At 56.3% G+C, this 55763-nt stretch carries 58 protein-coding genes and 1 riboswitch (2 of these 59 cut by a window edge); of the genes, 34 read left to right on the top strand and 24 right to left on the bottom strand.

The features are described 5' to 3' along the window. From nudB to ruvB, 5 genes are all read left to right on the top strand, one after another. On the top strand, positions 1–74 hold the 3' end of the coding sequence (nudB, locus tag MT962_RS09635; protein WP_024559044.1) for a dihydroneopterin triphosphate diphosphatase. 370 nt of this gene lie to the left of the window's left edge; only the last 74 of its 444 coding nucleotides appear in the window; the start codon falls outside the window, past its left edge; the stop codon is at positions 72–74. A gap of 23 nt (positions 75–97) precedes the next feature. Beyond that, a complete protein-coding gene (locus MT962_RS09630) occupies positions 98–838 on the top strand; it encodes a YebC/PmpR family DNA-binding transcriptional regulator (RefSeq protein ID WP_024559043.1) in 741 nt (246 codons plus the stop codon). A 133-nt stretch (positions 839–971) separates the two neighbouring features. Continuing rightward, complete coding sequence (gene ruvC / locus MT962_RS09625; RefSeq protein ID WP_024559042.1) at positions 972–1493, top strand: crossover junction endodeoxyribonuclease RuvC; 522 nt, start codon at positions 972–974, stop codon at positions 1491–1493. 165 nt (positions 1494–1658) lie between these two features. Beyond that, complete coding sequence (gene ruvA / locus MT962_RS09620; RefSeq protein WP_024559041.1) at positions 1659–2270, top strand: Holliday junction branch migration protein RuvA; 612 nt, start codon at positions 1659–1661, stop codon at positions 2268–2270. Between the two features lie 8 nt (positions 2271–2278). Continuing rightward, the gene (gene ruvB, locus MT962_RS09615; RefSeq protein ID WP_024559040.1) at positions 2279–3289 is read left to right on the top strand and encodes a Holliday junction branch migration DNA helicase RuvB; all 1011 of its coding nucleotides are present in this window, start codon (positions 2279–2281) and stop codon (positions 3287–3289) included. Between the two features lie 50 nt (positions 3290–3339). On the opposite strand, the gene znuB is transcribed toward ruvB, so the two are convergent. Further along, the gene (znuB, locus tag MT962_RS09610) at positions 3340–4125 is read right to left on the bottom strand and encodes a zinc ABC transporter permease subunit ZnuB (RefSeq protein ID WP_247365476.1); all 786 of its coding nucleotides are present in this window, start codon (positions 4123–4125) and stop codon (positions 3340–3342) included. After that, positions 4122–4877: a zinc ABC transporter ATP-binding protein ZnuC gene (znuC, locus tag MT962_RS09605; RefSeq protein WP_024559038.1), complete on the bottom strand. Its 756-nt coding sequence runs from the start codon at positions 4875–4877 to the stop codon at positions 4122–4124. Before znuC ends, znuB begins: the two co-directional genes overlap by 4 nt. A gap of 78 nt (positions 4878–4955) precedes the next feature. On the opposite strand from znuC, the gene znuA reads away from it, so the two are divergent. The 3 genes from znuA to lpxM all read left to right on the top strand — a co-directional run bounded on the left by znuA (position 4956) and on the right by lpxM (position 8341). Next, a complete protein-coding gene (gene znuA, locus MT962_RS09600; RefSeq protein WP_024559037.1) occupies positions 4956–5900 on the top strand; it encodes a zinc ABC transporter substrate-binding protein ZnuA in 945 nt (314 codons plus the stop codon). Positions 5901–5915: 15 nt separating this feature from the next. Further along, the gene (gene mepM, locus MT962_RS09595; protein WP_024559036.1) at positions 5916–7244 is read left to right on the top strand and encodes a murein DD-endopeptidase MepM; all 1329 of its coding nucleotides are present in this window, start codon (positions 5916–5918) and stop codon (positions 7242–7244) included. A 125-nt stretch (positions 7245–7369) separates the two neighbouring features. Then, positions 7370–8341 (top strand): lauroyl-Kdo(2)-lipid IV(A) myristoyltransferase, encoded by a 972-nt coding sequence (gene lpxM / locus MT962_RS09590; RefSeq protein WP_247365475.1) that lies wholly within the window; start codon positions 7370–7372, stop codon positions 8339–8341. 57 nt (positions 8342–8398) lie between these two features. On the opposite strand, the gene pyk is transcribed toward lpxM, so the two are convergent. Continuing rightward, the gene (gene pyk, locus MT962_RS09585; protein ID WP_024559034.1) at positions 8399–9841 is read right to left on the bottom strand and encodes a pyruvate kinase; all 1443 of its coding nucleotides are present in this window, start codon (positions 9839–9841) and stop codon (positions 8399–8401) included. A gap of 115 nt (positions 9842–9956) precedes the next feature. After that, positions 9957–10832 carry a MurR/RpiR family transcriptional regulator gene (locus tag MT962_RS09580; RefSeq protein WP_024559033.1) on the bottom strand — a complete coding sequence of 292 codons (876 nt, stop codon included), beginning with the start codon at positions 10830–10832 and terminating at the stop codon, positions 9957–9959. Between the two features lie 356 nt (positions 10833–11188). Here MT962_RS09580 and zwf point away from each other — a divergent pair, with 356 nt between their 5' ends. From zwf to MT962_RS09565, 3 genes are all read left to right on the top strand, one after another. Continuing rightward, complete coding sequence (gene zwf, locus MT962_RS09575) at positions 11189–12664, top strand: glucose-6-phosphate dehydrogenase (RefSeq protein WP_024559032.1); 1476 nt, start codon at positions 11189–11191, stop codon at positions 12662–12664. Positions 12665–12889: 225 nt separating this feature from the next. Continuing rightward, positions 12890–14701: a phosphogluconate dehydratase gene (gene edd / locus MT962_RS09570; RefSeq protein ID WP_247365474.1), complete on the top strand. Its 1812-nt coding sequence runs from the start codon at positions 12890–12892 to the stop codon at positions 14699–14701. Positions 14702–14763: 62 nt separating this feature from the next. Beyond that, the gene (locus MT962_RS09565; protein WP_024559030.1) at positions 14764–15402 is read left to right on the top strand and encodes a bifunctional 4-hydroxy-2-oxoglutarate aldolase/2-dehydro-3-deoxy-phosphogluconate aldolase; all 639 of its coding nucleotides are present in this window, start codon (positions 14764–14766) and stop codon (positions 15400–15402) included. 47 nt (positions 15403–15449) lie between these two features. On the opposite strand, the gene purT is transcribed toward MT962_RS09565, so the two are convergent. Continuing rightward, positions 15450–16628 (bottom strand): formate-dependent phosphoribosylglycinamide formyltransferase, encoded by a 1179-nt coding sequence (gene purT / locus MT962_RS09560; RefSeq protein ID WP_024559029.1) that lies wholly within the window; start codon positions 16626–16628, stop codon positions 15450–15452. A 131-nt stretch (positions 16629–16759) separates the two neighbouring features. Between purT and MT962_RS09555 the strand changes: the two genes are divergently transcribed. From MT962_RS09555 to ptrB, 4 genes are all read left to right on the top strand, one after another. Further along, on the top strand, positions 16760–17083 hold the full coding sequence (locus tag MT962_RS09555; protein ID WP_024559028.1) for a YebG family protein: 324 nt from the start codon (positions 16760–16762) through the stop codon (positions 17081–17083). Between the two features lie 223 nt (positions 17084–17306). Next, positions 17307–17654 (top strand): protein YebF, encoded by a 348-nt coding sequence (gene yebF / locus MT962_RS09550; RefSeq protein ID WP_281732658.1) that lies wholly within the window; start codon positions 17307–17309, stop codon positions 17652–17654. 119 nt (positions 17655–17773) lie between these two features. Next, entirely contained in the window at positions 17774–18439 is a 666-nt protein-coding gene (locus MT962_RS09545; RefSeq protein WP_024555763.1) for a tellurite resistance TerB family protein, read from the top strand. 86 nt (positions 18440–18525) lie between these two features. Further along, complete coding sequence (ptrB, locus tag MT962_RS09540; RefSeq protein ID WP_247365473.1) at positions 18526–20583, top strand: oligopeptidase B; 2058 nt, start codon at positions 18526–18528, stop codon at positions 20581–20583. Here the strand turns inward: ptrB and exoX are convergent. Together exoX and MT962_RS09530 are read right to left on the bottom strand one after the other, a co-directional pair. Further along, positions 20580–21242 carry an exodeoxyribonuclease X gene (gene exoX, locus MT962_RS09535; RefSeq protein ID WP_024555761.1) on the bottom strand — a complete coding sequence of 221 codons (663 nt, stop codon included), beginning with the start codon at positions 21240–21242 and terminating at the stop codon, positions 20580–20582. The genes ptrB and exoX overlap by 4 nt on opposite strands. A 134-nt stretch (positions 21243–21376) precedes the next feature. Next, positions 21377–21607, bottom strand: coding sequence for a DNA polymerase III subunit theta (locus MT962_RS09530; protein ID WP_024555760.1), 231 nt, complete (start codon positions 21605–21607; stop codon positions 21377–21379). Positions 21608–21755: 148 nt separating this feature from the next. Here MT962_RS09530 and yobA point away from each other — a divergent pair, with 148 nt between their 5' ends. The 5 genes from yobA (at position 21756) to MT962_RS09505 (ending at position 25365) form a co-directional block, all read left to right on the top strand. Next, positions 21756–22130, top strand: a complete 375-nt coding sequence (gene yobA, locus MT962_RS09525) for a CopC domain-containing protein YobA (protein WP_024555759.1) — start codon at positions 21756–21758, stop codon at positions 22128–22130. A gap of 5 nt (positions 22131–22135) precedes the next feature. After that, positions 22136–23011, top strand: coding sequence for a copper homeostasis membrane protein CopD (gene copD, locus MT962_RS09520; protein WP_247365472.1), 876 nt, complete (start codon positions 22136–22138; stop codon positions 23009–23011). A gap of 20 nt (positions 23012–23031) precedes the next feature. Further along, positions 23032–23367 (top strand): YebY family protein, encoded by a 336-nt coding sequence (locus MT962_RS09515; RefSeq protein WP_024555757.1) that lies wholly within the window; start codon positions 23032–23034, stop codon positions 23365–23367. Positions 23368–24081: 714 nt separating this feature from the next. Beyond that, entirely contained in the window at positions 24082–24528 is a 447-nt protein-coding gene (gene lysM, locus MT962_RS09510) for a peptidoglycan-binding protein LysM (RefSeq protein ID WP_024555756.1), read from the top strand. A 192-nt stretch (positions 24529–24720) separates the two neighbouring features. Further along, positions 24721–25365 (top strand): metallophosphoesterase, encoded by a 645-nt coding sequence (locus tag MT962_RS09505; protein WP_024560716.1) that lies wholly within the window; start codon positions 24721–24723, stop codon positions 25363–25365. Here MT962_RS09505 and MT962_RS09500 read toward each other — a convergent pair whose 3' ends face one another. The 5 genes from MT962_RS09500 to yebS form a co-directional block, all read right to left on the bottom strand. Continuing rightward, positions 25366–25557, bottom strand: a complete 192-nt coding sequence (locus tag MT962_RS09500) for a YebW family protein (protein ID WP_024555754.1) — start codon at positions 25555–25557, stop codon at positions 25366–25368. It lies immediately after the preceding gene. Positions 25558–25662: 105 nt separating this feature from the next. Next, the gene (locus MT962_RS09495) at positions 25663–25902 is read right to left on the bottom strand and encodes a YebV family protein (RefSeq protein WP_024553311.1); all 240 of its coding nucleotides are present in this window, start codon (positions 25900–25902) and stop codon (positions 25663–25665) included. 103 nt (positions 25903–26005) lie between these two features. Further along, positions 26006–27454 carry a 16S rRNA (cytosine(1407)-C(5))-methyltransferase RsmF gene (rsmF, locus tag MT962_RS09490; RefSeq protein WP_247365471.1) on the bottom strand — a complete coding sequence of 483 codons (1449 nt, stop codon included), beginning with the start codon at positions 27452–27454 and terminating at the stop codon, positions 26006–26008. Positions 27455–27529: 75 nt separating this feature from the next. Then, on the bottom strand, positions 27530–30163 hold the full coding sequence (locus MT962_RS09485; RefSeq protein ID WP_024555752.1) for a PqiB family protein: 2634 nt from the start codon (positions 30161–30163) through the stop codon (positions 27530–27532). After that, positions 30132–31415: a membrane integrity lipid transport subunit YebS gene (gene yebS, locus MT962_RS09480; protein WP_247365470.1), complete on the bottom strand. Its 1284-nt coding sequence runs from the start codon at positions 31413–31415 to the stop codon at positions 30132–30134. Before yebS ends, MT962_RS09485 begins: the two co-directional genes overlap by 32 nt. Before the next feature lie 125 nt (positions 31416–31540). Here yebS and MT962_RS09475 point away from each other — a divergent pair, with 125 nt between their 5' ends. The 4 genes from MT962_RS09475 to htpX all read left to right on the top strand — a co-directional run bounded on the left by MT962_RS09475 (position 31541) and on the right by htpX (position 35969). Then, a complete protein-coding gene (locus MT962_RS09475) occupies positions 31541–32035 on the top strand; it encodes a GAF domain-containing protein (protein WP_024555750.1) in 495 nt (164 codons plus the stop codon). 100 nt (positions 32036–32135) lie between these two features. Continuing rightward, positions 32136–32822: an RNA chaperone ProQ gene (gene proQ / locus MT962_RS09470; RefSeq protein WP_028019878.1), complete on the top strand. Its 687-nt coding sequence runs from the start codon at positions 32136–32138 to the stop codon at positions 32820–32822. A 19-nt stretch (positions 32823–32841) separates the two neighbouring features. Then, positions 32842–34890, top strand: a complete 2049-nt coding sequence (prc, locus tag MT962_RS09465) for a carboxy terminal-processing peptidase (RefSeq protein WP_024555748.1) — start codon at positions 32842–32844, stop codon at positions 34888–34890. Between the two features lie 197 nt (positions 34891–35087). After that, the gene (gene htpX / locus MT962_RS09460) at positions 35088–35969 is read left to right on the top strand and encodes a protease HtpX (RefSeq protein WP_024555747.1); all 882 of its coding nucleotides are present in this window, start codon (positions 35088–35090) and stop codon (positions 35967–35969) included. 62 nt (positions 35970–36031) lie between these two features. Here the strand turns inward: htpX and MT962_RS09455 are convergent, their stop codons facing one another. After that, on the bottom strand, positions 36032–37426 hold the full coding sequence (locus MT962_RS09455; RefSeq protein ID WP_024561627.1) for an MFS transporter: 1395 nt from the start codon (positions 37424–37426) through the stop codon (positions 36032–36034). Positions 37427–37601: 175 nt separating this feature from the next. On the opposite strand from MT962_RS09455, the gene kdgR reads away from it, so the two are divergent. Further along, positions 37602–38393 carry a DNA-binding transcriptional regulator KdgR gene (gene kdgR / locus MT962_RS09450; RefSeq protein WP_024555745.1) on the top strand — a complete coding sequence of 264 codons (792 nt, stop codon included), beginning with the start codon at positions 37602–37604 and terminating at the stop codon, positions 38391–38393. 33 nt (positions 38394–38426) lie between these two features. On the opposite strand, the gene MT962_RS09445 is transcribed toward kdgR, so the two are convergent. After that, positions 38427–38660: a YobH family protein gene (locus MT962_RS09445; protein ID WP_024555744.1), complete on the bottom strand. Its 234-nt coding sequence runs from the start codon at positions 38658–38660 to the stop codon at positions 38427–38429. Positions 38661–38819: 159 nt separating this feature from the next. Here MT962_RS09445 and mgrB point away from each other — a divergent pair, with 159 nt between their 5' ends. From mgrB to rlmA, 6 genes are all read left to right on the top strand, one after another. Next, positions 38820–38963: a PhoP/PhoQ regulator MgrB gene (mgrB, locus tag MT962_RS09440; RefSeq protein ID WP_024555743.1), complete on the top strand. Its 144-nt coding sequence runs from the start codon at positions 38820–38822 to the stop codon at positions 38961–38963. Between the two features lie 73 nt (positions 38964–39036). Beyond that, on the top strand, positions 39037–39321 hold the full coding sequence (locus MT962_RS09435; RefSeq protein ID WP_024561625.1) for a YebO family protein: 285 nt from the start codon (positions 39037–39039) through the stop codon (positions 39319–39321). A 21-nt stretch (positions 39322–39342) separates the two neighbouring features. After that, on the top strand, positions 39343–40344 hold the full coding sequence (locus tag MT962_RS09430; RefSeq protein ID WP_024561624.1) for an MBL fold metallo-hydrolase: 1002 nt from the start codon (positions 39343–39345) through the stop codon (positions 40342–40344). Positions 40345–40867: 523 nt separating this feature from the next. Then, complete coding sequence (locus MT962_RS09425) at positions 40868–40984, top strand: DUF2627 domain-containing protein (RefSeq protein WP_049293386.1); 117 nt, start codon at positions 40868–40870, stop codon at positions 40982–40984. A 40-nt stretch (positions 40985–41024) separates the two neighbouring features. Next, positions 41025–41234, top strand: a complete 210-nt coding sequence (cspE, locus tag MT962_RS09420; RefSeq protein WP_001062678.1) for a transcription antiterminator/RNA stability regulator CspE — start codon at positions 41025–41027, stop codon at positions 41232–41234. Positions 41235–41392: 158 nt separating this feature from the next. Beyond that, entirely contained in the window at positions 41393–42208 is an 816-nt protein-coding gene (gene rlmA / locus MT962_RS09415) for a 23S rRNA (guanine(745)-N(1))-methyltransferase (RefSeq protein ID WP_247365468.1), read from the top strand. On the opposite strand, the gene mntP is transcribed toward rlmA, so the two are convergent. From mntP to manX, 5 genes are all read right to left on the bottom strand, one after another. Next, on the bottom strand, positions 42205–42771 hold the full coding sequence (gene mntP / locus MT962_RS09410; RefSeq protein WP_024561622.1) for a manganese efflux pump MntP: 567 nt from the start codon (positions 42769–42771) through the stop codon (positions 42205–42207). The genes rlmA and mntP overlap by 4 nt on opposite strands. Positions 42772–42852: 81 nt before the next feature. Next, a riboswitch (yybP-ykoY riboswitch) is annotated at positions 42853–42953 on the bottom strand. Positions 42954–43151: 198 nt separating this feature from the next. After that, a complete protein-coding gene (locus tag MT962_RS09405) occupies positions 43152–43610 on the bottom strand; it encodes a DUF986 family protein (protein ID WP_247365466.1) in 459 nt (152 codons plus the stop codon). Positions 43611–43667: 57 nt separating this feature from the next. Continuing rightward, complete coding sequence (locus tag MT962_RS09400; protein WP_024555737.1) at positions 43668–44519, bottom strand: PTS mannose transporter subunit IID; 852 nt, start codon at positions 44517–44519, stop codon at positions 43668–43670. Between the two features lie 12 nt (positions 44520–44531). Beyond that, on the bottom strand, positions 44532–45332 hold the full coding sequence (locus MT962_RS09395; RefSeq protein WP_024555736.1) for a PTS mannose/fructose/sorbose transporter subunit IIC: 801 nt from the start codon (positions 45330–45332) through the stop codon (positions 44532–44534). A 71-nt stretch (positions 45333–45403) separates the two neighbouring features. Next, positions 45404–46375 (bottom strand): PTS mannose transporter subunit IIAB, encoded by a 972-nt coding sequence (manX, locus tag MT962_RS09390; RefSeq protein WP_024561620.1) that lies wholly within the window; start codon positions 46373–46375, stop codon positions 45404–45406. Between the two features lie 471 nt (positions 46376–46846). Between manX and yoaE the strand changes: the two genes are divergently transcribed. Continuing rightward, complete coding sequence (yoaE, locus tag MT962_RS09385; protein ID WP_024561619.1) at positions 46847–48412, top strand: CNNM family cation transport protein YoaE; 1566 nt, start codon at positions 46847–46849, stop codon at positions 48410–48412. A gap of 6 nt (positions 48413–48418) precedes the next feature. Here yoaE and MT962_RS09380 read toward each other — a convergent pair whose 3' ends face one another. From MT962_RS09380 to pabB, 4 genes are all read right to left on the bottom strand, one after another. After that, a complete protein-coding gene (locus tag MT962_RS09380) occupies positions 48419–50017 on the bottom strand; it encodes an EAL domain-containing protein (protein WP_024555733.1) in 1599 nt (532 codons plus the stop codon). Positions 50018–50142: 125 nt separating this feature from the next. After that, the gene (gene sdaA / locus MT962_RS09375; protein WP_024555732.1) at positions 50143–51507 is read right to left on the bottom strand and encodes an L-serine ammonia-lyase; all 1365 of its coding nucleotides are present in this window, start codon (positions 51505–51507) and stop codon (positions 50143–50145) included. Positions 51508–51678: 171 nt separating this feature from the next. Further along, positions 51679–52257 (bottom strand): CoA pyrophosphatase, encoded by a 579-nt coding sequence (locus MT962_RS09370; RefSeq protein ID WP_024555731.1) that lies wholly within the window; start codon positions 52255–52257, stop codon positions 51679–51681. Continuing rightward, positions 52257–53624, bottom strand: a complete 1368-nt coding sequence (pabB, locus tag MT962_RS09365) for an aminodeoxychorismate synthase component 1 (RefSeq protein ID WP_247365464.1) — start codon at positions 53622–53624, stop codon at positions 52257–52259. The genes MT962_RS09370 and pabB overlap by 1 nt, the downstream gene beginning before the upstream one ends. Before the next feature lie 92 nt (positions 53625–53716). Here pabB and MT962_RS09360 point away from each other — a divergent pair, with 92 nt between their 5' ends. Beyond that, positions 53717–53902 carry a YoaH family protein gene (locus MT962_RS09360; protein ID WP_024555729.1) on the top strand — a complete coding sequence of 62 codons (186 nt, stop codon included), beginning with the start codon at positions 53717–53719 and terminating at the stop codon, positions 53900–53902. A gap of 21 nt (positions 53903–53923) precedes the next feature. Here the strand turns inward: MT962_RS09360 and MT962_RS09355 are convergent, their stop codons facing one another. After that, on the bottom strand, positions 53924–54268 hold the full coding sequence (locus MT962_RS09355) for a RidA family protein (RefSeq protein ID WP_024555728.1): 345 nt from the start codon (positions 54266–54268) through the stop codon (positions 53924–53926). 123 nt (positions 54269–54391) lie between these two features. On the opposite strand from MT962_RS09355, the gene MT962_RS09350 reads away from it, so the two are divergent. Next, a protein-coding gene (locus MT962_RS09350; protein ID WP_024561565.1) for an ATP-dependent DNA helicase crosses the window boundary here: on the top strand, positions 54392–55763 show its 5' portion. The gene runs 539 nt beyond the window's last position; the window shows 1372 of its 1911 coding nt (coding positions 1–1372); its start codon is at positions 54392–54394; its stop codon lies off the right edge, out of view.

The following is a 55763-nucleotide window of genomic DNA, read 5'->3' as shown; positions in this document are numbered from 1 at the left end:
ATGCCGCCGCCGCCCTGACTAAGTCGTGGAGCAACCGGCAGGCGATTGAAGAGTTTGTAATTGATGCCGCCTGATTAAGGCGCTTTTGGAGATTGTTATGGCAGGTCATAGTAAATGGGCCAACACGAAACACCGCAAAGCGGCACAGGATGCCAAGCGCGGTAAGATTTTCACCAAGATTATTCGCGAGCTGGTGACAGCGGCGCGTCTGGGCGGCGGCGATCCGGGTTCTAACCCGCGTCTGCGCGCGGCTATCGACAAAGCGCTGTCAAACAACATGACGCGCGACACCCTGAACCGCGCTATCGCGCGCGGCGTCGGCGGCGATGAAGACGCGAACATGGAAACCATCATTTACGAAGGCTACGGCCCGGGCGGCACCGCCGTGATGGTGGAATGTCTCTCCGACAACCGCAACCGTACCGTAGCGGAAGTGCGTCATGCGTTCAGCAAGTGCGGCGGCAACCTCGGCACCGACGGCTCCGTCGCTTACCTGTTCAGCAAGAAAGGGGTTATCTCCTTCGAAGCGGGCGACGAAGACACCATCATGGAAGCGGCGCTGGAAGCGGGCGCGGAAGATGTCGTGACTTACGACGACGGCGCTATCGACGTTTACACCGCCTGGGAAGAGATGGGCGCGGTGCGCGACGCGCTGGAAGCGGCGGGCCTGAAAGCGGACAACGCTGAAGTCTCGATGATCCCTTCCACCAAAGCGGATATGGACGTAGACACTGCGCCGAAGCTGCTGCGTCTTATCGACATGCTGGAAGACTGCGACGACGTGCAGGAGGTTTACCACAACGGTGAGATCTCCGACGAAGTAGCAGCCACCCTGTGACAGCAGCCCGCTTCATTGCGGCGGGCGCTTCCTTCTCCTCTGAGCGCGGCCTGACCGCGCTCAGGGAGCGGCAGGGGAAAGCGGCTCTCCGGCAAGCCGGGCGGCGGTTATCCCTTCGCGGCGGAGAAGCGTGATGTCTATTATTCTCGGTATTGATCCCGGTTCGCGCATTACCGGTTACGGCGTTATCCGCCAGACGGGGCGACAGCTTACCTATCTTGGCAGCGGTTGTATCCGCACCAACATCGCCGATCTTCCCTCGCGCTTAAAGCTAATCTACGCGGGCGTAAGCGAAATCATCACCCAGTTCCATCCGGATTACTTCGCCATCGAGCAGGTATTTATGGCGAAAAACGCTGACTCTGCGCTTAAGCTTGGGCAGGCCAGGGGCGCGGCGATTGTCGCGGCGGTTAACCACGAGCTGCCGGTGTTTGAATATGCGGCGCGTCAGGTGAAGCAGACGGTGGTCGGCATTGGCAGCGCGGAAAAAAGCCAGGTGCAGCATATGGTGCGCACGCTGCTTAAGCTGCCCGCGAACCCCCAGGCGGATGCCGCAGATGCGCTGGCTATCGCCATTACCCACTGTCATGTCAGCCAGAACGCCGCGCAGGTCAGCGAATCGCGCCTGAACCTGGCGCGGGGCCGTCTGCGCTGAAGAAGCAAAAAAGCGCGCTGCGTCGTAAAATCCCCCTTCTCAGGATGTCGGACGACAAAAAGTGCGCTTTTTAACGGTTTGTTTTTTTATCTGAGGCTGGATACCTATCCAGCCTTTTTTATATGATAGGCTCACTTTTTTCGCTAGTTAACGCAGGAGCGCATCGTGATAGGCCGACTCAGAGGCATCGTACTGGAAAAACAGCCCCCGCTGGTATTGCTGGAAGCGGGCGGCGTCGGTTATGAAGTCCATATGCCGATGACCTGCTTTTATGAACTGCCGGAAACCGGCAATGAAGCAGTGGTCTTTACCCATTTTGTGGTGCGCGAAGATGCGCAATTGCTGTTTGGTTTTAACAACAAGCAGGAGCGCACGCTGTTCCGCGAGCTTATCAAGGTCAACGGCGTAGGCCCTAAGCTTGCGCTCGCTATTCTTTCCGGCATGTCCGCTCAGCAGTTCGTTAACGCCGTTGAGCGTGAAGAACCCGCTATGCTGGTGAAGCTGCCGGGCATTGGCAAAAAAACCGCCGAGCGTCTGGTGGTGGAGATGAAAGATCGCTTCAAAGGGTTGCACGGCGATCTCTTTACGCCAGCGGCGGATCTGGTGCTGGCGTCGCCTGCCGGTCCGCAGCCGGACGACGCGGAAGCAGAAGCGGTTGCCGCGCTGGTGGCGCTGGGTTATAAACCGCAGGAAGCCAGCCGCATGGTCAGTAAAATTGCCCGCCCGGACGCAGACAGTGAAACCCTGATCCGCGAAGCGCTGCGCGCGGCATTGTGAGGTAGAGGATGATTGAAGCAGATCGCCTGGTCGCACCGGGCAGCATCGTGGCGGAAGAGGTGGCGGACCGCGCTATCCGTCCCAAACTACTGAGTGAGTATGTCGGTCAGCCGCAGGTGCGCTCGCAGATGGAAATCTTTATCCAGGCGGCGAAACTGCGCGGCGACGCGCTGGACCATCTGCTGATTTTCGGCCCGCCGGGGCTTGGCAAAACAACACTCGCCAATATTGTCGCCAATGAAATGGGCGTTAACCTGCGCACCACATCGGGCCCGGTGCTGGAAAAGGCGGGCGATCTGGCGGCCATGCTCACCAACCTTGAGCCGCACGACGTGCTGTTCATTGATGAAATTCATCGTCTGTCGCCGGTGGTTGAAGAGGTGCTTTATCCGGCAATGGAGGATTACCAGCTCGACATCATGATTGGCGAAGGGCCGGCGGCGCGTTCGATAAAAATTGATTTGCCGCCCTTCACGTTGATTGGCGCGACGACGCGCGCCGGGTCGCTCACCTCGCCGCTGCGCGACCGCTTTGGCATTGTGCAGCGCCTGGAGTTCTATCAGGTGCCCGATTTGCAGCATATCGTCAGCCGCAGCGCCCGCTATATGGGGCTGGAGATGAGCGAGGAGGGGGCGCTTGAGGTCGCGCGTCGCTCTCGCGGCACGCCGCGTATCGCCAACCGGCTGTTAAGACGCGTGCGCGACTTCGCGGAAGTTCGCCATGATGGCGTTATCAGCCAGGACGTGGCGGCGCAGGCGCTTGATATGCTCAACGTGGACGCTGAAGGTTTCGACTACATGGACCGCAAGCTGCTGCTGGCGGTGATTGATAAGTTTTTCGGCGGTCCGGTGGGGCTGGATAACCTCGCGGCGGCCATTGGCGAAGAGCGCGAAACCATCGAAGACGTGCTGGAGCCTTTCCTTATTCAGCAGGGCTTTTTACAGCGCACGCCGCGCGGCCGTATGGCGACGACGCGCGCCTGGAGCCACTTCGGCATTACGCCGCCCGCCATGCCCTGAAACAGAAATAAAAAAGGCGCCGCAATGGGCGCCTTTTTTAAGGATAGCGTTCAGGCCGGCATGCGTTTTGTCATGGTGAGAATGAACAGCAGCGCAGCGCACAGCACCACGGAAGGGCCCGCCGGTGTGTCGTAAAAGGCGGAAAAAGTGAGGCCGCCAGTCACTGCCAGCATGCCGATTATCACCGCAAAGCCCGCCATTTGCTCCGGCGTGCGGGCGAAGCGTCGCGCCGTAGCGGCCGGAATAATCAGCAGTGAAGTGATAATCAGCGCGCCGACAAACTTCATCGCCACGCCAATCGTCAGCGCTGTCACCAGCATCAGCAAAAGCTTCACGCGCTGCAGACGAACGCCGTCCACAAACGCCAGGTCGGCGCTGATGGTCATGGCGAGCAGGTTGCGCCACTGCCAGCAGAGCACGCTTATCACCACCACGACGCCAAGCGCGATAGAAACCAGATCGGCAGGCGTTACCGCCAGCAGGTCGCCAAACAGGTAAGCCATCAGATCGACGCGAATGTTTGCCATAAGGCTCACCACCACCAGCCCGAGCGAAAGCGCGCTGTGCGCCATGATGCCGAGCAGGGTGTCGATAGCGAGATGCGGACGTTTCTCAAGCCAGACCAGACCCAGCGCCAGCAGCAGCGTGACGGCGATGACCGCGTAGAAAGGGTTAACATTCAGCAGCAGCCCGAAGGCCACGCCCAGCAGCGATGCGTGCGCCAGCGTATCGCCGAAATAGGACATCCTGCGCCAGACCACAAACGAGCCAAGCGGCCCGGCGGCGCAGGCGAGCAGCATCCCGGCAAGCCAGCCGGGAAGAAGAAGTTCAATCATGACTGGCCGTTTCCTCTGCGTAAAACAATCCGTCCCTGAAGGTCGTGACGATGGTTATGGTGATGGCGGTAAATGCCCAGCTGTTCCGCGCCGCGGGGGCCGAACATGGCGATAAATTCCGGGTGGGTAGAGACCACTTCCGGCGTGCCGGAGCAGCAGATATGGTGATTAAGGCAAAGCACGTCATCGGTTTTCGCCATTACCAGATGCAGATCGTGCGAGACCATCAGCACTGCGCAGTTCAGCTCCTGGCGCAGCTTATCGATAAGATCGTAAAGCGCTACCTGGCCGTTGACGTCCACGCCCTGAGTGGGTTCATCAAGCACCAGCAGCTGTGGCTCCTTGAGCAGGGCGCGGGCCAGCAGCACGCGCTGCGTTTCGCCGCCGGAAAGCTTTTGCATCGGCGCGTCAATCAAATGGCCCGCCTGCACGCGTTTGAGCGCAGGCAAAATATCTGCTTTGCGGACACCGGGGCGCAGGCGCATAAAGCGGCTGACAGTGAGCGGCAGCGTGGCGTCGAGGTGCAGTTTTTGCGGCACATAGCCGATGCGCAGGCTCCTGTCGCGCTTGATAACGCCCTCGTCGGGTGCTACCAGCCCAAGCACCACGCGCACAAGGGTGGATTTGCCTGCGCCGTTCGGCCCAAGCAGCGTAAGTATTCTTCCCGGGCGTAATGACAGCGAAACGTCAGAAAGGACGCGGCGTTGGCCAAACGAAACGGAGATATTTTCTAGTGAAACCAAAGTAGTCATAGTTAATTAAGCGTTGCACAAGCTTTAGAATGTTATAATATCACAACTCTTGCATTCATCACGACGATAAGACGCATTATGTTACATAAAAATACGCTTCTTTTCGCTGCTGTTTCAGCAGCTTTATGGGCTGGCGCCACCGTACCTTCACAAGCCGCTGTGGTCGCTTCGCTTAAGCCGTTAGGCTTCATTGCCGCCGCCATCGCCGACGGTGTGACTCCCACGGAAGTATTACTGCCTGATGGCGCCTCTGAGCATGATTACGCATTGCGTCCATCTGATGTAAAACGCTTGCAGAATGCGGACTTAGTCGTCTGGGTTGGCCCGGAGATGGAAGCGTTCATGCAAAAGACCGTCGGCACGCTGCCCCCTCAAAAACAGCTCGCGCTGGCTGAGCTTGAAAGCGTAAAACCGCTGCTAATGAAAGGCAGCGAAGAGGACGAGCATGAGCACGGCGATGACCACCATGATGATGAAAAAGGTGACGGTCATCACCACCATGGCGACTATAACCTGCATATCTGGCTGTCACCCGAAATAGCTAAATCCTCGGCGGTTGCAATCCATAAAAAATTAGTGGAACTTATGCCGCAAAGTCGAGCCAAACTGGACGCGAACCTGCAGAACTTCGAAGCGGAACTTGACCGCACGGACAAGCAGGTGTCCACCGTGCTGACGCCACTGAAAGGTAAAGGTTATTTCGTTTTTCATGATGCTTACGGCTACTTTGAAAAACACTACGGATTGACATCACTGGGTCACTTCACCGTTAACCCCGAAATCCAGCCTGGCGCTCAGCGTTTACATGAAATCAGAACACAGTTGGTTGAGCAAAAAGCGACCTGCGTTTTTGCTGAGCCACAGTTCAGGCCAGCGGTCATTGAAGCCGTTGCCAGGGGCACGAAAGTTCGAATGGGAACTTTAGATCCACTGGGAACAGACATCAAAGTAGGGAAGAACGGCTATATGCAGTTTCTGACCGAGCTATCGAACCAGTATGCGAGCTGCCTGAAAGGAGATTAACGAGGAAGTGAATTTGTGCAACAGATAGCCCGTTCTGTCGCTCTGGCATTTAACAATCTACCCCGGCCTCATCGCGTCATGCTGGGGTCGCTTACAGTACTGACGCTTGCGGTCGCCGTCTGGCGGCCGTATGTCTACCACCCCGAAGCAGCGCCTATCGTTAAGACCATTGAGCTTGAGAAGAATGAAGTGCGCTCTCTGCTGCCGGAAGCGAGCGAGCCGATAGACCAGGCTCCACCGGAAGAAGAAGACGAAGCCATTCCTCAGGATGAGCTTGATGATAAAACTTCGGGCGAAGCGGGCGTACATGAATATGTCGTTTCGACCGGCGACACCTTAAGCAGCGTGCTTAACCAGTACGGTATCGACATGGGCGAAATCAGCCAGCTCGCTACCGTCGACAAAGATCTGCGTAACCTGAAAATCGGTCAGCAAATTTCCTGGACCCTGACGCCGGAAGGCGAATTGCAGCGACTGACATGGGAAATGTCGCGCCGCGAAACCCGCACCTACGATCGTCAGGCAAACGGCGGCTTCAAAATGAGCAGCGAAATCGCGCAGGGTGACTGGGTAAATAGCGTGATGAAAGGCTCCGTTGACGGAAGCTTTGTGGCGAGCGCGAAAGAGGCGGGCCTGACCAGCGCCGAAATCAGCGCCGTCATCAAAGCGATGCAGTGGCAGATGGATTTGCGCAAGCTCAAAAAAGGCGACGAGTTCGCTGTGCTGATGTCCCATGAAATGCTGGACGGCAAGCGCGAGCAGAGCCAGTTGCTGGGCGTGCGCCTGCGCTCAGGCGGTAAAGACTATTACGCTATCCGGGCGGAAGACGGTAAATTCTACGACCGCAGCGGCTCCGGCCTTGCGAAAGGTTTCCTGCGCTTCCCGACGTCGCGTCAGTTCCGCGTCTCTTCGAACTTTAACCCGCGTCGCCTGAATCCGGTAACGGGCCGCGTTGCGCCGCACAAAGGGGTGGATTTCGCTATGCCGCAGGGCACGCCGGTGCTGGCGGTGGGCGACGGAGAAGTGGTAATGGCGAAACGCAGCGGTGCTGCGGGCTACTATGTGGCTATCCGTCACGGACGCACTTACACCACGCGTTACATGCACCTGAAAAAACTGCTGGTGAAACCGGGCCAGAAAGTGAAACGCGGCGATCGCATCGCGCTTTCCGGCAACACCGGGCGCTCCACTGGCCCGCACCTGCATTATGAAATCTGGATAAACCAGCAGGCGGTTAACCCGCTGACTGCGAAGCTGCCGCGTACCGAAGGGCTGACCGGCTCCGATCGTCGCGATTATCTGGCGCAGGCGAACGAGGTTATCCCGCAGCTGCGCTTTGATTAACGAATCCGCTGTTAACCAGCCGGCGTTCTGAACGCCGGCTTTTTCTTTTGTGTGGCGGCACTCACGCCGCTAAACTATTTCCTTATTTTCTCTTTTGATAAGTTGGCTCTGGCCCGAGAACAGGCATGGAAACAAAAAAAACGAACAGTGAATTTATCCCCACCTTCGAACGCGCTTTCTTACATCCCCGTTACTGGGGAAGCTGGCTGGGCATCGGGGCCTGCGCAGCGCTTGCGCTGACGCCTCCCTCATTTCGCGACCCGCTTCTCAGTAAAATCGGGCGGCTGGCCGGCAAGTTTGGCAAAAGCGCCCGCCGTCGCGCGCGTATCAATCTGTTCTATTGCTTCCCTGAGCTCTCCGAAGCGCAGCGTGAAACCATTATCGATAATATGTTCGCCACCGCGCCGCAATCGATAGTGCTTATGGCGGAGCTTGCCTTACGCGGGCCGGAAAAGGTGCTCGATCGCGTTGACTGGCACGGAGAGGCGATTATCAACGAGATGCTTGAAAGCAAAGAGAGCGTCATCCTGCTGGTGCCGCATGGCTGGGGCGTCGATATCCCGGCAATGCTGCTGGCCTCACGCGGCGTGCACGTTGCGGCGATGTTCCACCATCAGGGCAACAGGCTGCTTGATTATGTCTGGAACAAAGTGCGTCTGCGCTTTGGCGGCCGCCTGCACCCGCGTCAGGACGGCATTAAGCCGTTTATTAAGTCCGTGCGGGATGGCTTCTGGGGCTACTATCTGCCGGATGAAGATCACGGGCCGGAGCAGAGCGAATTTGTTGATTTCTTCGCGACCTATAAAGCCACGCTGCCCGCGGTGGGCAGGCTGATGAAAGTATGCCGCGCCCGCGTTATTCCGCTTTTCCCGGTTTATAACGGCAAAACGCACCGTCTGGATGTGCTTGTTCGCCCGCCCATGGACGACTTGCTCAATGCGGATGACGTCACGCTGGCGCGCCGCATGAACGAAGAAGTGGAGCATTTTGTCGGCCCGCATCCTGAGCAGTACGCCTGGATCCTGAAGCTGCTGAAAACGCGCAAAGAAGGGGAGAAAGAGCCTTACCGCCGTAAGGATCTCTACCCTAAAAAATAAAACCGCTCGACGGGAGCGGCTTTCTGAACCAGATAAAAGGGGCTAAAGCCCCTTTTTTTATTCTACGGTCAGAATACGGGTGGTGTTGGTGGTGCCGATAGTTCCCATGACGTCGCCCTGGGTCACAATCACCAGATCGCCTGTAACCAGGTAGCCTTTATCGCGCAGCAGGTTCACGGCATCCTGAGCGGCGACGACGCCGTCGTTAGGGCTATCGAAATAGACTGGCGTAACGCCGCGATAGAGCGCCGTCAGGTTCAGGGTATGCTCATGACGGGAGAGGGCGAAAATCGGCAGGCCAGAGCTGATACGCGAGGTCATCAGCGGCGTGCGGCCCGATTCGGTCATGGTGATGATAGCGGTGACACCTTTCAGGTGGTTGGCCGCATACATCGCCGACATGGCAATCGCCTCTTCAACGTTATCGAATTGCACATCCAGACGGTGTTTGGAAACGTTGATGCTCGGGATCTTTTCCGCGCCCAGACAAACGCGCGCCATGGCGGCAACGGTTTCCGCCGGGTACTGTCCGGCCGCGGTTTCTGCTGAAAGCATCACGGCGTCGGTGCCATCCAGCACGGCGTTCGCCACGTCCATGACTTCCGCACGGGTCGGCATCGGGTTGGTTATCATCGACTCCATCATCTGGGTCGCGGTAATGACGGCACGATTCAGCTTACGGGCGCGACGAATCAGCGTTTTCTGGATGCCCACCAGCTCCGGATCGCCGATTTCAACGCCCAGGTCGCCGCGGGCGACCATCACCACGTCAGAGGCGAGAATAATGTCGTCCATCGCTTCTTCGTTGCATACCGCTTCGGCGCGTTCAACTTTCGCCACGATTTTCGCATTGCAACCTGCGTCGCGCGCCAGACGGCGGGCATAGTTAAGGTCTTCGCCGCAGCGCGGGAAGGAGACGGCCAGATAGTCAACGTCAATGGCGGCGGCGGTGATGATATCCGCCTTGTCTTTCTCGGTCAGGGCTTCGGCAGAGAGACCGCCGCCCAGCTTGTTGATGCCTTTGTTATTGGAAAGCGGGCCGCCGACGGTCACTTCCGTGAAGACTTTCATGCCCTGAACTTCCAGCACCTTAAGCTGCACGCGCCCATCATCAAGCAGCAGAATATCGCCCGGCACGACATCCGCCGGCAGGCCTTTATAGTCGATACCGACTTTTTCTTTATCGCCTTCGCCTTTGCCGAGGTTAGCGTCAAGCAGGAACTTGTCGCCGATATTGAGGAAAACTTTGCCTTCTTTGAAGGTAGATACGCGAATTTTTGGACCCTGCAAATCGCCGAGAATGGCGACGTGGCGGCCCAGTTTCGCCGCGATTTCACGGACTTTATCCGCACGCAATTTATGATCTTCTGGCGTGCCGTGAGAAAAATTCATGCGCACTACGTTGGCGCCCGCAGCGATAATTTTCTCCAGATTATTATCGCGGTCGGTTGCCGGGCCTAACGTGGTAACGATTTTGGTTCTGCGAAGCCTTCTGGACATGTAGTACTCCGTTGACTGAAACGTTTTGGTGTTGCGTGAACAAAATTCAGCGGATCGGATGCTCCCCTGGAGCAAGGACCTTAACCGAATGGGTGAATGTGTGACAACTTTGTTATCAATTTGATTGCTGTTGGTCGGAAATTAAAAGCTCTTTATCAAAACGCGATTCCTTCAGCGCTTCTTTGACACGCTTCAAGTTATCCCGGAATTTCGCGCCGCGACGCAGGGTAAAACCGGTCGCCAGCACATCAATAACCGTTAATTGCGCAAGCCTTGAAACCATCGGCATATAAATATCGGTATCTTCCGGCACATCCAGCAGCAGGGCCAGGCTTGCTTCCCGCGCCAGTGGGCTACCCTGAGAGGTAAGGGCCAGCACCATGGCGTCGTTTTCCCGCGCAAGACGCGCCAGCTCGACCAGGCTTTTGGTTCGTCCGGTGTGAGAAATCAGCACCACGACATCATCGGCGCTGCAATTCATACAGCTCATCCGCTGCAGGACGATGTCATCGGAGTAGATAACCGGAACATTGAAGCGAAAAAATTTGTTCATGGCATCATGCGCTACCGCCGCTGAAGAGCCCAGCCCGAAAAAAGCGATTTTTTTCGCCTGAGTGAGCAGGTCGACCGCGCGGTTCACGGCGTTCATATCAAGCGACTGGCGCACATGGTCGAGGCTCGCCATGGCGGACTCAAAAATCTTGCCGGTATAGGCCTCTACGCTGTCATCTTCATCGACATTGCGATTAACATAGGGCGTACCGTTGGCGAGGCTTTGCGCCAGCTGGAGTTTAAAATCGGGGAAGCCTTTGGTATCAAGGCTGCGGCAGAAACGGTTCACCGTGGGTTCGCTGACGCTTGCCACGCTTGCAAGGCGAGCGATACTGGAGTGGATAGCCCGTGAGGGGGATTCCAGGATAACCTCGGCGACTTTGCGTTCAGATTTGCTCAGATTTTCCAGTTGAGACTGGATCTTTTCCAGCATATTCATCGCTAGTATGGGACTCATGGAAAGGGCGAAAACACGAAAAGGTGTCTTCGCGATGCATTTTAGCCAGAATATACTCCTGCAGGATAAGCAGGGGGTAATTTCCACCCGATAATGTTGTTGTTTTTTTTCAGAACTTGATCGCGGTCTGATTTTGGCGGGCGGCGAAAAGCGTGAAAAATCATCAGTGAAGGGTTACGGTGGCGCTTTATTTATCACTGTGTGCCTTCACCGATCGTTTCTTACGAAGAGTGCTACGGTAAAGAGTTCCGTGAAAGCCGTAAAAGCAGTACAGTGCAATGTAAGAAAATTACAAATAAACCTGGCAGACCAGGTTATCCGAAACGAAGGAGAATGACATGGCGGTAACGCAAACAGCCCAGGCCTGTGACCTGGTCATTTTCGGCGCGAAAGGCGACCTCGCACGCCGAAAACTGCTGCCCTCCCTGTACCAGCTGGAAAAAGCCGGGCAAATCCATCCCGAAACCCGCATTCTCGGCGTCGGCCGCGCCGACTGGGATAAAGAAGCCTATACCAACGTCGTACGCGAAGCGCTCGAGACCTTCATGAAAGAGAAAATCGATGAAGGCCTGTGGGACAAGCTGAGCGGTCGTCTCGATTTCTGCAATCTGGATGTGAACGACACCGGCGCGTTCGCTCGCCTCGGTAAAATGCTCGACCAGAAAAACCGCGTCACCATTAACTATTTCGCCATGCCGCCAAGCACCTTCGGCGCTATCTGCAAGGGTCTTGGCGAAGCGAAGCTCAACGCCAAGCCCGCGCGCGTGGTGATGGAGAAGCCGCTCGGTACCTCACTCGATACCTCCCGTGAAATCAACGACCAGGTGGGCGAGTACTTTGAAGAATGCCAGGTTTACCGTATCGACCACTATCTTGGCAAAGAGACCGTGCTGAACCTGCTGGCGCTGCGCTTTGCCAACTCGCTGTTCGTCAATAACTGGGATAACCGCACCATCGACCACGTGGAGATAACCGTGGCGGAAGAGGTGGGCATTGAAGGCCGCTGGGGTTACTTCGACCAGGCGGGCCAGATGCGCGATATGATCCAAAACCACCTGCTGCAAATTCTCTGCATGATAGCCATGTCGCCGCCGTCGGACCTCACCGCCGACAGTATTCGCGACGAAAAAGTGAAAGTGCTGCGCTCCCTGCGCCGTATCGACCGCTCTAACGTGCGCGAGAAAACCGTGCGCGGCCAGTACACCGCTGGTTTTGCCCAAGGCAAAAAAGTGCCAGGCTACCTGGAAGAAGAGGGCGCCAACAAAACCAGCAACACGGAAACCTTCGTGGCTATCCGGGTGGATATCGATAACTGGCGTTGGGCGGGCGTGCCGTTCTATCTGCGTACCGGTAAGCGTTTGCCGACCAAGTGTTCTGAGGTCGTCGTTTATTTCAAAACCCCGGAACTTAATTTGTTCAAAGATTCCTGGCAGGATCTGCCGCAGAACAAGCTCACCATTCGTCTGCAGCCGGATGAAGGGGTGGATATCCAGGTGCTGAACAAAGTGCCGGGCCTTGATCACAAGCACAACCTGCAAACCACCAAGCTTGATCTGAGCTATTCGGAAACCTTCAACCAGACGCACCTGGCCGACGCTTACGAGCGCCTGCTGCTGGAAACCATGCGCGGCATTCAGGCGCTGTTTGTGCGCCGTGATGAAGTGGAAGAGGCATGGAAGTGGGTCGACTCCATCACTGAAGCCTGGGCTGCGGATAACGATGCGCCGAAGCCTTACCAGGCTGGCACCTGGGGGCCGGTGGCTTCTGTTGCGATGATCACCCGCGACGGCCGCTCCTGGAACGAGTTCGAATAACGCTGAATACGCCGCCTGTTGCCAACTTTACCGGTAACATGATCTGGCGCAGCAGAGTGTGAAATTTTCTCTGATAAAGCCCTGCCTGGATTCACCGGCAGGGCTTTTTTCATTACACTGGCTGAAGCGATTTTGCCCCTGTGGTCGCTTGCCTGTTGCCTTAGTTGTGCGTTGTATTACCTGAAGTGGCATCACGCCAGCGACAGCGAACCAAGAGGAAATTTTATGCACCCAGTAATGTTACGCGTAACAAAACGCATTGCCGAGCGCTCGCGCGCCAGCCGTGAAGCCTACCTTGCAAGAATCAACGACGCTGCCAGCACGACGGTACACCGCTCCCAACTGGCCTGCGGCAACCTGGCGCACGGTTTTGCGGCCTGCCAGCCGGAAGATAAAGCCGCGTTAAAAAGCATGCTGCGTAACAATATCGCCATCATCACGTCCTACAACGACATGCTCTCAGCGCACCAGCCATATGAGAGTTATCCGGCGCAAATCCGCAAGGCGCTGCACGCCGTTGGCGCGGTGGGGCAGGTGGCGGGCGGCGTGCCGGCGATGTGCGATGGCGTAACCCAGGGTCAGGACGGCATGGAGCTTTCGCTCTTAAGCCGTGAAGTCATCGCCATGTCCGCCGCCGTCGGGCTTTCCCATAACATGTTCGATGGGGCGCTCTATCTTGGCGTGTGCGACAAAATCGTGCCGGGGCTGGTGATGGCGGCGTTATCGTTTGGCCATCTCCCGGCGGTGTTTGTTCCCTCAGGCCCGATGGCGAGCGGCCTGCCCAACAAAGAAAAGGTCCGCATTCGCCAGCTTTACGCCGAAGGCAAAGTTGACCGTATGGCGCTGCTTGAATCGGAAGCGGCTTCTTACCATGCGCCGGGCACCTGCACTTTTTACGGCACCGCCAACACTAACCAGATGGTGGTGGAGTTCATGGGCATGCAGTTGCCCGGTTCCTCTTTCGTACATCCTGACGCGCCGCTGCGCGAAGCGCTGACCGCCGCCGCTGCCCGTCAGGTGACGCGCCTGACCACTAACGGCAACGAAGGGCTGCCGCTCGGCAAAATGATTGATGAAAAAGTGGTGGTGAACGGCATCGTCGCGCTGCTGGCGACCGGCGGCTCCACTAACCACACCATGCACCTGGTGGCGATGGCGCGCGCAGCGGGCATTATTATCAACTGGGACGATTTTTCTGAGCTTTCCGACGTGGTGCCGCTGCTGGCGCGCCTCTACCCGAACGGCCCGGCGGACATCAACCACTTCCAGGCGGCGGGCGGCGTCCCGGTGCTGATGCGCGAGCTGCTGAAAGGCGGCCTGCTGCATGAAGATGTGCATACCGTGGCGGGGTTCGGCCTGAGCCGCTATACGCGTGAGCCATGGCTTAACAACGGCGAGCTGGACTGGCGCGACGGCGCAAGTGCGAGCCTCGACAGCGATATTATCGCCCCCATTGAAAAACCTTTCTCTCACCATGGCGGCACCAAAGTGCTGAGCGGCAACCTCGGACGCGCGGTGATGAAAACGTCCGCCGTTCCGCAGGAAAACCAGGTTGTTGAAGCACCGGCCGTGGTGTTCGAAAGCCAGCATGATGTGGTGCCTGCGTTTGAAGCGGGCCTGCTGGATCGCGACTGCGTGGTGGTCGTGCGGCATCAGGGGCCGAAAGCCAACGGCATGCCAGAATTACATAAACTTATGCCGCCACTTGGTGTATTATTGGACCGCCGTTTCAAAATCGCACTGGTCACGGATGGTCGCCTCTCCGGCGCTTCCGGCAAGGTTCCTTCCGCCATCCACGTTACGCCTGAAGCCTGGGATGGCGGGCTGCTGGCGAAAGTGCGCGACGGCGATCTGATCCGCGTAAACGGACAAACCGGCGAACTGCAACTGCTGGTGGACGATGAAGAGCTGGCGCGTCGCGAATCTTACCATCCCGATCTCAGCGCCCAGCGCGTGGGAATGGGGCGTGAGCTGTTTGGCGCGCTGCGTGAAAAACTGTCCGGCGCGGAGCAGGGGGCAACCTGCATCGCTTTTTAACACCGGGTGCGCGGCAGACCGCACCACACCGAATTTAATTAAATGGCGTGAGAGATCCACTGATGAAAAACTGGAAGACAAGTGCTGAACAGATCCTGAAGTCCGGTCCGGTTGTGCCGGTAATTGTGATCAACAAGCTGGAACATGCTGTGCCGATGGCGAAAGCGTTGGTTGCAGGCGGCGTACGTGTGCTGGAAGTCACCCTGCGCACCGAATGTGCGCTGGAAGCTATCCGCGTTATCGCTAAAGAAGTGCCAGAAGCAATCATCGGCGCAGGCACCGTGCTGAACGCAGAGCAGCTTAACGCGGTAACTGAAGCGGGTGCGCAGTTCGCCATCAGCCCCGGCCTTACCGAGCCGCTGCTGAAAGCCGCCACCGAAGGCACTATTCCACTGATCCCGGGTATCAGCACCGTTTCTGAGTTAATGCTGGGCATGGACTACGGTCTGAAAGAGTTCAAATTCTTCCCGGCGGAAGCCAATGGCGGCACCAAAGCGCTGCAGGCTATCGCAGGCCCGTTCTCTCAGGTGCGTTTCTGCCCGACCGGCGGCATCTCCCCGGCTAACTACCGCGACTACCTGGCGCTGAAAAGCGTACTGTGCATCGGCGGCTCCTGGCTGGTGCCAGCCGACGCGATGGAAGCGGGCGACTGGGATCGCATTACTAAACTGGCTCGCGAAGCGGTTGAAGGCGCCAACTAATCCTTTGCCCGGCAGTAAGGAAAAAGCCCCGTCGAGCGGGGCTTTTTTTATGCCTTGACGTGGATGGCGGCGGCGGCCGCTTTGGCGCGAGTAATGGCGTCGTCAACCGTTTCGCCAGTGGCTAACGCGACGCCCAGGCGGCGCGTGCCGTTAATTTCCGGCTTGCCGAACAGGCGCAGCTGTAGTCCGGCGCCCAGTGCGGCGTCAACATTGTCATACTGCACATTTTCACTCACCAGTTCAGGCAGGATAACCGCCGAGGCGCTCGGGCCATACTGGCGAATGCCGCCGACCGGCAAACCGAGGAAGGCGCGTACGTGCAGCGCAAATTCCGATAAATCCTGCGAAATCAGCGTTACCATGCCGGTATCATGCGGGCGAGGGGAGACTTCGCTGAAAACGACGTCGTCGCCGCAAACAAACAGCTCCACGCCGAACAGGCCATGGCCGCCCAGCGCCAGCACCACGTCACGCGCTATTTCCTGCGCGCGCGCCAGCGCGGCTTCGCTCATCTGCTGCGGCTGCCAGGACTCGCGGTAGTCGCCCTCTTCCTGACGATGGCCTACCGGCGAGCAGAAATGCACGCCGTCGACCGCGCTCACGGTCAGGAGCGTAATTTCGAAGTCAAATTCCACAACGCCTTCAACAATCACCCGTCCCGCGCCTGCGCGGCCGCCCTGCTGGGCATATTGCCAGGCTTTTTCAAGCTGCTCCGGCCCGCGAATAAAGCTCTGGCCTTTGCCGGATGAGCTCATCACCGGTTTAACGATGCAGGGAAAACCGATTTCTTCAACGGCGGCCTGAAAAGCGGCTTCGCTGTCGGCGAAACGGTAGCTGGAAGTAGGAAGCTTAAGCTCTTCGGCGGCGAGACGACGGATGCCTTCGCGGTTCATGGTCAGTTTCGTGGCGCGCGCGCAGGGCACCACGCGCTGACCCTGCTGTTCAAGCTCGATCAGCATATCCGTCGCGATGGCTTCGATCTCCGGCACGATATAGTCCGGCATCTCTTTCGCCACCAGCGCTTTGAGCGCCGCCGCGTCCAGCATATTGATGACATGGCTGCGGTGCGCAACATGCATGGCTGGCGCATCGGCGTAGCGGTCTACCGCAATCACCTCAATCCCAAGCCGCTGGCATTCAATAGCCACTTCTTTGCCCAGTTCGCCCGCCCCAAGCAGCATGACGCGCGTCGCTGCCGGACGCAGCGCGGTTCCTAATAGAGCCATAGTAGTTTTCTCGCTATGCAGGAAATTGGCCGGAGTATAAACGAAAACGATTGCGCTTGCAGTAACAGGCATTTGCATGCCGCAGATGAATGCGTTATACTGTATAAATACACAGTGATGAGGGTTCAGAAATGGCGGTAGAAATTAAATACGTCGTAATCCGTGAGGGTGTGGAAAAAATGTCATTTGCCAGTAAAAAGGAAGCGGATGCCTGGGACAAAATGCTCGATCTCGCCGAGGCACTGGAAGGCTGGCTGCAGCATGCGCCGATAACCCTGGAAGAGGGGCAGACCGAGCAGCTCGCGCTGTGGATGGCGGAAAACAAAGACAGCCTGGGCGCTATCGTGCGTACCGGTCGTCTGCCGCAGGAAAATGGTGAGTCAGCGCCGGCTGAAAGCGATGAAAACGGCGCGGTGGCATTAAGCGCGGCGCGTAAGCGCACCAAAGCCGCCTGATATCCGCATGAGGCGTAGCGCGCTTCGGCGCGCTGGCCTGATGAGGCATTCTCTGCTTTTACCTCTCTATATCTTGTCTCTCTCTTCTCCGTTCTCCTGTCGCCCTGCGCTTTTCTGGCGCCACCCTGTAATTAATAAGGCTATTTCTCAAAGCCGCCTCCAAACCCTTGCGCTCCGTTGGTTTTATACCAGGCTTTCTCTGTACCAACAGTGGAGGGTAACAATGATGAAAAAGAGGAATCTTTTAGCCTATGCTTTGCTCCTTGGCAGCGCCTGCGCCGCCCATGCCGATGACCCGCGCGAGGTGTCGTTCCCTAAATGCGAGGGGGCGAATGCGCAAACCCTCGCCGCCAGCGTGAAGCGCGATTACCTGCAAAACCGCATCGTGCGCTGGGCGGATGATCAGAAGACGCTGGGCCAGGCGGACCCGGTGGCCTGGATTAACAGCAAGGAGATAACCGGCAAGGATGACAAGTGGAGAGTGCCGCTGACGGTACGCGGTAAAAACAGAGATATTCACTATACCGTCACCGTCGACTGCAAAGCGGGCAAAGCCCACTACCAGCTTTAATTGCGTGGCAGGGGCAGCCGCTCCTGCCCGATTATTTTCCCTCTCTTTGCCCTTCCAGACATTTCTTGACGCCTGCTCGCTTACGCTTTCGGGATACCCCCCAACAGCAGAGGACAGTCATGACCAACTGGATGAATCAACTTCAGTCAATGCTTGGCGCTATCAGCAGCGGCAATAAAACCCAGAGCGGCGAAAGCGGCCTTGGCAAACTGCTCACTCCCGGCGCGCTGGGCGGCCTGGCGGGGCTGCTGGTGGCAAGCAAGTCTTCCCGCAAGCTGCTTTCGAAATACGGCACCGGCGCGCTGATGGTGGGCGGCGGCGCGGTGGCGGGCACGGTGCTGTGGAACAAGTACAAAGACAAAATTCGCGCAGCGCATCAGGACGAGCCCGATTACGGCAAGCCTGTCGCCTCGCTCGATCGCCGGGCGGAACGACTGATTACGGCGCTGGTGTTCGCCGCCAAAAGCGACGGGCATATTGATGACCAGGAGCGAGCCGCCATTGAACGGCAGCTTCGCGAAGCAGGCGTTGAAAGCGAGGGCAGGGCAGTGGTGCAGCAGGCTATCGATCAGCCGCTTGATCCGGCGCGTCTGGCGCAGGATATTCGCGATGAAGAGGAAGCTCTGGAAATCTGGTACCTGAGCTGCGCGGTAATCGATGTCGATCACTTCATGGAGCGCAGCTATCTCAATGCCTTAGGCGACGCCCTGAAAATCCCGCAGGAGGTGCGTGAAGAGATAGAAAACGACATCCGCGAGCAGAAAAAAGCGCTGCCGCCATCGTAAAGAAGTCTTAATCTTAGGCATGTTTCGCTTGCAACACGCTGGGGTTTTGCCACGCTTACAGTGTGTTAACCGAAAAGAACAACGACATGCCACCTCAAGCTAAAAAAATACCACACGCCATAACGCAGCATGGCGATACGCGAATCGATAACTATTACTGGCTGCGTGACGACACCCGAGCCGACCCTGACGTGCTGGATTATCTGCACGCAGAGAACGATTACGGGCGCAGCGTAATGGTGACGCAGGAGGCGCTGCAGGAGCGGTTGCTCGGTGAAATGGTCAACCGCATCCCGCAGCGCGACGTTTCAGCGCCCTACGTCAAAAATGGTTATCGCTACCGTCAGGTGTACGAAACAGGCTGCGAATACGCCATCCACCAGCGTCAGTCCGTGCTGCTCTCTGAATGGGATGAGTGGGAGACGCTGCTGGATGGCAATAAGCGCGCCGCCCACAGCGAGTTCTACACGCTTGGCGGGTTCGACATCACGCCGGACAACACCACCCTGGCGCTGGCGGAAGATTTTCTCTCCCGACGGCAATATGGGCTGCGATTTCGCAATCTGGAAACGGGCAACTGGTACCCCGAGGTGCTGGAGAACGTGACGCCAAGCTTCGTCTGGGCGAATGACTCCCGCACGCTGTACTACGTAAAAAAGCATGCCAAAACGCTGCTGCCCTATCAGGTCTGGCGGCACACGGTAGGGACGCCGGCAAGCGAAGACGAGATGATCTACGAGGAGAAAGATGAGACGTTTTATGTCAGCGTCCATAAAACCACCTCGCAACATTTCATTGAAATTTACCTGGCCAGCGCCACCACCACGGAAGTCCTGCTGGTGGACGCCGAGTTGCCGGATGCGCCGACGCTCTGCTTTCTGCCGCGCCGTAAGGATCACGAATACAGCATCGACCACTTCCAGCACACGTTTTATATTCGCTCAAACCGCGACGGCAAAAACTTCGGTCTTTACCGCAGCACGCTGCGCAACGAAAAGCGCTGGGAAGTGCTTATTCCGCCGCGCGAGCAGATCATGCTGGAGGGCTTTACGCTCTTTACCGACTGGTTGGTGGTGGAAGAACGCCAGCGCGGCCTGACCAGCCTGCGGCAAATAAACCGCAAAACGCGGGAAATTACCGGCATCGCTTTTGACGACCCGGCTTATGTCACCTGGCTTGCTTTCAACCCCGAGCCGCACACGTCGCGGCTGCGCTACGGCTATTCTTCAATGACCACGCCGGATACGCTCTTTGAGCTGGATATGGACACCGGCGAGCGCAGGGTATTAAAACAGACCGACGTTGCCGGTTTCGACGCCAGCAATTACCGCAGCGAACATATCTGGGTTACCGCGCGCGACGGCGAGGAAGTGCCCGTTTCGCTGGTTTATCACAAAAAGCATTTCCAGCGCGGGCGTAACCCGCTGCTGGTTTATGGCTACGGTTCCTACGGCACCAGTATTGACGCCGATTTCAGCGCCAGCCGTTTGAGCCTGCTCGATCGTGGCTTTGTTTACGCTATCGCCCACATCCGCGGCGGCGGCGAACTGGGTCAGCGCTGGTATGAAGAGGGTAAGTTCCTCAAGAAGAAAAACACCTTTAATGACTACCTTGATGTCTGCGATGCGCTGCTGGAGCATGGCTATGGCGACCCGCGCTACCTGTTCGGTATGGGAGGCAGCGCAGGCGGCATGCTGATGGGGGCGGTAATCAACGAAAGGCCGGCGCTGTTTAAAGGCGTTATCGCCCAGGTGCCTTTCGTCGACGTGGTCACCACCATGCTGGATGAATCTATCCCGCTGACGACCGGTGAGTTTGAAGAGTGGGGGAATCCGAAAGAGGAAACGTACTACCACTATATGAAAAGCTACAGCCCCTATGACCAGATCAAAGCGCAAAGCTACCCGCACCTGCTGGTGACTACCGGGCTGCACGACTCCCAGGTGCAATACTGGGAGCCGGCGAAATGGGTGGCGAAGCTGCGTGAGCTGAAAACCGACGATAACCTGCTGCTGCTCTGCACCGATATGGATTCCGGCCACGGCGGGAAGTCGGGACGATTTAAATCCTACGAAGGGGTGGCGATGGAATACGCTTTCCTGGTCGCGCTGGCGCAGGGGACGTTGCCGGCCAAAGCCGGTTAATCCTTTTCAAGATAGTGCCTGAGCGTCATGCGCAGATCGGGGTTCATATCCTTGATGTTATTGAGCATCCAGCGCAGGTAGCCCGGGTCGCGCTCGGCAATGGCTTCAACTGGCTGACCGCGGTATTTGCCAAAAGGAAGCGAGGCGACCAGCGCGGGGCGACCGGTAATGTTCACCATCTCTTCCGGCGTCCAGCCGCTGACGTTCATTATCTCCAGCAGCAGCGCGGCGGTGATATAGCAGTCAAACAGCGCGCGGTGATGGTGCAGCCCGGCGGGCGTCTCGACGCTCAGCTTGCGCGATTTATACAGGCCCATGTTGCTGTAGCTGATGCCAGGCCACAGGCGGCGCGCCAGCTTAACGGTGCAGATCCATTCGCCGGGCATCTCCGGCAATACGCGCCTGTCGAAGCTGGCGTTATGCGCCACATACCATGGGCTGCCATGATAGCGGGGGATCACCTCTTCAATAACGGGCTTGTCCGCGACCATCGCCTCGGTGATTTTGTGAATGGCCATCGCCTGATGGCTGATGGGGCGGTCAGGGCAGACCAGGTCGCTCATCGGATTGACGATGCGGCCATCAATAATATCGACCGACGCCACTTCCACAACGCCGCCCTGTAAACCGCAGGTTTCGGTATCTATAACGCGCAGCATGGTCCTCTCCGCCGAAAAAACGTAGCGTAATGTAATGAGAACGCCCTGCCAACCCTCTGCTTTTCACAGAGCGACAGACAGGACGCTTAAAAATAAGACTCACAGTGTAAGCGCAGGAAAAAGGGCGCGCAGCCTTATTTCACTTTTGGCTCGTAAGGCAGGCGTGAAAGGTTGACCGAGGCGAGGCGATGAGCAATCAGCCGCTCGCGAAACCAGCCGCGCAGATGTTCAGGCTGCTCGCGCTCCACCGCTTCGGCGATAACCGGCATGTTATAGCGCTCTTTAAAGGCGACGCCTGCCGCCGCAAGGTCGACGTTCACTTTATCCATCTCTTCCTGGGGAAGCCTGGCAAGATTGTGCTTCATAACGAACTCCTCTCTGAACCGCGTGAAGGTACTGCGAGCCGCAGCAGATGACAAGTGCTTATGTAGCATTGCGTGCCCGCTTGCTCGACTTGACCAGATGGCAGGGTTATTCTTTGCGCCAGACACATAACTAAAAGGAATGAATCGCATGGCCTTTTCCGTTTCCCGCGCCGCCTGTCTCAGCACTTTTGTCATTGCGCTGTTTTCCGCGCCCGCCGTTTTCGCTCACGCCCATTTAAAGGCGCAGACGCCAGCGGCTAACTCAACGGTAGAGCGTGCGCCGCAGTCGCTGAGCCTGCGCTTTTCTGAAGGCGTTGAGCCTGCTTTTAGCGGCGTGAAAATCACCGGCCCGGCGGGTAAAGCGGTGAGCACCGGTAAGGTTGCCCGTGATGCCAACGATGACAAACTGTTGGTTGTGCCGCTAACGCAGACGCTCGCTGCGGGCGATTATCAGGTTGAGTGGCATGTGGTTTCCGTCGACAGCCATAAAACCAAAGGCCAGTACCGCTTTACGGTCAAATAATTCCCGTGCTGCCAACCGCTTTCGTCGCGTTGCGATTCATTCACTTCGCGGCGCTGATGCTCGCGCTGGGCGCAACGTTATGCGTCAGCCTGCTGGCGCCTGCTGCGCTGCGCCAGCCGCTGAAAAAGCGGCTCGTCTCGTTCTGGCGGGCAGCGTTGTTGTGTAATGCTGTCAGCGCGCTGTTGATGCTGGCCGTGCAGGCCGGGCTGATGGGCGATGGCCTGAAAGACAGCCTCGACCCGCAAGTCTGGCTCGCCGTACTGGCGACGCGCTTTGGCAATAACTGGCTCTGGCAGATGGTGCTGGCGGTGGTAACGCTTGCCGCGGCCTGGCTGAAGCCCAGGGGCGGCGCTGCGCTGCTGTCGCTGCTTGTTGCCGTTCAGCTGGCGCTGCTGGCAAGTGTCGGCCATGCCGCCATGCATGAAGGCATGGCCGGCGCGCTGCATCGTCTTAATCATGCTGTTCACCTGCTCTGCGCCGCCTGGTGGCTTGGCGGACTCTGGCCGCTGTTAGTCTGCATGCGTCTTGCCAGGCGCACGCGCTTGCGGGAGGCGGCTATCGTCGCCATGATGCGCTTTTCGCGCTATGGCCATCTTGCGGTGGCGGGCGTATTGCTGACCGGCGCGCTGAACGCCGCTTTTATTCTCGGCCTGCACTGGCCGATGCAAAGCGGTTATGTACGATTACTGATCGTGAAAATAGCGTTGGTGGCGATGATGGTGGCAATCGCGCTCTGGAACCGCTATGTTCTGGTGCCACGATTTCGCAACGGTCAGGGCGAGGCGCAGCAGCGCTTTGTGCAACTGACGCAACTGGAGATGGCGCTGGGAGCGCTGGTGCTGGCAGCCGTCAGCCTGTTCGCTACCTGGGAGCCTTTCTGAATCGCTTAGGTGAAACTTCGATGAAAAAAACGTTACTCGCGTTGCTGCTCCTTTCCTGTTCCGGAATGGCGCTGGCGACGCAAATTATTACGGTCAGCCGGTTTGAAATGGGCAAGGATAAATGGGCCTTCACCCGCGAAGAGGTCATGCTGACCTGCCGTCCGGGCAATGCGCTGTTCGCCATTAACCCCAGCACGCTGATGCAATATCCGCTAAATGACATTGCCGAGCGTCAGGTAAAAGAAGGGAAGACCAGCGGTCAGCCGATTACGATTATTCAGGCTGATGATCCGGCTAAACCGGGCGAGAAGATGAGTCTGGCGCCTTTTATCGAGCGCGCACAAAAGCTCTGCTAAGCCTTGTTCAGGCTGTATATATAAAAAAACCGCAACGGCCCTGAGGGCAGACGTTGCGGTTTTTTTATAATTAATCACGTTACGTGAGGTTTTTTTCAGGCTGCATTTGTCGCGGACTGGAAAACCTCACGCCGTAATCTATCCTTAAAGTGCAAGGCGACTTAGCCTGCATTAATGCCAACTTTTAGCGCACGGCTCTCTCCCAAGAGCCATTTCCCTGGACCGAATACAGGAATCGTATTCGGTCTTTTTTTATCCGCCTTTTAAGCAAGGCGATGCGAATCATTCCCTGGTCCCGGCGGTTTAGCGCACGACTCTCCGCGTTTTCCCCGTTCGCTTTGTTAAAGCAATCTAAACGTTTTTGCGCTCGCCTCCAACTACTTTTCCGCCTTTTTACGCTTTTATTGACGGCTTCAGGAAGCGAGAGAGCGCCGCACGCGAGGGCGGGGCAGGCCCGTGCGCAAGGCAAGCCCCGCCGGAACAAACCGTGCTATCGAAAGCCAACCGTTATTTTCATCAATCATTAACGCGCCTTTCCGACTATTTTTTGGGCCGTTGCCAGCCGCTTCGTTTATAACGGAGCGGCTGCTGAGCATTTGTGTGCAATATAAGCCAACCGGTAACGAGGTGTGTCCGAATATAACAAAGCGGCGCGTTGCCGATCTATTTTCTGCTACGCTTTAGGAGAACTCACTGGATATAAGAGAGGTAAAAATGGGTCTTTTTAATTTTGTGAAAGAGGCGGGTGAAAAGCTTTGGGATACGGTATCCGGCAATCATGACAAGGAAGAGCAGGCGAAAAAAGTGCAGGATCACTTAGCCAAAACCGGCATTCCGGACGCGGATAAGGTCAACGTGCAGGTCGCCGATGGCAAGGCCACCGTGACCGGTGACGGACTGAGCCAGGAAGCGAAAGAGAAGATCCTTGTCGCGGTCGGCAATATCGCCGGTATTGCCAGCGTGGACGATCAGGTTAAAGCCGCCACGCCCACGAAAGAAAGCCAGTTTTATACGGTGAAATCGGGCGATACGCTGAGCGCTATTTCGAAGCAGGTTTACGGCGATGCGAATCAGTACAATAAGATTTTTGAAGCTAATAAACCGATGCTGACCAGCCCGGATAAAATTTATCCAGGCCAGGTGCTGCGCATTCCTGAATAACCCATCGCATTCACCGTTTTATTAAAATGCCCCGGCACTACTCTCGCCGGGGTCACTCTTTTTTATTAACGCAGCCATTTTCAGCGCAGGCTTTATTTCCCGATAACGCGGGCTGTTTTATTCCCCGGACGTGCCATCAATCCTTTTCCACAATATCGTGCAGCTATACTTGCATGACGTCATGGAGGTTATATGTATCAGCGTATTGATGGTTCGCAATGGCGGCATGTGTTTATCGTGGGCGACCTGCACGGTTGTCTGAATGCTTTCGCCGCGGCGCTGCGCGCGCACCATTTCGATCCCTGGCAGGATATGGTTATCTCGGTAGGCGATTTGATTGATCGCGGGCCGGATAGCCCTGGCTGTCTTAGGCTGCTCAACCGCCCCTGGTTTTTTGCCGTACGCGGCAACCATGAGGAGATGGCGCTTGATGCGCTGCGGGAGGGGGACCGGCAGTTATGGTGGCTAAACGGCGGCGCGTGGTTTGCGAAACTTTCCGAAACGGCTCAGGCCAACGTAAAGCCGCTGTTGCTGAGCTGCGAGAAACTGCCGCTGATTATTGAACTGCATGCGAACGGGCAGACCATCGTCATAGCCCATGCCGATTATCCCAGCGCGCAGTATCGCTGGCAGCAGCCCGTGGATGAACATCAGGTGGTGTGGAGCCGCGACCGTCTTAACCGTCATATGCGCGGGCAGGGTGGGAGCATCGCCGGCGCGGATGCGTTCTATTTCGGCCATACGCCGCTGAAAACGCCGCTCGACTTCGCGAATCAGCACTATATCGATACGGGCGCGGTGTTTGGCAACCGGCTGACGCTGGTGCAGGTGCAATAATTAAAAGTCGCTATACTCTTGCGCCGGGCGCCAGAATCCGTCGATAAAATCCTCAACCGGATAGCAGCCGCCGTGACGCAGCCGCTGTTCGTCCATCGCCTGCAGGCACTGCTGTTCAGTATTAAAAACGTCAATGACGATATCGTCACATCCCCCGTCGAGATAACAAATAAACAGAACCAAAGCGAACATAGCGTCCTCAAATCAACAGCCTGGCTATTAAGTGTAGGGGAAGCGGGAGAGGGCGGGGAAAATGTCGGATTAAATAACCCGTCTGGGCGACGGGTTCTTTTGGAATCAGGCAAGACGCATGATCCAGGCATCGGCTTGTTGGTCGTAATGTACGCGGTAGAGTACGGAGTGTTCGCCATTGAGCAGGGCGGGAATGCTGGTTTCGGCGTCCCACGCATCAAGCTGCATGCAGAGATCCGGGTCAGATTTACACGGAATGCTTAACGTTCGATCGCCTTGCTGCTCGCCGTGCAGTTCGGCATCGTCAATCTCGAAAGTGCCGATTTTTACACTGGTTTTTGTCATAACGCTCTCCCTTGGGCTGTTTGCAGGTGGTATGACCAGTAAAGGCCTCCCTTTTCAGGGTAGACCTTTGTGCAAAAAGTGCCAAATTAAAGGCGTCGATTTTTTAGACGAATCCGTTCAGCTCGCTGAATAATACGCCGTCGCGCACCAGTTCGCGCGGGTAACTGTTTTTCAGGCGGGAGCCTACGCGTTTGGCGAGTCCCAACGGCTGCGCCTGAAACGTCACGATGACTTCATCCGCCGAAGGCGGGTTCGCAGGCCAGATATCGCGGCCGCGATACCATTCGCCCGCTTCTTCTAAGCTAAGCTCAAAAGCCAGTTTATTGCCAGTTCCGGCGAGCGCCACTACCGCCTCGTGCTGCCAGCGAAAACCTTTATTAAAGCGTTCGGCCAGGCGCAGACCGATGCGGGAAAAACGGACCTGGCCGATAAGCGGTTCAATATCCGCCGGGAAAAGCCAGACCTCTTTATCGCGCTGCCAGAGCTGGAGCGTCTCGTCCCACTCGAGCCCCACGCCCGCCGCGGCGTTTGCCACTTCACGCGCTTCGCGCCCCTTAAGCGGGCTAAAGGGGAACGTCCCTACCTTATATTTCGGCTTCGGCAGTGCGTCGACCGATGCGGTTTTACGCAGGCGCGCGACAAAGAAGCCTTCGCAGTCGTAAACCTGCGGGAAAACATGCAAAAAACCTTCCGGCGTCAACGCTTTTCCCGCTTCGGGGAAAAGTCCATCCAGCGGCACAATTTCTACCGCCTGCGGATAGCGGGAGAGCAGCCACAGGCAGACCGCCTGGTTCTCCTCCCGGTTCAGGGTGCAGGTTGAATAGACCAGCGTGCCGCCGGGACGCAGCGCGTGAAACGCGCTGTCGATAAGCTCGCGCTGGGTAGCGGCGATTTCATGGTTGCTTTCGACCGACCAGTTGCGCAGCGCATCCGGGTCTTTTCGCACCACCCCTTCACCGGAGCAGGGCGCATCCAGCAGGATGGCGTCGAAAGCTTCCGGCAGCGCCGCGCCGAAGACGCGGCCGTCGAAATGGGTGAGCGCCACATTCGCAACGCCGCAGCGGCTAAGGTTGGCGTGCAGCACTTTTACGCGGCTGGCCGAGTATTCATTGGCCAGAATCGCCCCTTCGTTTTGCATTCGGGCCGCAATCTGCGTGGTCTTCGAGCCGGGCGCGGCCGCTACGTCCATGACGCGCTGCGGCGCGTTGCCGTCCGCGAAAAGCGCGGCGACAGGCAACATCGAACTCGCTTCCTGAATATAAAACAGCCCGCTCAGATGCTCCGCCGTGCTGCCAAGCGGCAGCGACGTTTCGTCACGATCTATCCAGAAGCCCTCTTCACACCAGGGAACCGGCGTGAGCTGCCAGCCATAAGGCGCGACCCGTTGAAGAAAGTCGCTAACGCTAATTTTTAAGGTATTGATGCGGATGCTGCGGCGCAGCGGGCGCTGACAGGCGGCGATAAAATCGTCGAGCGACAGCGCTTCAGGCATCGCTTCGCGGATAACAGAAAGAAAAGCCTCAGGCAGATAAGCGGAAGCGGATTGCGCCACAGTTCACCCCGTATACAGGAAAAGAGGGCGCGAAGTGTAGCACAATCGCCCCGGCGTGACACCGGGGCGAGAGGGTTAGCGGGGCAGCGCGGTGCCCCATTGACGCCACTCTTTCGGCTCGCTCTCTTCCAGCAGGAAGTGCTTACCGGATTGCGCTTTAGGCGCAAGCGGCGTGCCCGGCGGCGTGGCGAAAGCGATGCCGCCGCGGATGAACTGATTGAAGGTGCCGGTTTTCACCACGCCCCCCGTCAGGCCGAAGTCGAGGCTGTAGCCGGAAGCGAGCCAGAACACGGAGTTCTCGCGCACCAGATGCTGGTAACGCTTGCTGATACGCATTGAAACCATCACGCGATCCGAAAGGCTGCCCAGTGCAAGCCCGGTCACCGTGCCCACCTCCATGCCGCGGAACAGCACCGGCGTGCCGATATTCAGCGAGCCTGCTTCCGGCGCTTCCACCACAATGCTCAGGCCGTCAAGGTAGCGCGAATCGGTAATGGTGGTCTCCTGCAGCTCAAAGTCGCGCAGCGCCTTGCCGCGTCCCGGCTCGACGTTGATATACGGCTGCAGAATGGTGTCGAGATGCTCAACGCCTGCGGCGGAAATCTGCGGCGTCACCACGGAAAAACGGGTGCCAGCGCGGGCGAAGGTTTTTACATACTCCGGATAAAGCACGGCGGTGGCCTGCACTTCGCTGCGCTCGGTAATCAAATCCAGCGACTCAATCTGACCGATATTAATGCCGAGATAGCGAATCGGCATGCCTGCGGCGAGCTTGCCTGCATCAAAGGCGTGCAGCGTAATTTGGCTGCCCACCGCGCGCGCGGCGGTTTCCGAAGGATAGAGGATACGCTTGTCGTTTTTAGACATGCCCGCTCCCGCGCCGCTCAGGTTATCGAAACTGATAGCCCCTTTCAGCGCACGGGAGAGCGGCGAAGCCTGCACGGTCAGGCCGCTGCCGTTAAGCTGCACTTTCGCGCCTCCTTCGGCCCAGAACACACTGTTCTGCGTCAGCAGATTTTTATATTCGGGCTTGATGTGAACTTCGATGTCAAACGCGTTGGCGCGCGGGCGAACGGTAATAACTTCGCCCACTTCAAACTTCCGATAGAGCACCACAGAACCCGCCTGCACATCCGGGAGGCTGTCGGCGGTTAAGGTAAGCGTGGTCGTGGGCAGGTCGCTCAGGCTATTTTCCACCGCTTTTTCCAGATTGGCGAAAAGCGGATACGTTTCTTTCATTTCGCCTTTGCTGCCCGGCAGCACGCGAATGCCGCCGTTAATCCACTCGGCTGCGCTGGCGCCGAGGAACTCCACGCCATCAAGGCCGACTTTTACATCCACGCGGCTGTTGACCACGAATTTGCTGTCGCCTTTCACCAGGTCGCGATACTGTGGGTCGATAGCCGCGGAGAAGCTCACGCCCTTTGCGGAAAGCGAGCGCTCCAGCACCTGGCCTATCTGGATGCCGTGCAAAATGAGCGGCTGGCCGGCGTCGATGCCGTAGCTTTCCGGCGCGGTCAGCGTGAGGGTCAACACGTTCGGCTGCTGCAATGGCGTTTTGTCGGCGGGCAGCACGACAAAATGGTTGCGCGGCTTGCCTTCGCCCGGCACCAGTTCGAACGTGCTGCCGGTCAGCAGGGTGCTGACGTTTGGATTGTTAAGCGAGAGTTTGGGGCTCTTGAGTTCAATGCGCGTGCCGTCGCGCAGCAGGTTAACCACGCTTGGGTCGACGGTCATTTCCCCGGTCACCGCGCCGCCCGGGTTAAGGTTGAGTTTGGTGAGCGTACCTACCTCAAGCCCCTGATACATCAGCGGCGTGCTGTCTGCCTTAAGCCCTGCGCCACTCGGTAAATCAAGCCGGACGATAACGCCGCGCTGGCTGTGCGCGAGGTCTTCATACAGACCGAACTCATCGTTCTGCTCGGCGCGGGCGGAATCGGGCGGCGAGTCAAACGCGATAGCGCCGTTGACCAGCGCCGCCAGGCTCTCAAGCTGCACCTGCGCGCCGCTTAAGCCGACATCGGCCTTCACGCCTGAAACGTTCCAGAAGCGGCTGCCTTTTTTCACAAGGTTGGTGAAGCGCCGCTCGATAAGCACATCAATGGTGACGCCCTGCTTATTGGTGTTAATAGCATAGTCATAGACGCGGCCGACCGGAATTTTACGGTAGTAAACCAGCGAGCCGCTGTTCAGCGAACCGAGATCGGGCGCCTGCAGGTGAATCATCAGCTCGCCGTTGTTCAGCCGGTATTTGGGTTGCGTATCAAGCGCAGTGAAGTGATCCTGCGGTTCGCCTTTGCCAGGCATCATGCCGATATAGTTACCGCCCACCAGCGCATCGAGCCCGGAAATCCCGGCAAGCGACGCTTTAGGCGTAACCAGCCAGAACTGGGTTTGATCGCGCAGCGCGTCTTTCATGTCGTTTTTGATGCTGACGGTAACTTCAATTTTATTAAGATCGTCGCTTAAACGAATATCCTGCACCGTGCCGACCTCTACCCCCTGATAACGCACGGGAGTGCGGCCGGCGACGATGCCGTCGGCCGACATAAAATCAATAGTGACGGTGGTGCCGCGCTCTTCATAAGTAGTCCAGATAAGCCAGCCTGCGATCAGAAGCGCAATAACCGGCAGCAACCAGAACGGCGAAATACGGCGTTTTGTTTTAATTCGCGCTTCAGTCTGTGAAGCGGGCATTTCCTGACTCATGTGCGTCCCAAAGTAAGCGGCTGTCCAGCCATTCAACTGCAAGAATAGTCAAAATCACCGCTGCGCCGAAATAAAACGCAGCGGGTCCCATCGTAAACGCCAGCAGCTGGTCACGATTCACCAGCGACATGGTGATTGAAATAACAAACAGATCCAGCATCGACCAGCGACCAATCCAGGTCACAAGACGCAGCAGAAGTATGCGGGTCCTCAGGCCCTGCTGGCATTTAAAATGGATGCTGACAAGCAGCGTCAGCAACACGATAACTTTTGTAAACGGCACCAGAATACTGGCGATAAACACCACGCCCGCGACGGCGATATTGCTGTCCGCGAGCGAAATAATGCCCGACATAATGGTGTCTTCCTGCCGTCCGCCGTTAATGTAAATCACTGAGATTGGCAGCAGATTGGCAGGCAATAACAGCACCAGCGCGGCGATAAGCGCAGCCCAGCTTTTTTGAATGCTGTGCCGACGACGCGCGCGCAGGGGGATATGGCAGCGCGGGCAACGGCCTCGCCGGTCCGGCACGCCGGTGTAATGACAGCCCAGGCAGACGCGGATATTTTCCTGCAGGCGAGTGGTGGGCCGCTGGGGATAAAAACGCTCCCAGAGTTGCTCGACGTTGAGATGAATTATCGTCATCACGCTTAAGATAACCAGCGCCACGAAGGCGAGCAGACCGATGCTGGGTTCAAGCCAGGCGTAATCGCGCACCTTGATTGAGGCGACGCCTATCCCCACCAGATAAATATCCAGCATCACCCACTCTTTGAGCCTGTCGAGCATCAGCAACACCGGGCGCAAATTCATGCCGAGAATATTACCGAACCAGAGCCAGGCGATAGAGGCGACAAGGGTCGCGGGCGCGCCTACGGCGCAGAACAGCACCATCGCCGCGGTGAGCGTATCGCCCTGGCGCGCCATCTGCCAGATGCCTTGCATCAGGTTAGCGTCGATGCGCGTGCCGAGCAGATAGAGGCGCAGCAGCGGCTCGCCCCAGGCGAACGGCATCAGCATCAGCATGGTGGTAGCCATCGCCGCCAGGCGAGTCAGCGACCAGTCGCGTCCGTCACGGATCTTCGCGTCGCAGCGCGGACAGTGCGCCGTCTGACGGGATGACACTACCGGCAACAAAAAAAGCATGTCGCATTGCGGGCAACGTTGATAGTGTTCGTAAGGCAACGGTTCGCCGATGGCGTGAACCTTTAATTTTTTGCGAGCTGGCGCCGCGGTAGATTTAAGAGCCATCCAGGTCAATTCTTTTTATCAGGTTTCTATATATTAACGCATGAAATGATTCATCTTGAGCATGAACGCATTTAATGCTTATTTTAATAAGCCAGCAATTAAGTTAGACACTAAGTGAACAAACAATGAACAAAACAGACTTTTATGCGGATTTGAACCGCGATTTTCAGGCACTGATGGCAGGGGAAACCAGTTTCCTGGCAACGCTCGCGAACACCAGCGCGCTGCTTTTCGAACGCCTCGAAGGCGTTAACTGGGCAGGTTTCTATCTGCTGGAAGGCGATACGCTGGTGCTCGGTCCCTTTCAGGGCAAAATCGCCTGCGTGCGCATTCCGGTAGGCCGCGGCGTCTGCGGGACGGCAGTCGCCACTGGCGAAGTGCAGCGCGTTGACGATGTGCACGCTTTCGACGGCCATATCGCCTGCGATGCCGCAAGCAACGCGGAAATCGTCCTGCCGCTGCGGATTGAGAACCAGACTATCGGCGTGCTTGATATCGACAGTACCCTCTTTAACCGCTTCGATGCTGACGATGAGCAAGGGTTGCGGGAGCTGGCAGGACACCTTGAGAAGGTCATCGCCGGCACCGATTTTAAAAAATTCTTTGCGACGTTCGCATGATAAACAACGGATAACGTGGCATTTAGCGATGGCGTCATTATAATGACGCCTGTTCATGCCTGCGGCTTGTTGGCAACATCCGTTGTAATCAGGAAATTTCATGGAAAATCAACCTAAGTTGAATAGCAGTAAAGAAGTTATCGCCTTTCTGGCTGAGCGTTTTCCTCAGTGCTTCAGCGCCGAAGGTGAAGCGCGTCCTCTGAAGATTGGTATCTTTCAGGATTTGGTCGCGCGCGTTGAGGGCGAGATGAACCTCAGCAAAACGCAGCTTCGTTCCGCATTACGTCTTTACACTTCAAGCTGGCGCTATCTGCACGGCATCAAGGCGGGCGCGACTCGCGTGGATCTTGATGGCAACCCGTGCGGCGAGCTGGACGAACAGCATGTCGAGCATGCTCGTCAGCAGCTTGAAGAAGCGAAGGCGCGCGTTCAGGCCCAGCGCGCCGAACAGCAGGCCAAAAAGCGTGAAGCCGCTGCCGCCGCGGGCGAAGGCGAAGAGACGCCGCGCCGTGAGCGTAAACCGCGCCCTGCGCCTCGTCGTAAAGAGAACGCCGAGCGCAAACCTCGCGCGGCTAAACCGGCGGACAAAGCGCCGCGCGCGCCGCGTGAAGAACGCCATACTCCCGTTTCCGATATTTCTGCGCTCTCCGTCGGGCAGGCTATCAAAGTGAAGGCGGGCAATAACGCGATGGATGCCACCGTGCAGGAAATCACCAAAGATGGCGTCCGTGTACAGCTGACTTCTGGTATGTCGATGATTGTACGCGCAGAACACTTACTGTTCTGAAACGGAGGTCAACCAGGGCATGAACACTTTTTTTAAGCTCACCGCCGTCGCTGGCCTGCTGCTTATGGCAGGCCAGGCGCTGGCTGTGGACGACATTACTCGTGCTGACCAGATTCCAGTTTTAAAAGAAGAGCCTCAGCACGCAACGGTGAGCGAGCGCGTTACTTCCCGTTTTACCCGCTCTCATTACCGCCAGTTCGACCTCGATAACGCCTTTTCGGCAAAAATTTTCGACCGCTATCTGAACCTGCTGGACTATAGCCACAACGTTCTGCTGGCGAGCGACGTCGAACAGTTTTCAAAAAAGAAAAATGAAATCGGCGATGAGCTGCGCACCGGGAAACTGGAGGTTTTCTACGATCTCTATAACCTCGCGCAGAAGCGCCGTTTTGAACGTTACCAGTACGCGTTAAAGGTGCTGGAACGACCGATGGATTTCACCGGTAACGACACCTTTGAAGTAGACCGCAGCAAAGCGCCGTGGCCGAAAAGCGAAGAAGCGTTAAACCAGCTCTGGGACAGCAAAGTCAAATTCGACGAGCTGAGCCTGAAGCTCACCGGTAAAAGCGATAAAGAAATTCGCGAAACGCTGACCAAGCGTTACAAGTTCGCCATTCGTCGACTGGCGCAAACCAACAGCGAAGATGTCTTCTCCCTGGCGATGACGGCCTTCGCTCATGAGATAGATCCGCATACCAACTACCTTTCTCCGCGTAATACTGAGCAATTCAACACCGAAATGAGCCTCTCTCTGGAGGGGATCGGCGCCGTGTTGCAAATGGATGAAGATTACACCGTAATCAATTCCATGGTTGCGGGCGGCCCGGCGGCGAAAAGCAAGGCTATCAGCGTTGGCGACCGTATCGTAGGCGTTGGGCAGGTGGGTCAGCAGATGCAGGATGTGATCGGCTGGCGTCTTGATGATGTCGTTGCGCTTATTAAAGGGCCTAAGGGCAGCAAAGTGCGCCTGGAGATCCTGCCGGCAGGTAAAGGCACCAAGACCCGGATCATTACGCTTACGCGTGAGCGTATTCGTCTTGAAGACCGCGCGGTTAAAATGACGGTGAAAACGGTCGGCAAAGAGAAAATCGGCGTACTGGATATTCCTGGCTTCTATGTCGGTCTGACCGATGACGTTAAAGTGCAACTGCAGAAGCTTGAGAAGCAGAACGTCAGCGGCGTGATTATCGACCTGCGCTCTAACGGCGGCGGCGCGTTGACCGAAGCGGTTTCGCTCTCCGGCCTGTTTATACCCGGCGGCCCGGTTGTGCAGGTGCGTGATAACAACGGCAAGGTGCGTGAAGATAGCGACAACGACGGCGTGGTTTATTACAAAGGCCCGCTGGTGGTGATGGTCGACCGCTTCAGCGCTTCCGCTTCGGAAATCTTTGCGGCGGCGATGCAGGATTACGGTCGTGCACTGATTGTCGGCGAACCGACGTTCGGCAAGGGCACCGTGCAGCAGTATCGCTCACTGAATCGTATCTACGATCAGATGCTGCGTCCGGAATGGCCAGCGCTGGGGTCCGTGCAGTACACCATCCAGAAATTCTACCGCATCAACGGCGGCAGCACGCAGCGTAAGGGCGTGACGCCGGATATCATGATGCCGACCGGTAACGAAGAGACCGAAACCGGGGAGAAATTCGAGGATAACGCGCTGCCATGGGATAGCATTAATGCGGCGACCTTTGTGAAGTCTGGCGATCTGACGCCGTTTGGGCCGGAGCTGCTTAAAGACCACAATGAGCGTATCGCTAAAGATCCGGAATTCCAGTACATCATTAAGGATATTGCGCGTTTCAATGCGCTGAAAGAGAAGCGTAACCAGGTTTCGCTCAATCTTGCCCAGCGTGAGAAAGAGAACCAGGAAGAGGACGCGACGCGCCTGGCGCGTATTAACGATCGCTACAAGCGTGCGGGCAAACCGCCTCTTTCAAAGCTTGAGGATCTGCCTAAGGATTACCAGGAGCCGGATCCGTATCTGGATGAAACCGTCCATATCGCCCTTGACCTGGCGCATCTGGAAAAGGCGAAAGCACCGGAAAAACCCGCAGCCAGTCAATAATCCTACCGCAAACAGGCACATGAAAATGTGCCTGTTTTTTTACCTTTATATGACCGCCGTCAGCAAAATGCTACAAAATGTAAAGTTACGTATTTTTAGGCACTTGCTTTGGCGCTACGCTTGAAAATGGCGCGCGGAACCCTACGATGTGTGTAACCGCATAAGGCGTATTGTTAAACCGAGGTAAAAAGAAAATTATGATGCGAATCGCGCTTTTCCTGTTGACCAACCTTGCGGTCATGGTTGTCTTCGGGCTGGTGCTCAGCCTGACAGGAATTCAGTCCAGCAGCGTGCAAGGGCTGTTAATTATGGCGCTGTTGTTTGGTTTCGGCGGATCCTTCGTTTCGCTACTGATGTCCAAATGGATGGCGCTGCGTTCGGTAGGGGGAGAGGTTATTGAGCAGCCGCGTAATGAGACAGAACGCTGGCTGATGGATACCGTCGCCCAGCAGTCACGTCAGGCGGGCATCGCTATGCCGCAGGTGGCCATCTACCACGCGCCCGATATCAACGCTTTTGCGACGGGCGCGCGGCGAGACGCTTCGCTGGTGGCGGTAAGCACCGGGCTGTTGCAGAACATGAGCCGTGGCGAAGCGGAAGCGGTTATCGCCCATGAGATAAGCCACATCGCGAACGGCGATATGGTGACCATGACGCTGATTCAGGGCGTGGTAAACACCTTCGTTATCTTTATCTCTCGTATTATTGCGCAGATTGCGGCCGGTTTTCTTGGCGGCAACCGCGACGAGGGTGAAGAGAGCAACGGCAACCCGCTTATCTATTTTGCTGTCGCAACCGTACTGGAACTGGTGTTCGGTATTCTTGCAAGCATCATTACCATGTGGTTCTCCCGCTATCGCGAGTTCCACGCCGATGCGGGCTCGGCGAAACTGGTGGGCCGCGAGAAGATGATTGCCGCGCTTCAGCGTCTGAAAACCAGCTACGAGCCGCAGGAAGCCAGCAGCATGATGGCGTTCTGCATTAATGGGAAATCCAAATCCCTGAGCGAGTTGTTCATGACGCACCCGCCGTTAGATAAACGCATCGAAGCGCTGCGCAGCGGACAGTATCTGAAATAAGCGGACGGAATTGCCGCCGCTGTAAATGAAAAAGCGTGCCTCGGGCACGCTTTTTTTTTTGCTTATGCAACGCGCGGTTGAGTAACGCGAAGCCCGCTGATTATCGCGGCGAGCGTCGCCAGCCCGCCTGCGAGCAGCAATGAAGCGTGAGTGCCCGCGCCAGCGAACTGATTGAACATCAGCGCCACCAGCGCCGCACCGCTGCTCTGCCCAAGCAGGCGCGCCGTACCCAGCATGCCGCTGGCACCGCCGCTGCGCTGGCGGGGGGCAGAAGAGATAATCGTGTGGTTGTTAGGAGACTGAAAAAGCCCAAAACCCGCGCCGCACAACACCATACGCCAGATAATATCGGCATCGGTTGGGTTGTGCGGCAGTAGCGCCAACGCGAAAAGCCCGCAGGCCATTATCGCAAGCCCAGCGGCGCCAAGCAGGCCCGCATGCACTCGTTCAATTAAATGCCCGGCCAGCGGCGCCATCACCATCGTGGCGAGCGGCCATGGCGTCAGCAGCAACCCCGTCTCCACCTCTGAGCGCCCCAACACCGTTTGTAAAAAGAAGGGCAGCGAGACCATCGCCAGCATTTGGGCGCAAAAAGAGCACACCGAGGTGCCGATAGAGAGCGAAAAAAGCGGAATACGCAGCAGATCAATGGGTAATAGCGGTACGGGCAGACGCAACTGACGGCGTACAAAAACAACGCCGACGACCAGCAGCGCCGCCAGTTCAGCAAGCACCCAGCTTCGCGGTTGCCCCTGAGCGAAACCGCTAAGCGCGGTAATAAGCAAGCCGAAAGTCAGCGCATTCATCACGGCGCTTGGCAAATCAAAGCGTTGCTGCATGGCTTTCTGCGGATTTGGCGGCAAAAAGCGTAACGCCAGCACCAGCGCCACGAGCCCAGGCGGAACGTTGATCAAAAATAGCCATTGCCAGTTTGTTACAGAGAGGATAGCCGCAGCAATTGTTGGGCCTGCCGCAGAGGAGACTGCAACAATAAAGGAGTTGATGCCCATGCCCCGGCCCAGATGTCGTGCGGGATAAATAAGACGAATCAGCGCGGTGTTCACACTCATCAGCGCCGCGCCGCCAAAACCTTGCAACACGCGGGCGAAGGTCAGCATCTCCAGACTGTGCGACAGGGCGCAAAACAGCGAGGTCAACGTGAACACTACCAGACCCCACTGATAAACCCTCCGGTAGCCAATCATATCCCCGAGGAAAGAGAGCGAAAGCAGTGAAATGACAATGGCTATCTGGTAAGCGTTGACTATCCAGATGCTGCTGGCCGCCGAAGCATGCAAATCCTGCGCAATGGTTGGCAGCGCGACATTTGCAATAGCGCCGTCAAGCACTGCCATCATGATCCCGATAGCGATGGTTAAAATCGCCCCATAACGTTGCGGCAAAGGCAGCCCCTCCGCCACCGGTTTACCCGCAGCGAGCGGTTTTGTTGACACCATAATTCGATGCGTCTCTGTAATAGTGATGGAAAAGAGGAGTTTGACATACTTTATTTCGGTTTTATGTCGCAGATTTGTAACCAACGGGCAGAGATTCATTGCGGCACAAGTAGCGCGAAATTATAATAAAAACCGGTTCTGATTTTTATAAAACAAATGCGATCTGAGGTGATCAATGGCAATCGCAGATTTGGATAAACAACCGGACTCCGTCTCTTCGGTTCTGAAGGTCTTTGGCATTCTTCAGGCTCTGGGCGAAGAACGTGAAATTGGTATCACCGAGTTGTCGCAACGCGTCATGATGTCAAAAAGCACCGTTTACCGCTTTTTGCAGACCATGAAATCGTTGGGTTATGTTGCCCAGGAAGGCGAGTCGGAAAAATATTCTCTGACGTTAAAACTGTTTGAACTGGGCGCGCGCGCTTTACAGAATGTCGATCTTATCCGCAGCGCGGATATTCAGATGCGTGAACTTTCACGTCTTACCAAAGAGACGATTCACCTGGGCGCGCTGGATGAAGACAGCATCGTTTACATCCATAAAATCGACTCTATGTATAACCTGCGCATGTATTCGCGCATTGGCCGCCGTAACCCGCTTTACAGCACGGCGATTGGTAAAGTGTTGCTCGCCTGGCGCGACCGGGATGAGGTAAAGCAGATCCTCTCCGGCGTCGAATACACCCGCAGCACGGCCCGCACTATCACCAGTACCGATGAGCTGCTGACTGTGCTGGATAAAGTGCGTGAGCAGGGGTATGGCGAAGATAATGAAGAGCAGGAAGAAGGGCTGCGCTGCATTGCCGTACCGGTATTCGACCGCTTTGGCGTGGTCATCGCAGGCCTCAGCATCTCCTTCCCGACGCTGCGTTTTTCTGAAGAGCGTCTGCACGAGTATGTAGAAATCCTGCATAACGCCGCCCGCAAAATCTCTGAGCAAATGGGCTACAATAGCTATCCGTTCTGAGAAACAAGCCGCAGCCTGTCTGCGGCTTATTTTTTAATCCACCACTTTTTCCACTTTATGCAGTAGCGGGCAGGCGGTCACGCCGATTAAGCCGCTGTCGGTATGAATAAATTGCCGGGTCACGACATCGCGGGCAGTCAGATAGCGACACTCCAGTCCCATACCCGCTGCGTTTTCTGTACTGGAAATGATTACCCCATATCCGCTGAACAAAAGAGCCAGCCAGGCCAACGCCAGGAGGCCAGCAAGTCTTACTATTGTCCGCATCCTTTTCTCCTTATATCGTTGTTTTTTATTGAGCCTGCAGCTCTTTACGTTGCGTAACAAGTCGATGATTCCTAAATTAACCACTTAAGGATACAGTGACCTTTGGTTTAAGGTGCATGGGGTAAGCTGCCCTGGTAATGCACAAAAGCGGAGAGGGTAGTGAAAAAATTCAGGTGGGCTATTTTGCTGGCCGTGCTGGTGGCCTGTTTATTGCTATGGACGCAGATGTTGAATGTAATGTGCGATCAGGATGTTCAGTTTTTCAGCGGTATTTGCACGATTAACAAGTTTATCCCCTGGTAAGCGCATTTTTTTCGGAAATGATTTCCTTGGCTGCGGGCAGTGGTAGAATGGCCCGTCTTTCTGAGGTAGCAACATGAACGAATTAATGAACTCCGGCGCATTGAATATCGCTGCGCTTGCTCTTTCTCTGCTGGTTACGCTTGTAGGGCTGATAGTCTGGTTCTTTGTGAACCGGGCAAGCGTCAGAGCCAATGAGCAAATTGAACTGCTCGAAGCGCTGCTCGATCAGCAAAAACGGCAAAACGCCCTGCTGCGGCGTCTTTGTGAAGCCAACGAGCCGGATGCCGCGGCGGCGGAGTCTGCGGAAAAACCACAGCCGCCCGCTGATGATTTTGTCCGTCTGGTGGCCGAGCGTTAAACCTACTCTGGCGGAGAAGCTATGGCCTGGCGCAATCCCTGGTTTAATCCTGCCCAACCTCATCACTCGCCTGAAGGTTTTCGTAACCTTTCGCCTGTCGGTCATCAGCCGGGCGACGTCGAGCGCTGGCAGAAAGAGCGGAAAGCCCAGGGGCTTCCGCATCCACCACAGGGCGGTTATGACGCGTTCCTGCAACAGTGGTGGCAAAGAGCGGAAATCAGGGGAGAAGAGGATGGGATGTGGTGGCTTGGCCATGCCTCTTTATTACTGCGCATTAACGGGCTCTACATTCTTACCGATCCGGTTTTTTCGAGGCGTGCGTCGCCGCTGACATTTTACGGGCCATTACGCAAAACGCCGCTGGCGCTGGCACCGTCCGAGCTTCCCGCGCTCGACGCCATCTTTATTTCTCATAACCATTACGACCATCTCGATCGCGCCACGGTGCGTCAGCTTCACCGGCGGTTTCCGCAAGTCCAGTTTTTTGTGCCGTTGGGGCTGGGGCGCTGGTTCGCCCGCCTCGGCATAAAAAAAGTGACGGAGCTGGACTGGTGGCAAAGTGTTAGCTGGCAAGGGCTGACGGTAACCTGTGTGCCCGCACAGCACTGGAGCATGCGAACATTATGGGATAGGGATCGCACCTTGTGGTGCGGCTGGGTTGCGCAAAGCAGCGCGCTGCGCTTTTGGTTTAGCGGCGATACGGGTTATATGCCGGAGTTGTTGCAAATTCCTGAGCGCCTCGGCCCGTTGGATGCCGCGGCTATTCCTATCGGCGCTTATGCGCCACGCTGGTTTATGTGGCCCCACCATATGGACCCTGAAAATGCGGTGCGCCTGTGGCAGCAGTTAGGCCGCCCGCTGAGCATTCCTATTCACTGGGGGGTATTTGAACTTACCGATGAGTCGCTTGACGCGCCGCCGCGAGAGTTGCTGGCTGAGCTGGAAAAGCAGCAAGAAAAGAGCGAAACGTTTTCCCCTCTTAAAATCGGTCAATATTTATCCTTGCCTGGCAATAAGCTTTAATTATTAAACAGGCGCTCACGCATAATAAATTCATGCTTTACTGGCGATATAACTTATATTCGAAGCGCGAAGCCGCCTCGTTTTGATGCAGCGTCATTAAATCGTCATTATTTTGGTGCACTATATTATTAAAATTGTACAACCCTTATTCCTTTGTACACCTTAATCTGCCGCTGGATACCTAATCAGCCTTGCAGGTAATAACGGTTATCAGTATTTTTTATTAAAGAAAAGATAAAAATTATAACCATATGCTTTTTTGCGTTTAAGAATGTTCTTAGTCGTCTGGACGAACCGAAGCTATTGAGCTATGGTAAAAAAGTCCTCAACGGGCATAACTCGCAGCGAAACGAAAAACGTTAAGCGGCAGAGTGTTAGCTACGATAACTGGCGCCTCAGCCAGACGCTTTGTTAGCTAACTCTGAATATGTGCGTTAGATCGAGACACGTTTAAAAATGGCTTGCCATTATTTACGTTGTATGTGATAACAACTTGTGGGTCAAACGAGGTACAGTTCTGTTTATGTGTGGCATTTTCAGTAAAGAAGTCCTGAGTAAACACGTTGTCGTTGAATACCGCTTCTCTGCCGAACCTTATTTTAGTGCCTCATGCAGTAATGTCTCAGTTTTATCTCAGTAATGCCTGCGGGCGATGAAAATACTCTTAAGGAATTTGCAAAATGGCAAAGATTAAAGGTCAAGTTAAGTGGTTCAACGAGTCTAAAGGTTTTGGTTTCATTACCCCGGCAGACGGCAGCAAAGATGTATTCGTACATTTCTCTGCAATCCAGGGTAACGGCTTCAAAACCCTGGCTGAAGGTCAGAACGTTGAGTTCGAAATTCAGGACGGCCAGAAAGGTCCGGCAGCAGTTAACGTAACTGCTATCTGATCGCATAAGCGCTGACCTTGTGTTGCCTGGCGCGCACAAGTCAGAGTCTAAAGCCTCGCTTTTGCGGGGCTTTTGTTTTCCTGCTGCTGTTTATCCAGCGTTTCCCCACCTACTAAATCGCGCTACACTTTCGGCCTTTCAGTTGCGCCGGAGTCGTTATGTCTTTTATTTGCCCGCTTTGTCACGCCCCGTTGAAGGTGGAAGCGAAAAGCTATTGTTGCCCGCACGGGCATCAGTTCGACAAGGCGAAAGAAGGGTATGTCAACCTGCTGCCAGTTCAGCATAAGCGGTCCAAAGATCCAGGCGATAGCGCGGAAATGATGCTGGCGCGACGCGCTTTTCTGGAGGCTGGCCATTATGACGCGCTGCGCCAGGCGGTCGGCGAGGCGCTGAGCAAAGCACTGCCGGAGCAGGCCGAAGCGGTGCTGGATATCGGCTGTGGGGAAGGGTACTACACAGCCTGGTTTGCAGACATCGCCGCCGCCAGAGGAGCGCAGGCATTTGGCCTTGATGTCTCCAAAACGGCCATCCGCTTTGCGGCGAAACGCTATCCGCAGGCGCAGTTTTGCGTTGCCTCCAGCCATCGTTTGCCTTTTGCCGATGCCTCTCTGGATGCGGTTATTCGTATTTACGCGCCCTGCAACGCCGGGGAACTGGCGCGGGTCGTTAAGACAGGCGGAGTGGTGATAACCGTGGCGCCCGGACCACGGCATCTGGTTCAGCTCAAGGGATTGATTTATGAGAATGTGCTGCTGCACGAGACGGATAACGAGACGCTGCCGGGTTTTCGTCGCCTTCAGCAGAGCGAACTGGGCTATCCGATGGCGCTTACGGGCAATGAGGCCGCCGCGCTATTACAGATGACGCCATTTGCCTGGCGCGCGCGTCCGGAAGTAGGGGAGCAGCTGCGTCGGCAGGACATCTTTCATTGTGAAACCGATTTTTGTCTGCGCGTCTGGGTTCGTGAGGCTTAACCGGCGAAGTGGCTCCAGAGGATCTGGCATCCGATGCCAATCAACACCAGCCCGCCTAAAATTTCGGCCCGTTTGCCAAGCAGCGGGCCGATAAAACGGCCGACCATCATGCCGAGCGTAGACATAATGAGCGTGGCGCAGCCAATAGCGAGCGCAGTATAGAGAATATTGACCTGCAGGAAAGCGAGACCTACGCCCACCGCCATGGCATCGAGGCTGGTGGCGAATGCCGTGGTGACAAGTAGCCAGAAGCTATGGCGACGCAGCGGCGCCATGTCATCTTCTCCACAGCCGCGTACCCCTTCGATAATCATTCGCGCGCCGAGGAAGACAAGCAGTACAAAGGCAACCCAGTGGTTCCATTCCATCACGAAATGCGTAGCGACTTGTCCAAGCGTCCAACCGACCAGCGGGGTGATCGCTTCTATAACGCCAAAAATAAGACCTGTGCGTAGCGCTTCGGTAAAACGGGGTTTGTGCAGCGTAGCGCCTTTACCAATGGAGGCGGCGAACGCATCCATCGACATGCCGAAGGCGAGAAGTAGGGTGGCGGAAAGATTCATCACAACGTCCTGACCGGGGTTTTCCATATACACGCGCACTGCCCCCAGTAAACAGCAGTTAGCGTGCCTATGGTCTCGCCTGACTGACGGGCTGTCAGTCCGTACGCGCCACGTTTTTCAACGAGTATGTTGACGCGTACATTTCCTTTTACAGAAATCGGCTACTCCCCAACGACGGCCGCAACCTTAACATAATTAAGCGTTGCGAGACAACAAACGAGATTATTATTTTAATTCATTAGCGATAACGCGTTTCATTTATCTCATTGTGAATGTACTGTTACGCAATGTGGATTAATTAAAGCGGGCAGCAATATAGCAATGGCTATATCGCAGTTTATTTTTTAAACGCCGAAGATAGCCGTTGCTATATATTCATCCTATTGACTTTTCAAGAGAAAATGAGAGATCTTCTCCAGGTCGTCTATATTTCTCACACGGATAAGTAACCGGCGTTGTTCTAATTCCATTACCAGTACGCCGTCTTCGGATAAATTCATAACCTTAATGCGGTTATATTTTATCCAGGCGCCGGCAAAGAAAAAGCCCTGCGCTTTAAAGCGGATTTTGGGAATGCGGATCCAGAAAAGATAAATAACGACCAGCGCCAGCGCGCACAATAACCAGAGCGTCAGCGTCGTCCCCCGTTGCGTAACATTTTGATAGATAAGAATGGCCGTCAGACCGACAAAAATCAGGCTGTCGACACGGCCACGCCTCAACAAAGGGACCGCCAGCAACGTCTTGCCGTAGCGTTTATCCAGTATCCATTCATCATAAATAGCCCAGCCAAGCAGGAGGAGGATGCACAGCAGTAAAACTCCATCCGTAAGCGTCATACTTTCTCCATCAAAAAAAAGCCGGGAGCAGCAAGCCCCCGGCAGCATAAATACTAATTATTGACCCAGCAAACCAACCGCGTAGCCGGCGATGCCGATAACAAAGAAGCCCACGATAATCCACAGCGGGTTAACTTTTCTGCGCAGCAGCCACATACAGGCGAAGGTCAGCAGCAGCGGTACCAGGCCCGGCATCAACTGGTCGAGGATAGTCTGCACCGTCGTGACTTTTTCAGCGCCCGTCTGGTCAGTGATGCGCGAGACAACCAGCGGAATGTTGACGTGGGTCCACTTGTTAACCAGCGCCCCCATAACAAACAGACCGAGTATCGATGCCCCTTCCGTCAACTTTTGCAGAAAGCCGCCGCCCATATCTTTAACAATATCTACCCCTTTGCGGTAGCCATAGGCCACGCCGTAATAGCGGGTGGCAAGGCGGATAAGGTTAAAGAACACAAAAAACAGCAACGGCCCAAGCAGGCTGCCGCTCATTGCAATGCCTGCGCCGAGCGCTGCGAATACCGGACGCACGGTTCCCCAGAAAATCGGGTCGCCGACGCCTGCAAGCGGTCCCATCAAACCTACTTTGATCCCGTTAATGGCGCCATCGTCAATTTCGGCGCCGTTGGCGCGCTGCTCTTCCATAGCGAGCGTCACGCCAAGCACAGGAGCGGCGACGTAAGGATGCGTGTTAAAAAACTCCAGATGGCGTTTGATAGCCTGACGTCGCGCTTCGTTGTTTTCCGGATAGAGCCGTCTGATGACCGGCACCATGGAGAAACAGAAGCCGAGCGCCTGCATGCGTTCGAAGTTCCATGAACCCTGGAAGAGGTTAGAGCGAAGGAATACGCTGCGAACATCGCCAGGAGTGAGTTTTTTCTCGCCTGTTGTTTTTGTCATATCAACCATTTCGCTCACCTGTTAGTCCAGTTCGTTATCAAGATCGTTAGCACCGGCAGCCTGCGCAGGGGCCGCTGCGGAACGGTTGTATTTCGGGCTCAGCTGAATATAAAGCACCGCCATTACCGCGCCGATAACGCCCAGCGCCACCAGGTTAAAGTTAGTAAAGGCTGCAGTCACAAAGCCGAGATAGAAGAACGGCATCAGGTAGCCTGCGCGCATCATATTAATGACCATCGCATAACCGACGACGACGATCATGCCGCCCGCGATATTAAGACCGCCAGTTACCACTTCCGGAATAGCGTTGAGCATGTTCTGCACTTCACTGGTGCCGACAGAAATCGCCACAATAACCGCCGGGATAGCGATGCGCATCGCCTGTAAGAAAAGGGACGAGACGTGGATCCAGGAAAGCGCCGTAAGATTGCCTTTCTCCGCCGCACTGTCTGCCGCGTGCTGGAAGCCCACGGTGATCGTACGCACGATAATCGTCAGCACCTGACCTGCCGCTGCGAGCGGAATAGCAAGGGCGATACCTGCACCAATGCTCTGATGGCCCGCAATAACCAGGATCGCGGAAATAATCGACGCCAGCGCCGCATCGGGCGCGACGGCGGCGCCGATGTTCATCCAGCCCAAAGCAATCATTTCCAGCGTACCGCCGATGATGATGCCGGTTTTCATATCGCCCAGCACGGCGCCGACTAACGTACAGGCTACCAGGGGACGGTGGAACTGAAATTCATCCAGCACCGATTCCATACCGGCAATACAGGCGACGATGAACACCAGCACAATCTGAAGAGTGGTAATCTCCATTGTACTTCTCCTATGCCATTAACTACTTAGAGGTGAACTGAGTAAAAAACGCCTTCAGCAAGGCGCCGCCGTCAGCGCGCTACTTTGCTGATCAAATCCATCATTTTCAGTTTGGGATCGTTAGAGACTTTACGAACTTCCAGCTCAATGCCGCGTTCGTTGAGTTTCCGGAAGGCCTCAATATCTTTTTCATCCACCGATACGGCATTGTTAACCTGGGTTTTGCCCTGGCGATAGGCCATGCCGCCGATGTTAACTGAGGTGATCTTAATGCCGCCTTCGACCACACGCTCCACGTCGGTCGGGTTAGTGAAGAGCAGCATGACGCGCTCGCGCGCATATTTAGGGTTGTTATAAACGCGGATCATTTTCGCCACGTCCACCACATGCGCGGTTACCCCCGGCGGGGCGACTTGCGTCAACAACGTCTTACGCACTGTATCAGCGGCCACTTCATCGCTGACCACAATAATGCGCGTAACGTTGGTCTCTTTGGTCCAGCGCGTCGCCACCTGGCCGTGAATCAAACGGTCATCGATACGGGCAAGGCCGATGACCATATAATCGTTCGGGCCCATTGGTTTGGCTGGCGCGGCGGTTTTCTGAGCGGGAGCCGCCACCGTCGCGGGAGCCGCCTTTTCCGCCGGTTTCGCTTTCAGCGCCTTCACGCCTTCGCGACCCGTCTCCACCGCCAGCGCCACCAGCTCATCAAACGTGGGGTTGTCATCACGGGCCATCAGGGTTTCAACCAGCATGGGGATGTTGACCCCAGCGACAACTTCATGATGCTCTTTATCGACGACAATACGGCTGGCGGCGTTGAAAGGGCTGCCGCCCCAGGTATCGACGAGAAACAGCACACCACTTGCGGTATCCAGCTTTTCCAGCTGGGCGTTATATTTCTCAATCAGCGTTTCGGCATTTTCGCCGGGAACAAAATCAATCCAGCCTACGTTTTCCTGCTCGCCTAACAGCATTTCGGCGGTTTTCAGCAGTTGTTCCGCAGCCCAACCGTGCGTGCCTATGACAATAGCAATAGTCACTTGCTACCTCCTTTGTGAGTCCGAACGCGCCGTTCAGGGCGCATCAAGAACGAGTTTCGGCGTACCGAACCAATGCAAAAAAAGGGGTTTGTTAATAAAAAGAATCTGTTACGCGAATTATTTTAGACAGTGAAAAAATATTTTATGTGACGAAGCTCTGTTATTGAGGCATGTCTCACACTCGCGCACGATGCGCTAAAATATGGGCGAAAGAAGTGTCAGGAAAATTGCAAATTCTGGTAAATCTTTGCCAAAGCCGTAATGGCTTTGTTAATGTAGCTTTCTGTTTAATCTTAAGGAGTAGCGGGCAGTAGCCCACCCTATGGACCGTCACCGACGCCGTAACACCTTTTGGCCCGTCGCGGCCTTGCGCCAGCCTGGCGTTTCTCCGTATTTATCCTCTGTTTATTCCCTTTTAGCGCCCACATATTTTGGGGTGCCGTTTAGTCATTCCTTTAGCAGGAGCAACGCATGGAATTCTTAATGGACCCTTCTATCTGGGCGGGCTTATTAACGCTGGTTGTGCTGGAAATCGTTCTGGGCATCGACAACCTCGTTTTTATCGCCATCCTTGCGGATAAACTGCCGCCAAAGCAGCGAGACAAAGCGCGTCTTATCGGGCTTTCGCTGGCTCTGGTTATGCGTCTGGGCCTGTTGTCGCTGATTTCGTGGATGGTAACGCTCACCCGTCCGCTGTTCACCGTCTGGGATTTCACTTTCTCGGGGCGTGATTTGATCATGCTGCTCGGGGGTATTTTCCTGCTGTTTAAAGCGACCACCGAACTGCATGAAAGGCTGGAGAACCGCCAGCATGACGATACGCATGGCAAAGGCTACGCGAGCTTCTGGGTCGTCGTGCTGCAAATTGTGGTGCTGGACGCGGTCTTCTCTCTGGATGCGGTGATTACCGCTGTCGGCATGGTTAACCATCTGCCGGTGATGATGGCGGCTGTGGTTATTGCGATGGGCGTGATGCTGCTGGCGTCGAAACCGCTGACTAACTTTGTGAACCAGCACCCGACGGTCGTGGTGCTCTGTCTGAGCTTCCTGCTCATGATTGGTCTGAGTCTGGTAGCGGAAGGGTTTGGTTTCCATATTCCGAAGGGATACCTCTACGCGGCTATCGGCTTCTCTATTATTATCGAGCTCTTTAACCAGATCGCCCGTCGTAACTTTATCAAGCACCAGTCTCGTCTGCCGCTGCGCGCCCGCACCGCAGAAGCCATTCTGCGCCTGATGGGCAACCGCCGCCAGAAGAGCACCCAGCCGCAGGCGGAGAATACGAATGCGGTAGTGCCGGTGCATGACGAAGCCTTTGCTGAAGAAGAACGCTACATGATAAACGGCGTATTGACGCTGGCTTCTCGCTCCCTGCGCAGTATCATGACACCGCGCGGTGAAATTAGCTGGGTGGATGCCGATCGCAGCGTGGATGAAATTCGCGAACAGCTGCTCTCTTCTCCGCACAGCCTGTTCCCGGTTTGCCGGGGCGAGCTTGATGAGCTGATTGGCGTGGTTCGCGCTAAGGAGTTACTGGTTGCGCTGGAAGAGGGCGTCGACGTCGCCGCTATCGCGTCGGCCACGCCAGCTATCGTCGTGCCTGAAACGCTGGATCCTATCAACCTCCTTGGCGTGCTGCGTCGCGCCCGCGGCAGCTTCGTTATCGTTAACAACGAGTTTGGCGTTGTTCAGGGGCTGGTTACGCCGCTGGATGTGCTGGAGGCGATTGCCGGTGAATTCCCGGATGCTGACGAAACGCCGGAAATCACGCGCGACGGCGATGACGGTTGGCTGGTGAAAGGCAGCACGGACCTGCATGCACTGCAGCAGCACCTTGAAATCAACACGCTGGTGAATGACGAAGAAGATATCGCGACAGTCGCCGGTTTGGTGATCGCGGTAAACGGCCAGATCCCGCGTCCGGGCGATGAACTGGAAGTGGCGCCTTTACGCATCACCATCGTTGAAGCAAACAAATACCGCGTGGACATGGTGCGGGTAGTGAAAGAGACGCCGCACCACGATGAAGAAGAGTAACGCGAACTAACGCAACGGCGCCGCCCCCAAAGCGGCGCCGTTTTTTTTATTCTCAGCGTCAGGATGAGTCTCAAGCCAGGCCGGGAAGGCATGCAGCGGCATCGGTCTGGCGTACAGGTAACCCTGCAGCGCCGTAACGCCCCGACGGCGCAGATAGGCGGCCTGTTCCGCCGTTTCCACCCCTTCAGCCACCAGGTCGATATGCAGCCGGTTTCCCAGCGCGATAATGATATCGGTGACGGTTGAATTCACAGCGTCTGTGCCAATCGCAGCCGTAAAGGTTTTATCTATCTTCAGCACGTCGGGGTGGAGCATCTCAAGGTAAGCAAGGGAGCTTTGCCCGGTGCCGAAATCATCAATTGCCAGCTTAACGCCCAGTTGGTGCAGATCCCGCACGACACGGTGGTCCACATCCGGCAGGGCGTCCCGCTCGGTAAGCTCAAGGAAAAGCGGCTGCGAAGGCTGACGCGCAAACCAGAATTGCTGTAAATCCTCTACGATTTTTCCGCGGTGGAAATGGCTCGCCGCCACGTTAATGCCAATATGGAAGTGCGGCGAAACGGGAAAATGATGCAGTTGACTCGCCGTTTCCGCCAGCACATAGCGCGTCAGCGGCGCGATAAGGTTTTGCTGTTCGGCCAGCGGAATAAACACATCCGGAGAGATAAAGCCCTGGCGCGGATTGTTCCAGCGCAGCAGAATTTCAACGCCGGTGCACTGCTGATTACGCGCATTGACCAACGGCTGGCAATATATTTCAAATTCCCGGGCGGCGAGCCCAAGGTTGATTTCATGGGAAAAGCTCATTCTGCCCGCGGTGGCAAGCCAGGCGATATAGCCGATCAACAGGCTTAAAATCAGCGCCAGCGGCAGTTGACCCGGCAGCGCCTTCAGCGCGAGACGATCGCCAGGCGGGCCAATAACCGTGACCGAAAAAGGAAAGCGTCCGGAAACGCCTTCCCGCGTTTCAAGCCCCGGCTCGCCCGGCAGGCTTTGCACCACGCCTTTACCATATTCCAGATGCACATCGCCTACGTTCAGCACCACGTGGTCAACCCAGGGGCGGGCGGGCTCGAGCATCAGTCTGGCTAGCAGCTCGATATTCAGCGCCTGAAGAATGCCATCCTGGCCGTCTGGCGATGTCGGCGTCCAGATAATCAATACAGAACTGCCTTTCAGCAAAGAGTTGTCGCGCGTCAGCAGCATTTGCGGGTAGGGAGAGGGCAGCTTCGGTTGCAGCTGCCGCAGCATTTCGTTACGGCTGCCGAAGATGCTGGAGCAATAAACAACACCGTCCTTAACCAGCACAATGGCGCGCAACGTTTGCAATCGCGCGGTTTCCACGCGTAGTGGACCTTCGACGTTTTCACAAGGCTGACCGACCAGCGGGAACAACGCGCTGCGTGCGGCGGCCAGCGGTTCGAGCAGGCTCTCGACGGTCGCCACCGCACGGGCAGTAAACAGCGTAACGCGCTGGTCGTTACGGTTACGTTCGGTAAGGTAACGCACGCCTGTGGTTAACAGCAGCGTTGCAATTGCCAGTGCGAGACAGACAATAATTCTTTTTCGGCGATAGGTTTTGACTATGCGCTGCGCAGTGAGCATCCCTGATTAACCCTTAAAGCTACTGGCGAAAGGTGAGTAATAACATAGCAAGTGTAGCGGGGTTCGTGCAGAAGGATTTGCTGGCAGAGAAAGAAAAAGCGCCGCGGGAGCGGCGCTTCGATTGATTAGTCGCACTGGACTTTAATGGCTAAACCGCCACGCGAAGTTTCGCGGTATTTCGCGTTCATGTCTTTGCCGGTTTCGTACATGGTTTCGATTACTTTATCGAGAGAGACGCGCGGCTCGCTGGTGCGGCGCATCGCCATGCGCGCGGCGTTAATCGCCTTCACGGAGGCAATGGCGTTACGCTCGATGCACGGCACCTGCACCTGGCCGGCAACCGGGTCGCAGGTCAGGCCCAGGTTATGCTCCATGCCTATCTCCGCCGCTACGCACACCTGTTCCGGGCTTGCGCCCAGCAGCTCGGCGAGACCCGCCGCCGCCATTGAGCAGGCGACGCCCACTTCGCCCTGGCAGCCCACTTCCGCGCCTGAAATAGACGCGTTCATTTTATAAAGCGCGCCGATAGCGCCCGCCGCCAGGAAATAGCGGATGTAGATATCGGGACTAACCGATTCGATAAAGTGATCGTAATACGCCAACACCGCCGGGACGATGCCGCATGCGCCGTTGGTTGGCGCAGTCACCACGCGACCGCCCGCCGCGTTTTCTTCGTTCACCGCCAGCGCGAACATGTTCACCCAGTCAACGACGATCATCGGGTCGTTAGAAAGCTTATCGCTGGAGACCAGCATACGGCGCAGCGCGGAGGCGCGACGTGGTACGCGCAGAGGGCCTGGCAATACGCCTTCGGTATTCATCCCGCGATCGATACAGGCGCGCATGGTCTGCCAGACGTTCGCGAAGTACTCTTCAATCTCTTTCTTGCTGTGCAGCGCCAGTTCGTTCTGCATCACCAGACCAGAGAGAGAAAGGCCGGTTTCCCGGCAGTGCGCCAGCAGCGCTTTTGCGGAATCAAACGCATACGGCACGGTCACTTCGCTGGCGGCGTCTTTACCAAAATTCTCTTCGTCAACGATAAAACCGCCGCCGATGGAGTAGTACGTTTTGCTGTAAAGCAGCGTTTCGCCCTTAAAAGCGTGGATCTGCATGCCGTTTTCGTGCAGCGAAAGGTTATCGCTGTGAAAACGCATGCCGTTGTCTTTCGGAAAATCCACTTCATGACGTCCCAGCGCCAGCAGCAGGCGGCCGCGCGCTTCTACGTCGCGGATAAATGCGGGAATGGCGTCGATATCCACCGTCGCCGGCTCGTTGCCCGCGAGGCCCATAATAATGGCGATATCGGTATGGTGTCCTTTGCCGGTCAGCGACAGTGAACCGTAAACATCCACCGCAACGCGGGTGACGTCTTCGAGTAATCCTTTTTCGACCAGATCATCGACGAACTGCTTCCCGGCCTTCATCGGCCCTACGGTATGGGAAGAGGAGGGACCAATGCCCACCTTAAACATGTCGAATATACTAATCACGCTTTAACTCCTGACAGGGTCATTGTGATATCAATGACGATGTGAAAACTGCGCATAGTGTAAGAGGTTATTGTTCTGCGCTGTTAACTATTCACATGAATTATACTAATGGCTAACGCCAATCAACCTAATAAAGTGCTGTGGATCGCAATTTTTTACACACAATACGAGTCAGGGTTTAAAGCCTATCTGGAGAGCCAGCTCACGAATAATGCCTGCGGTCATTCCCCAGACAAAATAATGCTGATACCAGGAGAGCCAGACGCGGTGGCTGTTGCCCCGGCGATGGATATCGAGCGGATGATAGCGCCCCAGCCGCAGCGCTTCGGCAAGCGGCATTTCAAACACCGCCGCCACTTCATCCTGGCTTGCGTGATAATGCAGATTGGGCGGAATGATGCCCACGACTGGCGTAACCTGAAAACCGGTCACGCTGTCTACCGGCGGCAGTACGCCGATAACGTCTACGGCTTCGGGAGGAATAGCGACCTCTTCCTGCGCTTCCCGCAATGCGGCGGCGATTAAAGAGGCGTCAGTGTCATCCACGGCGCCGCCGGGAAAGGCGACCTGGCCTGCGTGCTTGCGAAGTTGCGCTGAGCGCTGGGTCAGCAGCAACCCTGGCTCGGGGCGGCGCACTATCGGCACCAGAACCGCCGCCTGGCGCTGATTAAGCGAGGCCTTATTCACCTGCGGGCGCAGCAGTTGAAAACGCGATAAAAAAGTGTCCAGTGACAATTCCGTCGTCTGCATTATTCCTCCTCAAGAGTGCGCAGAATACGATTAACTTTATCAAAAGTTTCCTGATATTCCGCTGACGCCTCGCTGTCGGCCACGATGCCGCCGCCGGCGGAGCAATAAAGCGTGCCGTTTTGCGCGGTGAGGGTGCGAATGGTAATGCTGGTGTCCATATTGCCGCAAAAGCTGATATAGCCCACGCTGCCGCACCAGGCGTTGCGTCGCTGCGGCTCAAGCTCCTCGATTATCGCCATCGCCCGCACTTTAGGCGCGCCGGTGATAGAACCGCCGGGAAACGCGGCGCGCAGCAGGTCGGTGGCATGCAGGTTTTCCGGCAGCGTGGCGGTAATGGTGCTGACCAGATGATGTACCGCCGGGAAAGGTTCTACGACAAAAAGCTCAGGCACCCGTACGCTGCCGGGCGTCGCTACGCGGCCGATGTCATTGCGCAGCAGATCGACAATCATCAGGTTTTCAGCGCGATCTTTAGGCGAGCACGCCAGCTTTTGCGCCTGTTTTGCATCTTCCTGCGGGTCGGCGAGGCGAGGCAGCGTGCCTTTAATCGGCCGGGTCTGAATCGCGTTTTGCTCAAGCAAAATAAAACGCTCGGGCGACAGGCTCAGAATGGCGTGCTGCGGCAGGCGCAAAAAGGCGCTGAAGGGGGCGCGGTTGGCCTCGTTAAGGCGCATAAACGCCTGCCACTCATCCCCTTCATAGTTTGCCTGAAAACGCTGCGCCAGGTTGACCTGATAACAGTCGCCGCTCAGCAAATAATCCTGTACGCGGCGGAATTTTTCGCCATACTGCTCGCGCGTCATATTCGCCTGCCAGCGGCTGGTGAGGCGAAACGGCGCGGCAGTCTCAGGTTTCTGCGCCAGAAGCCAGGCGAGCCGCGCCTGCGCGTCGCCGTGACAAACCAGCGTCAGGCGTTCAAGCTTATGATCGGCGATAAGCGCCCAGTCGTAGATCCCCACCGCCATATCGGGCGCGTGAACGTCCGCCTGTGCGTGTTGCGGCAGCTTCTCAAAACGACGCCCGAGATCGTAGCCAAACAGCCCCAGCGCGCCGCCCAGAAACGGCAGGTCCACGGCTGGCTGCGGCGTAATGCCGCAACGGTCAAGCTCGCGCTGAAGCAGCGTAAGCGGGTCGGCCCCAGAGGTTTCGCTGGTGGCGGCGCGGCGAATAACCGTTTCATCGCCGCGCGTTTCCAGCGTCGCCAACGGCTGGGCGACCAGGATATCGAACCGGTTATGGGGATGTCTGGCAAAGCCGGAATGCAGCAGCATCGCCCAGGGCTGAGGGCTCAGCGCGGCGAAATAGTCCAGCAGCGCGTCGCGGCGCCAGGGAAGCGTAAGCAGAGTGGGGGAGGAGTGGGTTTTCATCGACGTCTACACCGCTATGCCCCGGGACGGCGTCTGGCGTCCGCGCACGGGGCGTGAAATAATTGACGGCAGCAATGTAACAGGAGTTAACGATGTTTGCAGGTTTACCTTCGCTGACGCATGAGCAGCAGCAGAAAGCGGTCGAGCGTATTCAGGAGCTGATGGCCCAGGGTATGAGCAGCGGTCAGGCTATCGCTCAGGTGGCGCAAGAAATTCGCGCCAGCCATCAGGGCGACCGCATCGTCGCCCGTTTCGAGGATGAAGAAGAAGATGAATAACGCGGGGCGATCCGCGTTTTTTTATACGGCGGCGATAATTTTAATTTCCACTTTATAAGCCGGGTTCATCAGCCTCGCCTGCACGGTGCAGCGCACCGGCGCATGGCCCGCCACCACCCATTCATCCCAGGCGCGGTTCATGGCGGCGAAATCGTCGCCGTCAGCCAGAAAAATGGTCGCGTCAATCAGCTGCGTTTTATCGCTGCCCTGCGCCTTTAGTACCTCATCAATCTGCGCCAGCACATTGCCGGTTTGTTCATAGGCTTCGGCATCAAGGTTTTCCGGCACGCCAGTGTAATAAAGGGTCTGATTATGGATAACCGCGTCGGACCAGCGCGCCTCCGGATTGATTCGCTTAATCGTCATGATTTTTTCCTTTTCGTAAGTTTCGCCGCAAGCCTGGCATACTCCGCCGCCGACGTCACCTCTTCGGCTGGCGAAAGGGAGTCGGCCCTGACATAATCACTGGCAATTTAACCAGGGGGCAGTGTGACGGACGATTTTGCAGCAGATGGCCAGTTAGCCAAAGCGATACCGGGCTTTAAGCCCCGCGAGCCGCAACGCCAGATGGCGCAGGCGGTGACTGAAGCTATCGGCGCCGCCGAACCTTTAGTGGTGGAGGCAGGCACCGGCACCGGGAAAACTTACGCTTACCTCGCGCCCGCTTTACGCTCCGGCAAAAAGGTGATTATTTCAACCGGCTCGAAAGCGCTGCAGGATCAGCTCTACAGCCGCGATCTTCCCACCGTGGCGCGGGCGCTGGAATACAAAGGCAAGCTGGCGCTGTTGAAAGGGCGCTCCAACTACCTCTGTCTTGAACGGCTGGAGCAACAGGCGCTGGCGGGAGGCGACCTGCCGGTTCAGACCTTAAGCGACGTTATTCATCTGCGCGGCTGGGCCAATGAAACGGTGGATGGCGATATCAGCACATGCGGACGCGTGGCGGAAGACGCCGCCGTCTGGCCACTCGTCACCAGTACGAACGACAACTGCCTCGGCAGCGACTGCCCGCTCTATAAAGATTGTTTCGTCGTCAAAGCGCGCAAAAAAGCGATGGAGGCGGATATCGTCGTGGTAAACCACCATCTGTTTCTTGCCGATATGGTGGTGAAAGAGAGCGGGTTCGCAGAGCTTATTCCGCAAGCGGAAGTGATGATCTTCGACGAGGCGCATCAGCTTCCCGATATCGCCAGCCAGTATTTCGGTCAGTCGCTCTCCAGCCGCCAACTGCTGGATCTCGCTAAAGATATCACCATCGCCTACCGCACCGAGGTCAAAGATACTCAACAGCTGCAAAAATGCGCCGACCGCCTGGCCCAGAGCACGCAGGATTTCCGTATGCAACTTGGCGATCCGGGGTTTCGGGGGAATTTACGCGAGCTGTTAGCCGACGCTTCCATTCAGCGCGCGCTGCTGCTGCTGGATGACGCGCTGGAGCTTTGCTACGACGTGGCGAAGCTTTCGCTTGGCCGCTCCGCTTTGCTGGATGCCGCCTTTGAGCGCGCCACGCTTTATCGCGCCCGCCTCAAACGGCTTAAAGAGTTCAACAAGCCCGGCTACAGCTACTGGTATGAGTGCAACTCGCGCCACTTCACGCTGGCGCTGACGCCGCTTACGGTGGCCGATAAGTTTAAAGAGGTGATGGCGCAAAAAGCGGGAAGCTGGGTTTTCACCTCGGCGACGCTTTCCGTTAACGACGAATTGCACCACTTCACGGCGCGGCTGGGCATTGACGAGGCGAAAACGCTGCTGCTGCAAAGCCCCTTCGACTACGCCCGTCAGGCGCTGCTTTGCGTGCCGCGCGGCCTGCCGTTGCCTAATCAGCCCAACGCAGGCCGGGCGCTGGCCGCTATGCTAAGGC

It is taken from the genome of Franconibacter sp. IITDAS19 (assembly GCF_023079515.1).
Classification (GTDB): domain Bacteria; phylum Pseudomonadota; class Gammaproteobacteria; order Enterobacterales; family Enterobacteriaceae; genus Franconibacter; species Franconibacter pulveris.
This window is presented reverse-complemented; position numbering and strand designations above follow the sequence as displayed.

Bases quoted from the DNA above. Each gene is read 5' to 3' on its own strand.
- MT962_RS09630 (WP_024559043.1), top strand. From the start codon at position 98: ATGGCAGGTCATAGTAAATGGGCCAACACGAAACACCGCAAAGCGGCA.
- ruvC (WP_024559042.1), top strand. From the start codon at position 972: ATGTCTATTATTCTCGGTATTGATCCCGGTTCGCGCATTACCGGTTAC.
- ruvB (WP_024559040.1), top strand. From the start codon at position 2,279: ATGATTGAAGCAGATCGCCTGGTCGCACCGGGCAGCATCGTGGCGGAA.
- znuB (WP_247365476.1), bottom strand. From the start codon at position 4,125: ATGATTGAACTTCTTCTTCCCGGCTGGCTTGCCGGGATGCTGCTCGCC.
- znuC (WP_024559038.1), bottom strand. From the start codon at position 4,877: ATGACTACTTTGGTTTCACTAGAAAATATCTCCGTTTCGTTTGGCCAA.
- znuA (WP_024559037.1), top strand. From the start codon at position 4,956: ATGTTACATAAAAATACGCTTCTTTTCGCTGCTGTTTCAGCAGCTTTA.
- lpxM (WP_247365475.1), top strand. From the start codon at position 7,370: ATGGAAACAAAAAAAACGAACAGTGAATTTATCCCCACCTTCGAACGC.
- pyk (WP_024559034.1), bottom strand. From the start codon at position 9,841: ATGTCCAGAAGGCTTCGCAGAACCAAAATCGTTACCACGTTAGGCCCG.
- MT962_RS09580 (WP_024559033.1), bottom strand. From the start codon at position 10,832: ATGAATATGCTGGAAAAGATCCAGTCTCAACTGGAAAATCTGAGCAAA.
- zwf (WP_024559032.1), top strand. From the start codon at position 11,189: ATGGCGGTAACGCAAACAGCCCAGGCCTGTGACCTGGTCATTTTCGGC.
- edd (WP_247365474.1), top strand. From the start codon at position 12,890: ATGCACCCAGTAATGTTACGCGTAACAAAACGCATTGCCGAGCGCTCG.
- MT962_RS09565 (WP_024559030.1), top strand. From the start codon at position 14,764: ATGAAAAACTGGAAGACAAGTGCTGAACAGATCCTGAAGTCCGGTCCG.
- purT (WP_024559029.1), bottom strand. From the start codon at position 16,628: ATGGCTCTATTAGGAACCGCGCTGCGTCCGGCAGCGACGCGCGTCATG.
- MT962_RS09555 (WP_024559028.1), top strand. From the start codon at position 16,760: ATGGCGGTAGAAATTAAATACGTCGTAATCCGTGAGGGTGTGGAAAAA.
- yebF (WP_281732658.1), top strand. From the start codon at position 17,307: ATGATGAAAAAGAGGAATCTTTTAGCCTATGCTTTGCTCCTTGGCAGC.
- MT962_RS09545 (WP_024555763.1), top strand. From the start codon at position 17,774: ATGACCAACTGGATGAATCAACTTCAGTCAATGCTTGGCGCTATCAGC.
- ptrB (WP_247365473.1), top strand. From the start codon at position 18,526: ATGCCACCTCAAGCTAAAAAAATACCACACGCCATAACGCAGCATGGC.
- exoX (WP_024555761.1), bottom strand. From the start codon at position 21,242: ATGCTGCGCGTTATAGATACCGAAACCTGCGGTTTACAGGGCGGCGTT.
- MT962_RS09530 (WP_024555760.1), bottom strand. From the start codon at position 21,607: ATGAAGCACAATCTTGCCAGGCTTCCCCAGGAAGAGATGGATAAAGTG.
- yobA (WP_024555759.1), top strand. From the start codon at position 21,756: ATGGCCTTTTCCGTTTCCCGCGCCGCCTGTCTCAGCACTTTTGTCATT.
- MT962_RS09515 (WP_024555757.1), top strand. From the start codon at position 23,032: ATGAAAAAAACGTTACTCGCGTTGCTGCTCCTTTCCTGTTCCGGAATG.
- lysM (WP_024555756.1), top strand. From the start codon at position 24,082: ATGGGTCTTTTTAATTTTGTGAAAGAGGCGGGTGAAAAGCTTTGGGAT.
- MT962_RS09505 (WP_024560716.1), top strand. From the start codon at position 24,721: ATGTATCAGCGTATTGATGGTTCGCAATGGCGGCATGTGTTTATCGTG.
- MT962_RS09500 (WP_024555754.1), bottom strand. From the start codon at position 25,557: ATGTTCGCTTTGGTTCTGTTTATTTGTTATCTCGACGGGGGATGTGAC.
- MT962_RS09495 (WP_024553311.1), bottom strand. From the start codon at position 25,902: ATGACAAAAACCAGTGTAAAAATCGGCACTTTCGAGATTGACGATGCC.
- MT962_RS09485 (WP_024555752.1), bottom strand. From the start codon at position 30,163: ATGAGTCAGGAAATGCCCGCTTCACAGACTGAAGCGCGAATTAAAACA.
- yebS (WP_247365470.1), bottom strand. From the start codon at position 31,415: ATGGCTCTTAAATCTACCGCGGCGCCAGCTCGCAAAAAATTAAAGGTT.
- MT962_RS09475 (WP_024555750.1), top strand. From the start codon at position 31,541: ATGAACAAAACAGACTTTTATGCGGATTTGAACCGCGATTTTCAGGCA.
- proQ (WP_028019878.1), top strand. From the start codon at position 32,136: ATGGAAAATCAACCTAAGTTGAATAGCAGTAAAGAAGTTATCGCCTTT.
- prc (WP_024555748.1), top strand. From the start codon at position 32,842: ATGAACACTTTTTTTAAGCTCACCGCCGTCGCTGGCCTGCTGCTTATG.
- htpX (WP_024555747.1), top strand. From the start codon at position 35,088: ATGATGCGAATCGCGCTTTTCCTGTTGACCAACCTTGCGGTCATGGTT.
- MT962_RS09455 (WP_024561627.1), bottom strand. From the start codon at position 37,426: ATGGTGTCAACAAAACCGCTCGCTGCGGGTAAACCGGTGGCGGAGGGG.
- kdgR (WP_024555745.1), top strand. From the start codon at position 37,602: ATGGCAATCGCAGATTTGGATAAACAACCGGACTCCGTCTCTTCGGTT.
- MT962_RS09445 (WP_024555744.1), bottom strand. From the start codon at position 38,660: ATGCGGACAATAGTAAGACTTGCTGGCCTCCTGGCGTTGGCCTGGCTG.
- MT962_RS09435 (WP_024561625.1), top strand. From the start codon at position 39,037: ATGAACGAATTAATGAACTCCGGCGCATTGAATATCGCTGCGCTTGCT.
- MT962_RS09430 (WP_024561624.1), top strand. From the start codon at position 39,343: ATGGCCTGGCGCAATCCCTGGTTTAATCCTGCCCAACCTCATCACTCG.
- MT962_RS09425 (WP_049293386.1), top strand. From the start codon at position 40,868: ATGTGTGGCATTTTCAGTAAAGAAGTCCTGAGTAAACACGTTGTCGTT.
- cspE (WP_001062678.1), top strand. From the start codon at position 41,025: ATGGCAAAGATTAAAGGTCAAGTTAAGTGGTTCAACGAGTCTAAAGGT.
- rlmA (WP_247365468.1), top strand. From the start codon at position 41,393: ATGTCTTTTATTTGCCCGCTTTGTCACGCCCCGTTGAAGGTGGAAGCG.
- mntP (WP_024561622.1), bottom strand. From the start codon at position 42,771: ATGAATCTTTCCGCCACCCTACTTCTCGCCTTCGGCATGTCGATGGAT.
- MT962_RS09405 (WP_247365466.1), bottom strand. From the start codon at position 43,610: ATGACGCTTACGGATGGAGTTTTACTGCTGTGCATCCTCCTCCTGCTT.
- MT962_RS09400 (WP_024555737.1), bottom strand. From the start codon at position 44,519: ATGGTTGATATGACAAAAACAACAGGCGAGAAAAAACTCACTCCTGGC.
- MT962_RS09395 (WP_024555736.1), bottom strand. From the start codon at position 45,332: ATGGAGATTACCACTCTTCAGATTGTGCTGGTGTTCATCGTCGCCTGT.
- yoaE (WP_024561619.1), top strand. From the start codon at position 46,847: ATGGAATTCTTAATGGACCCTTCTATCTGGGCGGGCTTATTAACGCTG.
- MT962_RS09380 (WP_024555733.1), bottom strand. From the start codon at position 50,017: ATGCTCACTGCGCAGCGCATAGTCAAAACCTATCGCCGAAAAAGAATT.
- MT962_RS09370 (WP_024555731.1), bottom strand. From the start codon at position 52,257: ATGCAGACGACGGAATTGTCACTGGACACTTTTTTATCGCGTTTTCAA.
- pabB (WP_247365464.1), bottom strand. From the start codon at position 53,624: ATGAAAACCCACTCCTCCCCCACTCTGCTTACGCTTCCCTGGCGCCGC.
- MT962_RS09360 (WP_024555729.1), top strand. From the start codon at position 53,717: ATGTTTGCAGGTTTACCTTCGCTGACGCATGAGCAGCAGCAGAAAGCG.
- MT962_RS09355 (WP_024555728.1), bottom strand. From the start codon at position 54,268: ATGACGATTAAGCGAATCAATCCGGAGGCGCGCTGGTCCGACGCGGTT.